Raw genomic sequence first — 55,169 nt, 5'->3', positions numbered from 1 at the left:
ACCTCGAAGCCTTCGCAGGGCCGGCCGACGGTGGTGGCGACGGCCTCGTACGGGTCGCCCGGCCGGGAGGCGGTGACGGTGCCCGCCTCGGTCAGCCCGTATCCGGTCATCAGGTGCTGGAAGGGCAGCTCGGTGGTGACGCGTCGCACCAGCTCGACCGGGATGTCGGCGGACCCGGTGACCGCGACGCGCAGCGAGGACAGGTCACGGCCGGGCGGGGCGGCGAGGAGCGAGTGGTAGAGGGTGGGCGGCCCCGGCAGGACGGTCACCCGCTCGCGCTCCACCAGGTCGAGCACCACGTCCGTGTCGAACACGGGGACCGGCAGCATGGTGGCTCCGCGCAGGAACGAGGCGACCAGGCCCGCCTTGTAGCCGAAGATGTGGAAGTACGGGTTGACCATGAGGTAGCGGTCACCCTGTCGCAGCCCTGCCAGGTCACACCACTCGTCGTACAGGCGCAGCGTCTGCCCGTGGGTGGTCATGACACCCTTGGAGCGGCCCGTGGTGCCGGACGTGAACACGATGTCGGCGATGTCTTCCTCGTCCACCTCGCACTCGTGCGGCTTGCCCGAGGCGAGGAAGCCGGATGTCACGTCGATCACGGGTACGCCGTCGGGACCGGTGAACTCCCTTTCCAGGAAGCCGTTTTGCACCAGCAGCGCCTTGGCTCCGCTGCGGCGCACGATGTCGTGCGCCTCGGCGTCCTTGAAGCGTGTGTTCACGGGGACGAGGACGCCTCCGGCCGCTGTGAGCCCGAAGGCGGCGACGATCCAGTCGGCGGAGTTGGGCGCCCACAGTGCCACGCGGTCGCCCTTGCGGATGCCGAGTTCGTGGGCGTAGGCGCCGGCTGCGACCCGGATCCGTTCGGCGAGTTCGCCGAACGTGAGGCGCAGATCCCCGTCGACGACGGCTTGCGCGTCGCCGAACCGGTCGGCTGCGCCGAGTGCCATCTCGGGGATGCTGCGCCACTTCATGGCGGTGTCGGCGCTCATGGCGCCATCAGGCGGGCCAGGTTGCCGCCCATCACCTTGGCCTTGTCGGTCTCGTCGAGCTTGCCGAGGAAGTCGACGTACGTGACCGGGTCGGCGAGGCCCTCCGGGTGCGGGTAGTCGGAGCCGAACAGGACCCGCTCGATGCCGATGAGGTCGCCGAGGGCGGCCATGTCCTCCTCCCAGAACGGGCTGATGTGGATGTGCCGCTTGAAGACCTCGACCGGGTCCTCCTGGAACTCGTGCGGCATCTTCTTGTACACGTCCGCGAGCCGTCCGAGCACGGGCTCCACCCACGACGCACCCTGCTCGATCACCGCGACCTTCAGCGCGGGGAACCGGGAGAGCATGCCGTGGCAGATCATCGACGCCACCGCGTCCTCGACCGGCCGCCACTCCGCCACCTGCCGGAACGCGTTGGGCTTGAAGGGCAGGAACTCGCGCGTGCCGCCCTCCCAGTCGTTGGCGTAGTCGGAGTAGCCGCTGTCGGAGGAGTGGAAAGTGACGAGCACCCCGAGTTCCTGCACGCGCTTCCAGAAGGGGTCGAACTCGGGCAGCGCGAAGGAACGGGTGACACCACCGGGGCCCGGCACGGGGGCGGGGCGGACCAGGATCGCGCGGGCGCCGCGCTCCACCACCCAGTTCAGCTCCTCGATCGCCTTGTCCACGAACGGCAGGGTGATCACGGGGACGGTGAAGATGCGGTCCTTGTGGACGAAGCCCCACGTCTCGTGCAGCCACTCGTTGAGCGCGTGGATGACCGCGTGGATCAGCTCCGGGTCGTCCTTCATGCGCTCCTCGATGAGGCTCGCGAGCGTCGGGAACATCAGGGAGCGCTGGATGCCGAGGTCGTCGAGGAGTTTCAGGCGGGGTCCGGGTTCCCGGAACGCCGGGATGGCGCGCATCGGTTCACCGAAGATCTCCCGGCGGGTCTTGCCGTCGGGGTTGCCGACCTTGAAGTACTCCTCCATCGCGCCGGGGCGGGCCACGACGTCGAAGGTCGGGTTCGGTATGTACTCGCTGATCCGCCCGCGGATCGCGATCTTCGTACGGCCGCGGACGTCGACGTATTCGATGGCACCGTCGTACTGCTTCGGGAGGTACTTGGTCAGCGCTTCCCGGGTCTCGTAAAGGTGGTTGTCCGCGTCGAACAGCGGATAGGGCAGGGTGCGCGAAGGCATGGAATCCTCCTTTGCCGAATACGAGAATACTATTCTCACCGGGCGGGCGAGGCAATGTCCTTCCGGAGCACGAACTTCTTCACCTTGCCGCTGGCCGTACGCGGGAACTCCTCGACGCCGTGCACCTCCTCCGGCCACTTCTGCCGGGCGATCCCGGCGCACTCGAAGTGCTTCCGCAACTGCGTTAGATCCGGGACGGGTTGGCCGGGCAGCATGCGCAGTACGGCGGCCGCGTGCTCGCCGAGACGGGCGTCGGGTGCAGCGACCACGGCCGCCTCCGCGACGCCGTCCATGCCGAGCAGCACTTCCTCGACCTCCAATGCGCTGATGTTCTCGCCGCCGCGGATGATCACGTCCGCCTTGCGGTCTGTGATGGACAGGCAGCCGTCCGCGTCGACCTCCCCGATGTCGCCGGTGCGGTACCAACCGTCCGCATCGAAGACCGACTTGGTGAGTTCGGGGTCGGTGTACCCGAGGCAGAGGTCGGGGCCGCGGGTGAGGATCTCGCCGTCTTCGTCGAGTCGCAGCTCCACGCCGTCCAGTGGCGTGCCGTCGGTGTGCAGCCGGACGCGGGCGGGGCCGTCGTGCGGGGCCCAGGTGACGGAGGGGTGCTCGGTCGAGCCGTAGGATCGGAACGCCCTTATGCCCAGGCCCTCCAGACGGGTCGTCACGGCCGACGGTACGGCGGAGCCGCCGAGGCCCGCGTACTTCAGCCGGGCGATGTGGGCGGGAGTGCAGTCGGGGTGGTCGAGCAGGCTCGTCATGTAGTAGGTGGCTCCCCCGCCGACGACCAGGTTCTCGTGGGCGATGAGGTCGAGCGCCTGCGCCGGGTCCCATACGTCGCCGAGGTTGATCGGCGAGCCATCGAGCACGGGGATCAGGAACGCGTTGACCATCCCGATGAAGTGGCCGACGGGCGCCACGGTGAACTGCTTGCCCCGGTCCGGCGGGTAGGCGGCGGAGAGTTGGCGCGTCTCGCACAGCAGCGTCTGATGGCTGTGGACCACGCCCTTGGGGTCGCGGGTGGTGCCGGAGGTGAAGGCGATCAGGGCGGGCGCGGCCGGGTCCGCGGGCAGGAAGCTGTCCATCGGGTCGTCGGCGAGCAGGGCGTCGAAGTCGCGACCCACCACGCCCACGATCGGCACACCGGCGCTGAGTTCGGGATTGAACTCCTGCCGTCCGAAGCGCTCCGCGGCGAAGAAGGCGCTCGGCCGGGTGGAGCGCAGGATGTAGCCGACCTCTTTGGGCCCGTAGAAGTGCACGATCGGGACGACCACCGCGCCGAGCAGCGCCGAGGCCCAGAACACGGCTGCCGCTTCCATCCAGTTGGGCAGCTGGAACGCGACCACGTCACCGGGTCCGACGCCGCGCTCGCGCAGACCGGCCGCGAGCCGGCGCGCCGTGCGCTCCACGTCGCCGAAGGTTCCGGACCAGGGACGTACCTGCGAATGCACCTTGAACTCGGCTTCGGGGGCGACCCGCAGACACTCCGTCAGGAGTTCGCCGAGGGTTTCACGGGTCCACCAGCCCTCCACCTCGTAGCGTCGGGCCAGCTCCGGTGGGATCGTCCTGAGCGCGGTGACCGGGATCGTCGGCATGGAAGAGACCAACCTCCTCGTGGCGTACACCTGCACGCACTGAGCACGCATGAGAATTGAACTCTCCCAGACTGAGAAGCTATGTTCCATACGTCGTACGCGACCAAGGTCCGCGCTCATCCCACTGGAGGGCTTCGCATGGTCGACCTCGAACTGGACGGTGCGCTCGCCGTCGTCACCATCGACCGCCCGCACGCGCGCAACGCGATCGGGCCCGCCACGATGGACCGCCTGGAGAAGGTGCTGGACGCTCTCGACGAGGCGGAGTCGGAGGACACGACGCACGCGCTCGTCATCAAGGGGGCGGGCGAGAAGGCGTTCGTGTCGGGCGGTGACCTCAAGGAGTTGGCGGCGCTGCGCACCGAGGAGGCGGCGATGGAGATGGCGCTGCGGATGCGCGCGATCTGCGACCGCTTCGCGGCGTTCCCCGGCCCGGTGATCGCCGCGCTGAACGGCCATGCCTTCGGCGGCGGCGCCGAGTTCGCGCTCGCCGCGGACATCCGGGTCGCCGCGGACGACGTACGCATCGCCTTCAACCAGGTGGCGCTGGCGATCATGCCGGCGTGGGGCGGCGCCGAGCGGCTCGCCGCGCTCGTCGGGCCTGGGCGGGCGCTGCTGCTCGCCGGATCGGGGCAGGTGCTGAGCGCGCGGGAGGCCGAGCAGGAGGGCCTGGTGGACCGGGTGCTGCCGCGGGGCGGGTTCGAGGCGGGGTGGCGGGAGTTGGCGCACTCCCTCGCGCACCGGCCGGCCCGGTCGATCAAGCGCGTGACCCGGCCGAGCGGCTGTCCGCCGCGCGAGGCGGCACGGGCCTTCGCGCACCTGTGGGTCTCCGACGCGCACTGGGCCGCGGCGGAGCGGGTGATGCCCCGTGGCGGGAAGTGAGCTGCCGCAAGAGGCCCTGTGGCAGCGCGTGGCGGGCCGCCGCGAGGGCGTCCTGGCCACGCTCGGCCCCGACGGGACCCCTCACCTCTCGAACGTCTACTACCTCGCCGATCCGGCCACCCGCGTTCTCCGCCTCTCGACGACCACGGGCCGCGCCAAGGGCCGCAACCTGCTGCGCGACCCGAGGGCGGCCCTGTACGTGCCGGGTGAGGACTTCTTCAACTACACCGTCGCGGAGGGGCGGTTCGAGGTCGCGGTCGCTTCCGTCGTCGGTGAGCCCCCGATCGACGAGCTGCACGCGGTGCACGCCGCCTCGGGCGCGGCCGGTGACCGTCCCGCGTTCGACCGCCGGATGATCCGCCACCGGCGCATGCTCGTACGGGCCGAGATCAGGCGCCTCTACGGGCTGGTGCATCCGGCGGGCTGAACGCGACCGCCGAGCGGTCAGGCGCGGGCCGGGGCCCCGTCGGACACGGGCTCCTGCTCGCCCGTCGGCTCGCCCTCGCCCTTGCGTAGCGCCGGGATGAACGTCGCGACCGCGGCGGAGAGCACGGCCACGCCGCAGCCGATCATCAGGCCGGTACGGAAGCCGCCCTCGGACGGGAGAGCACTTCCGGAGAATGGAGTTCCCGATCGCGCGGTACCCGATTCGGTAGGTGGAAGCCACCCGCTTCTCAACCAAGTCGCGTATCGTTCCGCAGATGAACGCCGTACCCGCAGAGCCCACTCCGCCCGTCTGGCGACAGCGCGCGATCGAGCGGTCCACGCGCGCGGCCAAGCTCCGCGCCGAGCAGCGGATCGAGCGCTTCCTCGAAGCGGCGCAGGAGCTCATCGCCGCCAAGGGCACCACCGACTTCACCGTGCAGGAGGTCGTCGAGCGCTCGAAGCAGTCGCTACGCAGCTTCTACCAGCACTTCGACGGCAAACACGAGCTGCTGCTCGCCCTGTTCGAGGACGCCCTGGGGCGCTCGGCCGACGAGATCCGTGCCGCCACCGCCGCCAAGAAGAAGCCGCTCGAGCGGCTGCGCGTCGCGGTGCACATGCTCTACGAGCAGTCGCTGCCGCGCCCCGGCCGACAGAGCCCGCTGTTCACCGACTTCGCCATGCAGCTCCTTGGCACCCACCCGGAGCAGGTGGCCACCGCGCACGTGCCGTTGCTCGACCTTTTCACCGAACTCGTCGAAGAGGCCGTGGAGTCGGGTGATGCGAAGGCGGACAAGCCGCGGCGCGCGGCGTCGCTGGTGATGCAGACGGCGATGTTCACCGCGCAGACCCCGGGCGTCCCGTCCGGCAGCACGTCGACGCAGGTCTCCGCCGAGGAGGTCTGGGAGTTCTGCCGGGGCGGGGTCACAGGGAAGGTCTGACACCGCGCCGGACAGCTCACCGCAGCGCCATTACGCTTCTCCCCTCGCGAGAGTACCGTTCTCGCCATGACGGAACCGGGGCGCAAGTCGTCGTACCGCGTCGTCCAGTGGGCGACCGGCAACATCGGGAGTCGTACGCTGCGCGGGGCCGCCGAGCATCCTCAGCTGGAGGTCGTCGGCGTGCTCGTGCACAGCGCGGACAAGTCGGGCCTGGACGCCGGCGAGTTGTGCGGGCTCGCGCCGCTGGGCGTCCCCGCCACCACCGAGCCGGCCGAGGTGCTCGGGCTCAAGCCGGACTGCGTGCTCTACACGCCGCGTGAGCTGGACGCCGACGCTGTGTGCGCGCTCCTGTCGGCAGGGATCAACGTCGTCGCCACCCGCACCGACTTCCACCACCCCGACGCCATGGACCAGCTCCTGCGGCAGCGGATCGAGGCCGCCTGCGCCGAGGGCGGCAGCAGCATCCACAGCACCGGCAGCAGTCCCGGCTTCGTGACGGAGGCGCTGCCGCTGGTGCTCGCGTCCGTGCAGCGGCGGCTCGACGGGCTGCTGATCGAGGAGTTCGCCGATCTGTCGCGGCGTCCGTCACCCGGGCTGCTCTTCGACGTGATGGGGTTCGGCGGGCGGCACGACACCTTCGACGAGCGGCGGCTCGCCTCACTGCAGGCGAGCTTCGCACCGTCGCTGCGGGTGGTGGCCGACGCGCTCGGGCTGCCCGTCGAACGGGCCACGGTACACGGCGAGTTCGCGGGCGCCCTCTCGCGTACGACGATCGCCGCCGGGGTGCTGGAGGCCGGTTCGGTGGCGGCGCAGCGCGTCACGGTGGCGTGGCAGCAAGGAGGCCGCGACGTCCTGCGGTTCCGGGCGACCTGGTATTGCACGACGGAGCTCGACAGGTCCTGGGATCTGCGGGACACCGGGTGGCGGCTGACCGTCGACGGCGACGCCCCGCTCGACGTCACGATCCGCTTCCCCGTCGCCCCGGAGAAGGCGGCCGCCACCTACCCGGCGTACACCGCCAACCGTGCGGTGAACGCGGTGCCGTGGGTGTGTGCGGCGGAGCCGGGGATCCGTACGACGGCGGATCTGCCGCATGTGGTGTCACCGTTCGCGGCGGGCCCCGTCGCAGGGTGAGGCAGTGGGCCAGGGCCCCGTCGGCGGGTGAGGCAGTGGGTCAGGCCTCCGTGGTGTCGTTCCGGTGGATCGTCCCGCCCTTCATCACGAACCGCACGTCGCCCGTCACCGCCACGTCCGCCAGCGGGTCGCCGGGGACGGCGATGACATCGGCGAGCAGGCCCGTGTCGAGGCGACCGCGGTCGTCGACGTCGATGAGGTCGGCGGAGACGGTCGTCGCGGCGCGGATCGCGTCGAGCGGGGACATGCCCCGCTTCACCAGCGCGATCAGCTCCTTGGCGTTGCGTCCGTGCGGGATCGCCGGGGCGTCGGAGCCGCAGGCCACCCGTACGCCGCGGCGGATGGCCTCGGAGATGGTGGCGCGGGCCCGCGGGAACACCTCGGCGGCCTTTGCCTGGAGTTCGGGGTCGGCGCGCGAGATGTCCATGTCGTCGTTGAGCGAGGTGGTGGCCACCAGGAAGGTGCCCTGCGCCACCATCCGGTCGAGTGTCTCGCCGCTGGTGAGGAAGCCGTGCTCGATGCAGTCGATGCCGGCGTCGAGCGCGGCCGTGACCGCCTGTTCGCCCATGCAGTGCGCGGCGACCTTCCGCCCCGCCCGGTGGGCCTCGTCGACGATGGCGCGCAGTTCCTCGTCGGAGTACTGCTGGGCGCCGGCCGGGCCGGTGTGCGACATCACGCCGTTCGAGGCGCACACCTTGATGACCCACGCGCCGTGCTTGATCTGGTAGCGCACGGCCTTGCGCACCTCGTCGACGCCGTTGGCGATCCCCTCCTCCACCGTCAACGGCAGCACGTGCGGGGCGAACGCCTGGAACATCGTCGGGTCCAGGTGCCCGCCCGTGGGTGTGATCGCGTGCCCGGCCGGCACGACTCGGGGGCCGTCGATCCAGCCGTGGTCGATGGCCTTCTTCAGGGCGACGTCGAGCAGCAGCCCGTTGGTCTGGAGGAAGAGGCCCAGGTTGCGCACCGTCGTGAAGCCGGCGCGCAGGGTCCTGCGCGCATTCGCCACCGCCCGCAGGGTGCGCACCGCCGGATCGTCCTGCACCGCGATCAGCGGACTGCGGTGATCGGGACCGCCGAGCAGCAGGTTGACCTCCATGTCCATCAGGCCGGGCAGCAGGGTCAGATCGCCGAGGTCGACGACGACCGTGCCGTCCGGGACGGTGTCGGGCGCGATCCGGGTGATGTGCTCGCCCTCGACGAGCAGTTCACCTGGGGCGACGTACTCCCCCTTGTCGACATCGAGCAGCCGCGCGGCGCGGAGCAGGACGGGCGGCTGTGGGGTACGCGGGCGGGGCATCGCGGGCTCCTTCACACAAGGGTGGCGGCCGGTCAGACGGCGGGTTCGACGACGGCGTCGATGCTGGAGGGTCCCGAGTCGGGAACCCGCGGCTGGCGCCACGCCTCGACTGGGAAGGCGACGGTCACCAGCGCGCAGAACGCCCAGAGCAGGCGCTTGTCCTGCTCCGATATGGCGTCGAGGTCGATCTGCTCCAGGTACGCCTTGTTGGTCCGGAGCAGGGGGAACGCCGCGTTGTAGAAGGCGTCCAACTCGTCCATGGTGCTGGCGAGCCGCTTGGCGTAGCGGGCCTTCTCGCCCTGGACGGCCCAGTCGGCGAACGGCTCCAGGGCCTCGAAGCCGGCGGGAAAGACAGTGGCGTGCGCCATGATGCGGTTCTCCTCCTGGAGTCGGTCAGCCCTGGTACTCGTCGACGTAGCCGCGCGCGGTCTCGTGCAGGTGCCGCAGCAGCACCTCCTGGTCGTTGAGCGGGAAGGTGTCGACGGTGCGGGACTCGAGCATCGTCTGCGTCGCTTCGAGGGTGTTGCCGTCCTGCAGTCCGTACTCCTTGAACGACACCGCGGCCAGCTCCTGCTGCAACCGCTGGAACCCGTTCTTCGGCGGCACGAAGTAGCAGGTGCCCTCGAAGATGTGCGTGTTGTACGAGGTCGGCCAGTAGTGGTACGTGAGCACCCAGTTGGGCCGCCAGATCAGCAGCATGAAGTTCGGGAAGAACACGAACGAGTCCATGCCCCACCGCTTGTCGCGGGTCGGATTGATGGCCGACGGGAGATCCGCCGTCTCCACCCCGATGTCCGGGGCGTCCCACGGCCCGAACAGGCCGCTCTCCAGGGCCGCTTCGATGGGCTTGACCATCTTGCGGTCGTGCGGCGGTGCGATCCCGCCCCAGGAGGAGACCATCGAGTGGGGGCCGTCGATGTCGTAGTGCAGTCCCTCGTACCCGTACTTCTGGATCTTGCGGGCCTCTTCGGCCATGTACTGGCCGGAGTGCAGGATCGGCGCGTGGTAGAACTCGGCGAACGCGTCGATGAACAGCTTCCAGTTGGCGCCGACCTCGGCGCGGTACTTGTGCACCTGCGTGAGCTTGTGGAACGGGTAGCCCTCGATGCCCTTGGCGAACTCGCCGAGGTACTCGCGCAGCGGTGTGGTGTTCCCGGGGTCGAGGTTGACGAAGATGAACCCCTCCCATACCTCCGTGTGCACCGTCTTGAGTCCGTAGTCGGACTTGTCGAGGTCGAAGAACTCGCCCTCCTGCTGCACGTAGGCGAGCTTGCCCTCGAGGTCGTAGCGCCAGGCGTGGTACTTGCAGGTGAACTGGCGGCACACGCCGCTGGTCTCCTCGCGCGGGAAGTCGTTCCACACCAGCTTGTTGCCCCGGTGGCGGCACACGTTGTGGAACGCGCGGATCTCGTTGTCGGTGCCGCGGGCGACGATGACCGAGGTGCGGGCCGCGTCCAGCTCCTTGGTGAAGTAGCTTCCCTTGCGCGGCAGTTGCTCGACGCGGCCGACGTTGAGCCATGTCCTGCGGAAGATCGCGTCCCGCTCCAGCTCGTAGTGCTCGGGCGAGATGGAGTCCTCGTAGCTGATCGGCTCCGTGCCGATCTTCAAGTGCTCGGTCCAGCTGCCCTCGGCGGGCTTCTTGAAATGCGGCATGGGGTCCGACCCTCCAGATGACGCCCGAAAGCCTTGGATAACCTCGATCTCTTGATGTGAGAACGGTATTCTCTCAACTGATCGTGCGTCAAGCGGCCCGCGCGGGTGCGAACCTGGACGGGCCCGCAACAGGGGCCGTACGGCCGACAGTTCCGCACAGAACCGGAGGATGCGTGACGATGCGATTCCTGTTTCACTACCCGGAGGCGCACGGACCGGACGGCGACCTGCTGGACGCGGGACCGTTGACGGAAGTGGCCCGGGCCGCCGAGGAGTTCGGGTTCTCCGGGCTCTCCTTCAGTGAGCACCCGGCCCCCGGCGCGCGCTGGCTCGGCCACGGCGGGCACCAGACACTCGACCCCTTCATCGCGCTCTCCCACGCGGCGGCCGTCACCAGCAGGCTGCGGCTGCTCACGTACCTGGCCGTCGCCCCGTACCGCAATCCGCTGCTGCTGGCCAAGCAGGCGGCGACCCTCGACCGGCTCTCCGGCGGGCGGCTGATCCTGGGGCTCGGCGCCGGGTACCTGAAGGGCGAGTTCCACGCCCTGGGCGTCGACTTCGAGGAGCGCAACGCGCTGTTCGACGAGGTGCTCGACGTGCTGGCACTGCACTGGAGCGGCGAACCGTTCAGTTACGAAGGCCGGCACTTCAACGTCCGGGAAGCGCAGGCCCTGCCGAAGCCGGCGCAGCAGCCGATACCGGTGTGGATCGGGGGCAACTCGCGGCTGAGCCGGCGCCGGGCCGCCGAGCGGGCACAGGGCTGGATGCCGATGTCCGGCGGCGCCGAGCTGAGCGCGACGGCCCGGACGCCGACGCTCGGCCCGCTGTCCGAACTGGCGGGCGCGATCGGGGAGGTACGCGATGCCACGGCCGCCGCCGGGCGCGGTGACAGCGTCGACGTACTGCACTCGTACCGCGACGACAGCCTGACGGAACCGGCCCTCGACGCGGACCGCCACCGGGAGGCGTTCGTCGCGCTGGAGAAGGCCGGGGTGACATGGGTGGCCGTGTCCTGTCCGCATGAGTCGGCGGCGGCGACCCTGGAGTTCCTGGAGGCGTTCGGCACGACGTACGCGGGCTGAGGCGAGCACGTCCGGTCAGCGCGTCAGGGAGGGGTGTCCCGCCTGGGGTACCCCTCCCTGTACCTTCCTCAGCCGCGCGGCAGTCCGAGCACGCGCTGGGCGATGATGCCGCGCTGGATCTCGGACGTGCCGCCCGCGATCGTGCCGCCGAAGCTGCGGGCGTACCGGTGGAACCAGCTGGCGAAGGCGTCGTCGAAGCTCATGTGGCTGTACGGCGCGCTGTTCGTGCCATGGATGAGCCCCTCGGGTCCGGCCGCCTCCAGGGCGCGCTCCAACCCCTTCTGCGAGGCCTCCGACCCGAGCACCTTCAGGACGGACAGCGAGGGGACGTCCGTCTCGCCGCGGGCGGCGCGCGCCAGGGCGGCCGTACCGAGCAGGGTCAGCGCCTGCCGGTCCATGGCCAGGGTCGCGTACCAGTCCTTCTCCAGCGCCGTGCTGGGGCGGAAGTCGCGCAGCAGGTCGCTCATGCGCTCGGCGTCGCCCAGCCACATCAGCGTGCGCTCGTGGCCGAGCGAACCGTTGGCCACGCGCCAGCCCTCGTGGAGCGGGCCGACGAGGTTCTCGGCGGACACCCGTACGCCTTCGAAGAAGACCTCGTTGAAGTCCTTGTCCTCGGGTCCCGTGAAGGAGGCGAAGGGGCGGCGGGTCACGCCGGGGGTGTCGGTGGGGATCAGCAGCACACTGATGCCCTTGTGCTTGGGGGCGTCCGGGTCGGTGCGTACGAAGGTGAGCAGCACGTCGGCGTCGTGGGCGCCGGAGGTCCACACCTTCTGGCCGTCGACCGTGAAGTACGCACCGTCTGAAGAGGGTTGGGCGCGGGTACGCAGGGAGGCGAGGTCGGATCCGGCGCCGGGTTCGCTCATCCCGAGTGCCGCGGTGATCTCGGCGCGGAGGATGGGTACGGCCCAGCGGTGCTTCTGCTCGTCGGTGCCGAAGGAGAGCAGGGAGGCGGCGATGATGCCGACTCCTTGCGGGTTGAAGCTGTGGTAGATGCGGCGGCGGCCGAGTTCCTCCAGGTGCACGTACCGCTGAAGCACGGTGGCGTTCCGGCCGCCGAACTCGGGCGGGTTGCCGGGCAGCAGCCACCCCGCGTCGAACTGGGTGCGCTGCCAGCGCCGGGCCCACTCGGGTATGTGGCCGCTGGAGCGGGAGCGTTCGGTGGCCTCGTCCTCGGTGGGCAGGTTCGCGTCCAGGAACGCCACGAACTCGGAGCGGAAGGCTTCGGTGTCGTCGTCAAAGCTGATGCGCATGGCCGTCCCCCACGATGTCGGCGATCACGGCGCGGTGTTCGGCTGCGCCGCCGAGCAGCAGCTCGCACGACTTGGCACGCTTGAGTGCGAACTGCAGCTCGTTCTCCCAGGTGTTGCCCATCGCGCCGAACAGCTGGACTCCGTGCCGGAACACCAGGGCCTGGCACTCCCCCGCCGATGCCTTGGCCATGGCGGCGGCGAGCCGGCGGCGCGGGTCGTCGGCGGCGATCGTCATCATCGCGAAGTAGGCCAGGGCGCGGGCCCGTTCGATCGCCACATGCATGTCGGCGGCCTTGTGCTGGACGGCCTGGAACGAGCCGATCGGGGCGCCGAACTGGTGGCGGCCGCGGACGTGCTCCAGGGTCAGTTCGAGGATGCGGCGGCAGGCGCCGACCGTCGTCATCGCGAGCCCGGCGAGCGCGAGCTGCCGGGCGCGCTCCGGGTCGGCGCCGCTGCGGTCGTCCTCGCCGACGCGCACCCCCTCGAAGGTCACGTCGGCGACGTGCAGCAACGGGTCGAAGACGTACAGCGGGGCGACGGACACCGCCGCAGCGGGCACCACGAAGACCCCGGCGTCGGTGACGACCGCGAGGCGTTCGGCGCGGTCCGCGTCGAGCACGTGGCGCGCGGTGCCGTCGAGGACCCAGCCGGCGCCGTCCGCGCGGGCCGCCACTCCGGAGAACGCGGCGGCGCCAGGTGTCCCGTCGCCGGCCGCCGCGGGGACGAGCGGCGCGAACTGCGTCATGGTCGCCAGATACGGAGTCGGATCGACCGCGTGGCCCAACTCCTCCAGCAGGATCCCGAGTTCGACGGCCTCGGAGGGGTCGACGAGCTCGGTCCACCCCAGCTTTCGATACGTGCGCCACAGCGGTTCGGGGTCGGCGCCGGCGTCCGCGACGGACCGGACGAACGCCGCCGTGCACTCCTTGGAGACGGCGTCGCGAACGGTCCGCTGCCACAGCCGTTGATCCGAGTCGAACTCGAAGAGCATCTCGGCCTCCCTGCCGGTCGTCACACCTTCAGCAGTCGGGCCAGGTTCCCGCCCATGATCTTCGCCTGGCGTTCCTGGTCCATGCCTGCCAGCGCGTCCACGTAGCTGGTCGGCTCGGCCAGGCCCTCCGGGTGCGGGTAGTCGGAGCCGAACAGCACCTTGTCCTCGCCGAGGAGGTCGGCCAGCTCTCCGAGGTCCTCCTCCCAGAACGGGCTGACGTGGATATTGCGCTTGACCGCCTCGACGGGGTCGCCCGCGAAGCCCTCGGGAGCCTTCTTGTAGACGTCGGCGAGGTTCTGCAGCAGCGGCTCAACCCAGCTGGAACCGTTTTCGATCACCGCGATCTTCAGTTCGGGGAAGCGGAACAGGGCGCCGTGGCACACCCAGGAGGCCACGGCGTCCTGGACGGGCCGCCACTGGTCCATCATCCGGAAGACGTTGGTCTTGAACGGCAGCATCTCGCCGCCGGCGCCCTCCCAGTCGCTCTGGTACCTGGAGTAGCCGCTGTCGGAGGAGTGCATCGTGACGAGGATGTCGTGCTCGACGACACGCTTCCAGAACGGGTCGAACTCGGGCAGCGCGAAGGACCGCGAGCCACGGAATCCGGGCACCGGCGCCGGCCGCACCAGGATCGCCCTGGCGCCGCGCTCGACACACCAGTCGAGTTCCTCGATGGCCTTGTCGACGATGGGCAGGCTCACGACCGGCACGGTGAAGATGCGGTCCTGGTAGTTGAACGACCAGACCTCGTCGAGCCACTGGTTCAGCGAGTGCACGACGGCGTGGATCATCTCCGGATCGTCCCGCATGCGCTCCTCGACGAGGCTGGCGAGCGTGGGGAACATCAGGGTCCGGTCGATGCCGAGCTCGTCCATCAGCTTCATGCGCGGCGCGGGCTCGCGGAAGGCGGGTACCGAGCGCATCGGGTCGCCGAAGATCTCCCGGCGGCTCTTGCCCTCGGGGTTGCCGTGCCGGAAGTAGTCCTCCATGGCGCCGGGTCGCGCGACGACATCGAAGGTGGGGTTGGGGATGTACTCGGTGATCTGGCCGCGCACCGCGATCTTCGTGCGGCCGTTCACCTGCACGTACTGGATGGCGCCGCGGTAGCGGTCCGGCAGGTGCCGGGTCAGCGACTCCTCGGTCTCGTACAGATGGTTGTCCGCGTCGAACAGGGGGTACGGCAGCGTGCGCGAAGCCATGGGCTCTCCCTACCGGTGTACCTGGCTACCTGTGTTCGCTCAGGCCTGTTTGATGTGCTTCTTCATGTCGTCGAGGCGGGTGAGGATCGGATAGCCGTCGACGCTCAGCGCGTTGCCGTGCCCGGTCTCGTGGATGTCGAAGGCCGACTGCAGCGCCGACTGGAAGCCCTGCACGTCGAGCGTCTGGTTCACCGCGCGCTTGGCCTGCCGCAGTCCGAACGCCGGCATCTGGGCGATCTGCTCTGCCAATTCCCGCGTGGCGCCGTCGAGTTCTTCGAGCGGTACCACCTTGTTCACCATCCCGGTCCGCTCGGCCTCCTCGGCCGTCAGCGCCCGCCCGGTGAACAGGATCTCCTTCGCCTTGCGGGCCCCCAACTCCCAGGTGTGGCCGTGGTATTCGACGCCGCTGATCCCCATCCGCACCACGGGATCCGAGAACTCCGCGTTCTCCGCCGCCACGATCAGATCGCACGGCCAGCACAGCATCAGCCCCGCCGCGATGCACTTGCCCTGCACCGCCGCGATCGACGGCTTCGGCACGTTCCGCCACCGCAGCGAATAGCCGAGGTAGCGGTGGCACTCGAGGCCGTAGATGTGCTCCAGGGTGATCTTGTCGGGGGTGTGTGAGGTGCCCTTGAGGTCGTGGCCCGCGGAGAAGTGCTTGCCGTTGGCGCGCAGCACGACCACGCGGACGTCGGTGTCCTCGGCCGCCCGGGTCCAGGCCGCGTCGAGCGCGTCGAGCAGGTCCATCGACTGGGCGTTGGCGGCCTCGGGGCGGTTCAGCGTGATGGTGGCGATGCCGTCCTTCGCCTCGTACAGGATCTGTTCCGTGGGATTACCCATGGGGCGGCTCCTTCTCGCCGGGTGTCGCACCCGGCGTCGCGTCGCGAGAATAACATTCTCACTTCGCGGAAGTAAGACTCCCACGCGCCATCGACGGAGACCTACCGGGGCCGCAGACCGTCGAGCAGCAGGCGCACCGCGAAGCCGACCTTCTCGTCGAGTTCCCGCTGACCGGGGGCGAGGCCGCCCACGATGGAGCGGACCCGGCCGCCGACCACCATGCTCATGAACGCCGACGCGGCGTGCTCGACGTTCGTGGGGGCGATCTCACCTGCTTCGACGGCCCGTTGGAGGACCGCGGCCACATGGTCGATCAGCGGCTTGGTGCTCTGCTCGACGTACGCGGTGAAGATCTCCGGGAAGCGATGGCTCTCGGCGTTGATGAGGTGCTGCAGGCGCAGTCCGTGCGACGTGGCGATCTGTTCGATACGGAGCCGGGCGATGGCCTCCAGGGTCGCGCCCAACTCGCCCCGGTCCAGCTCGTCGAGCACGTCCTGCGGGACGATCTGCCGCTCGATCGCGCGCTGGATCGCCGTACGGAACAGAGCCGCCTTGTCCGGGTGGCGGGCGTAGATCGTGCGCTTGGTCATGCTGACGCGCGCGGCGATCATGTCGATCGTCGCCACCTCGAAGCCGTGCTCGAGGAACAGGTCGAGGGCGGCGTCGAGCAGCTCCTGGTGGCGGGCCTCCGCCTGTTCGCGGGTGGGGCGGCCGGCCCGTACGCGGGGTGGGGCGGACTCGTCCGTCATGGCGTTCTCTCCCGCTCTCCCTCTTGTGCTCGGACCCCGAACCATGCAAATGATACGGGCGAGTTGCTATTCACCGAAGGGTGTTCCCCGTGACCTCAGCAACCGCAACACACCGACTGACAGCGCTCGTCGACGCCTCCGACCGTTTCTCCCACTCCGCCCGCGACCTGCGGGCCACGCAGCTCGCCGCCCTGGACGAACGCTTCCAGGACCGCAAGGAGTGCATCCAGCTCCTGGGCCACCGCGCCCGCGAGGCCGGCACCTCCGAAATCCGTGAACTGCCCGACCTGGTAACGCTGTTGTTCCCGCACAGCGTCTACAAGAGCTACCCGGAGAGCTTCCTGACGCAGGGGCGTTGGGACCGGCTCGCGAAGTGGCTCGGCACCGTCTCGCCGTATCCGATCACCCCGCTCGACACCTCGGACCTCGACGGCAGCGACCGCATCGACGAGTGGATCGCGCGGCTCGGCGACCACGGCCACCACGTCTCCTGCTCCAGCGGCACGACCGGCAAATCGGCGATGCTGCTCGCCACCGAGCGGGACATGGACTGGTCCCGCAAGGACACGGTGGGGGTGTTCTCGTGGGGCTCGGGCGTCCGACCGACCGGCGACCGCCGCATGATCGGCATCGCGCCGACGGCAGCCGTGCCGAAGAACATGGTGATCGCCGAGGCGCAGGAGCAGGCGTTCGGGGATCCGGCCAAGCCGCGGTTCCGGCTGCCGCTGCCACCGATCACCGTGGGCTCACTCACTCGTACCGTGCTGCTCCGCAGGAAGATCGCCGAGGGCACCGCGCTCCCCGAGGAACTCGCGGACTTCGAGCGCACCGCCACGCGGCGCCAGGAGGCGCTGGACAAGGCGATGACGACCGCCGCCGACACACTGATCGAGCACCGCACGGAGAAGCTCTACATCTCCGGCATGTGGAACGCGTTGTACCAAGTTGCCCGGCTCGTACGGGACATGGGGTGCTCCGGCAAGGACTTCCACCCCGACAACTGTCTCTACGTCGGCGGCGGCCTCAAGCGCGCCCAACTCCCGCCCCACTATCAGGAGTTCGTCCACGACACGTTCGGCATCCCGGCCGACCGGAACTTCCAGAACCACTCGATGCAGGAGCTGAACTCCGGCATGCCCAAGTGCCGCCGGGGCGACCGCTATCACGTGCCTCCGTGGGTGGTCCCGCTCGTGCTCGACGAGTCCGGGGAGCACCTTCTGCCGCACGAGAGCGGGGAGGTCGAGGGGCGGGCCGCCTTCTTCGACCTCGCGCTCGACGGGCGCTGGGGCGGCGTCATCACGGGCGACCGGATCTCCCTCACCCTCGACCCGTGCGCCTGCGGGGCGGCCGGACCTTCGATCCGTAACGACATCGTGCGCTACGCGGACCTCGCGGGCGACGACAAGATCGGGTGCGCCGGCACCGTCGACGCGTATGTGCGAGGTGTGTCGTGACGACCGCCGGGACCCGCTCCCCGTCCGCCGTCGCGGCACCGTTCTTCCTGCGCGGGCGGCTGTACGAGGGGCAGGACATCGCCCACCGTTCACGCGACCTGGGTGTCGCCTTCGCCACCCCGGCCCTGGACCTGGACCGGGCGGTGCATCCGCGCGACGAGGTGCCACCCCTGCTCGACGTGCCGCTCGCCGACATCATCGACTTCCTCGTGGAGACGGGCGAGCGGCTGCGAGCCCCGGACAACCCGTTCGTCGTCGACTGCATCGACCGGATGTCCGTCACCCACCCACTGCCCCGCACGGTCCTTGAGGAGCAGGTCAGGCACGCCTCCGGCTGTCTCGACGCCCGGTTGCTGCGCACCGTGGTGGAGGAGAACTTCCCCGACCCGAGGGCGCTGGACTCCTGGGTACCCAAAGAGGACTTCACCGGCCGCAAGAGCTTTGTCCGGGCCTTCCCGCCGCGCCTGATCCATGTACTGCCGGGCAATTCGCCGGGCGTCGCCGTGAAGTCCATCGCGCAAGGAGCGCTGGTCAAGGCGGTCAACCTGTTCAAGATGTCGTCGAGTGACCCGTTCACCACGGTCGCGATCCTGCGGACGATGGCCGACATCGACCCCAGGCATCCCGTCGTGGCGTCCATGTCGGCGGCGTACTGGCGCGGCGGCGACGAGTCCGTGGAGCGCGTCCTGTACCGCCCGCAGTACTTCGACAAGATCGTGGCATGGGGCGGCGGCGACGCCATCAACAATGTCGTCCAGTACCTCGGTCCGGGCTTTCAGTTGGTGTCGTTCGACCCCAAGACGTCGATCTCGATGATCGGCAGGGAGGCGTTCAGCACGCAAGACACCCTGGAGCGGGCCGCCGAGCTCGCCGCGACCGATGTGATGGTGCTCGGCCAGGAGGCCTGTGTCGCCAGCCGCTTCTTGTACGTGGAGGGTGACCACGCCGACGCGGACCGCTTCTGCGCGCGGCTGCACGCGCACATCACCGCGAAGGCGGCGGGCTCCAATGACACCCGGCCTCTCGACATGGAACTGCGTGAACAGATCGAGGCGCTGCGGATGCTCGACGACGAGTTCCGGGTGTGGGGGCGAGCCGACGGCAGTGGCGTGGTGATCCGGTCCGACGAGCCGGTGGACTTCCATCCGACCAACAAGGTCGCGAACGTTGTGCGCGTCGACTCCCTCGAGGACGCGCTGCGCGGCGTCACGGTCGCCACGCAGACGGTCGGCTTCCACCCGTCCGTGCGGATGGCCGACTACCGCGACCGGCTTGCCAGTTGTGGCGCACAGCGTGTGGTGCGTCTCGGCGAGGCGGGGCCGAGCACCATCGGGAGTCCGCACGACGCGATGTATCCGCTGCACCGCTTCGTGCACTGGATGGTGCACGAGGACGGGACGCGGTAAGCGGTCCCAGCCACTTGTGAGAATACAGTTCTCCATATAGGGAAATACAGATACCATCCAAGCGCCCTTGTTCCCGCGAAGGAGCCGCCATGGCCAAGTACGTCCTGCACGTAGAGTCCCGGCCCGCGAGCGAGAAGGTCGCGGAGGCTTTCAACCGCTGGTACGACGAGGTCCATCTACCCGAGGTGGTGGCGCTCGACGGCTTCGTGTCCGCCGTGCGCTACACACCACGGGATCCCGGAGGGCCATACATCACCCACTACGAGATCGAGGGCGACCCGCAGCAGGCGGTGAAGAACGTGACGGCGGCGGCGGCCGACGGACGGCTGCACATGTCGGATGTGATGAGCATGGAGCCCACTCCCCGCATGCGGATCCTGAAGGTTGCCACGGAGTACCCGGACCACCCGTCGGCCTCGCGACGTCAGCTCATCGACGGAGAACTCACGGGCGCGGAGACCATGTTCGCCTCCTTCAACCCGGCCACCGGCGAACTGCTCGGCCACGCCCCTGATGCCACCGACGAGCAGGCTCGGCAGGCCGTCACCGCCGCCCGTCGCGCCTTCGACACCACCGACTGGGCCACCGACCCCGAGCTGCGTCACCGCTGCCTCGACCAGCTGCACTCCGCGCTCGTGGAACACCGCGAGGAATTGCGGGAGTTGACGATCCAGGACGCCGGGTCGCCGCGCATGCTCACGTACGCCGCGCAACTGGACGAGCCGATCGAGCTGGTGCGGTACTACGCGGACCTCGTCAAGACCCACTCGTTCGTCGAGGACATGGGAGTGGTCGAGTACCAGGGGCAACAACACCACCGCTGGGTGGAGTGGGAGGCCGGCGGGGTCGCCGCCGCGATCGTCCCGTACAACTACCCCAACCAGTTGGCCCTGGCCAAGCTGGCCCCCGCACTCGCGGCCGGCTGCACGATCGTGCTCAAGGGTGCGCCCGACACGCCCTTGGTGACCCTGGCCCTCGGCGAGCTCATCGCCGAGCACACCGACATTCCGCCGGGGGTCGTCAACATCCTTTCCTCGTCCCGGTCCTCGGTCGGTGAGGTACTCACCACGCACCCCGATGTGGACCTGGTGACGTTCACCGGAGCGAGCCCGACCGGGCGGCGGATCATGGCGGCGGCCAGCGACACGGTCAAGCGGGTCTTCCTCGAACTGGGCGGCAAGTCCGCGCTGGTGGTCCTCGACGACGCCGACTTCAAGGGTGCCGCCACGTACGCGGCGTACATGATCTGTCTGCACTCCGGGCAGGCCTGCGCGATCACCTCGCGGATGCTGGTGCCGCGCCGCCACCACGACGCGATCGTCGAGCAGGTGGCCAGGCGCATGGAACGGGTGCGGGTCGGCGACCCGAACGACCCCAAGACGTACATGGGTCCGCTCATCAGCGAGCGGCAGCGCGACAAGGTCGACGGCATGGTGCGCCGGGCCGTCGCCGACGGCGCCACGCTGGTGACCGGCGGCAGGCGGATCGATCCCGGGTACTTCTACGCGCCGACGCTGCTGGCCAACGTCGACCCGGACAGTGAGATCGCCCAGGAGGAGGTGTTCGGCCCCGTCCTCGCGGTGATCCCGTACGACGACGATGACGACGCGGTACGCATCGCGAACAACTCCATCTACGGCCTGTCCGGCGCCGTGCAGAGCGCCGACCGGGAGCGGGCGCTCGCGGTGGCGCGGCGCATCCGCACCGGCACGTTCAGCATCAACGGCGGCAACTACTTCTTCTCCGACACCCCGTTCGGCGGCTACAAGCAGTCCGGGATCGGCCGGGAGAAGGGCGTGGCCGGCCTGGAGGAGTTCATGGAAAGCAAGACCTTCGGCGAGGCCGTGGGCTGAGCCGGTGCGGTCCGGGGCCTGCGACCCGTCGCGACCCAGGACCCGAGAACCGAGAGGGGTTCGATGAGTATCAGCGTCACGGAGCTGACCCCGACGACCGGAGTGCAGATCACCGGTCTGTCGGAGCACCGTCTGGTGGACAAGGCGGTCGCCGAGGAGTGCCGCGAGGCGCTCGACCGGCGTGGTGTCGTCGTCTACCGCGATGCCGACCTGAGCGATGCCGACCTGGTCGCCTTCAGCCGGCTCCTCGGCCGGGCCGTGCCACTGCCGAACGGCGGCGTGCCCGAACACCCCGAGGTGCAGGCGATCACCCGCGACCCGTCGAAGAGTCGACTCGCCGCGTACCGCGAGGCCACGTTCTACTGGCACATCGACGGCACGACCAGTGAAGTACCGGACAAGGCGACGTTGTTGACGGCCCGTCGGGTGGACGGAGGTGGCGGCGGCGACACCGAGTTCGCCAACACCTACGCCGCGTACGAGGCCCTGACCGCGGCGGAGCGGACCGAGCTGGACGGCGTCCGGGTCGTGCACAGCTTCGCCGCCTCGCAGCTGCACGTCACCCCGAATCCGACGCCGAAGGAGCGAGCGGCCTGGGACCGCAATCCGGCCCGCGAGCACCCGCTGGTGTGGACGCACGAGGACGGCCGTAGGTCGCTGCTCATCGGCACGACCGCGGGCGAGATCGTCGGGAGGTCGCAGGAGGAGGGAAGGGCACTCCTCGACCGCCTCCTGAACTGGACGGCGCAGCGGCGGTTCACGCTGCGTCACCAGTGGCACCAGGGAGACCTGGTGATCTGGGACAACACCGGAATGCTGCACCGGGCGCTGCCGTACGAGCAGTCCTCGTCGCGGCTGATGCACCGCACGTCATTGGCGGGCGAGGAGGCGATCGCATGAGCGGCACGGAACAGCGGCGTACGGCACTGGTCACCGGCGGAGGGTCCGGCATCGGGCGGGCCATCGCGCTACGGATGGCGGCGGACGGGTTCGCGACCGCCGTCCTGGACCTCAACAAGGACGCCGCCGAGACGGTGGCCGAGGAGGCGCGGGCCGCCGGGAACGAGGCGATGGCCGTAGGCGGCGTCGACGTGTCGGACCGGGCGCAGGTGGACGCGGCGGTCGAGCAGGTCCGCGGCGCGTACGGGCCCGTGCTCGTGCTCGTCAACAACGCGGGGAAGACGGGCTTCAAGGAGTTCCTGAACATCACGGACGAGGCCTGGGACACGATCATGTCCGTGAACCTCAGCGGGCCGTTCTACCTTTGCCAGGCGGCGATCCCCCACATGATCGAGGCGGGGTGGGGCCGCATCGTCAACATCTCGTCGTCCAGTGCGCATTCGGGCCAGCAGTACATGACGCACTACGTGGCGTCGAAGGCCGGGCTCATCGGCCTGACCAAGTCGCTGGCCCTGGAGTTCGGGCCGAAGGGCATCACCGTGAACACCGTCCCGCCGGGCTTCGTGGACACCCCGATGCTGCGCGGCTCGGAGCAGCGGGGGCTGCTCGGCCACTCGGTGGAGGACATCGCGAAGGTGACACCGGTGCGGCGGGCGGGGCGGCCCGAGGACATCGCGGCGGCGTGCTCGTTCCTGGTGTCGGAGGAGGCCGGTTACGTCACCGGCCAGGTCATCGGGGTCAACGGCGGCCGCAACACCTGAGGTTGAGGTCAGGCGCCGGGGACGTGGTTCGACCAGCCCGTCCCCGGCCAGTTGAACCAGCCGGAGGAGGCGTAGGTGCCGCCGTCCGGATGCAGCGTCGTGCCCGTGACGTACGACGAGAGGGCGGAGGCCAAGAAGACGACGCAGCCGGACACGTCCTCGGGGCGGCCCGCGCGTGCCATCGGGATGGCCACGGAGATTCCCTCCGGGGTGGGCCCGCCATGGCCCAGGGCCGCGAGGCTCGGGGTGGGCACGTAGTCCGGGGCGACGTTGTTGACGCGGATGCCGTCGGGCGCGAGCTCGACCGCGAGGGTACGGGCGAACTGTTCCACTGCCGCCTTCGCCGCCGCGTACACGGCGAAGCCGGGCGCGGCGCGGTGGGCCTCGATCGTCGACACGTTGATGATGCTGCCGCCCCGGCCGCCCGCCCGGATCCGCGGGACGGCGAGTGAGCAGGCGTGCAGGACGTGGGTGAGGTTGGTGCGGATCAGGGCGTCCCAGCCGCGCGGGCGGGTCTCGGTGAAGGGGGCGCGAAAGGTGCCGCCGACGACGTTGACGAGGATGTCGAGGCGGCCCCACCGCTCGTCGACGGCCTCGAACAGGCCCTGCAGCGCGGCCTCTTCGCGTACGTCTCCGGTATGGACGAGGGCGTCGTGACCCGCGTCCCGCAAGGCCTGGGCGGCGTCTTCGTCACGGTCGATGACTGCCGTGCGGACACCGTTGGCGGCCAGGTCGTGCACGATCGCGCTGCCGAGGCCGCCGGCGCCTCCTGTGATCACGGCGACGGTCCCGGCCAGTTCCGCACGGCCGCCGAACCAGTCGTCCGCCATCAGATCACCCTCGAGTCGTGGCCCTGCCAGTAGCGTTCGCGCAGGCGCCGTTTGTAGAGCTTGCCGTTGGGGTCGCGGGGCAGCTCGTCGGTGAAGTCCACGGTGCGCGGGCACTTGTACGCGGCCAGCTCCGCCCGGCAGTACGCGATCAGGCCGGCCGCCAACTCGGCGCCCTCTGACGCCCCTTCGGCCGGCTGCACGACGGCCTTGACCGCCTCCCCCATCTCCGGATCCGGTACGCCGATGACCGCGACGTCGGCCACCGCCGGGTGCCCGGCCAGGACGTTCTCGGCCTCCTGCGGATAGACGTTCACACCCCCGGAGATGATCATGTGGGCGCGGCGGTCGGTGAGGTAGAGGTAGCCGTCCTCGTCGAGGCGGCCGATGTCGCCGAGGGTGCGCCAGCCGTGTGCGTTCGTGACCGATGCCGTCTTCTCCGGGTCGTTGTGGTACGCGAAGAGGCGCCCGCCCTCGAAGTAGACGACGCCCTCGTGGCCCGGCGGCAGTTCCGCGCCGGTCATGTCGTCGACGATGTGGCACGCGGTGGCCGGTTTACCGACGGAACCGGGGTGGGCGAGCCACTCCTCGGCGGTGATGGCTGTGTTGCCGATGTCCTCGGTGCCCGCGTAGTACTCGTGGACGATCGGCCCCCACCAGTCGATCATCTGTCGCTTGACGGGCACCGGGCAGGGCGCGCCGGTGTGCACCACGACGCGCAGGCTCGACACGTCGTGGCGTTCGCGTTCCGCGCGCGTCAGGCGCAGCATGCGGACGAACATCGTCGGTACGAACTGGGCCTGGGTGACGCGGTGTTGTGCGATCAGTCGCAGGCATTGACGCGGCTCGAAGCCGTCCATCAGGACGACCGGGACGCCGAGGCGCTGCATGGACATCGAGTAGACGAGCGGCGCCGAGTGGTAGAGCGGGGCGGGGCTGAGGAACACGTCGCCGGGGCGCAGGCCACCGCCGTTGGCCGCGATGCCGCGGGCGATGAGCGCGGGCGCGGCGGCGGGGTCGCCGAACGGGGCGTGGGAGAGTTCCTTGCGCACGCCCTTGGGCCGTCCGGTGGTCCCGGACGAGTAGAGCATCTCGCGGCCCTCGGACTCCTCGGGCTCCGGCAGCGGTCCGTACGCGGCGATCGCTTCGTCGAGCGGGGCCCAGCCCTTCAGCTTGCCGACCGCGCACAGCCGTATGGGGATCCGGGTCAGGTCGAGGCCCGCGACCACCTCGGTCATCCGCTCGGAGGCGATGAGCGCGCGTGCGCCGCAGTCGTCGAGGATGTACTGGGCCTCGGCCGGGTGGAGGTGGCTGTTGAGGGCGGTGTAGCGCAGGCCCGAACGCTGGGCGGCCCAGGCGGCGACGAAGAAGGCCGGATGGTTCTCCATCAGCAGGGCGATGCCGTCGCCGGGCTTCAGCCCTTTGGCGCGTAGGGCGGTGGCTAGCCGGGCGGACCTGTCGTCGAGTTCGGCGAAGGTGAGGCAAGTGTCGCCCACGGGGTCGCCGGACATGTCTTCCGCCGGACCCGCGGACATGATGACGGCTGGTGCGTCGGGTGTGCGGTGTGCGTGGGCGCGCGGGGTGAGCGGCTCCATGACCCTTCCCTCAGCAGATGGTGTGTCAGATGACGAGGCCACCGTCGACCGGCAGGACCTGTCCGGTGACGAAGGACGCGGCGTCGGAGGCGAGAAACACGAACGCCGGTGCCACCTCGTCGGGTTGGGCCCAGCGGGCGAGCGGGATGCGGGCGAGCATGCCGGGGGCGAACTTCTCGTTCGTGCGGATCGTCTCGGTCATCGGTGTCGCGGCGAGCGGGGCGACGGCGTTGACCAGGATGTTCTTGCGGGCCAGCTCTCGGGCCAGGGATTTGGTGAGGCCGATGATTCCGGCCTTGGCGGCTGAGTAGTTGACCTGGCCGAGGGTGCCGGTGATGCCGGCGGAGGACGTGACGTTGATGATGCGGCCCGTGCCGTCCTCGGGGAGGTGGGCGAGGGCGGCCTGCGCGCAGCTGAAGGTGCCGAGGACGTGGATGTCGAGCATGCCGCGGACGCTGTCCTCGGTCAGCTTGGGGAACATCGCGGGCGCGGTGACGCCGGCGTTGTTGACGAGGATGTGCAGGGTGCCGTCGGTGAGCGCGGCGGCCTGCGCGACGGCGGCGTCGGCGGCGGCGCGGTCGCGAACATCGAGGGCGGCGCTGTCGGCCTTGCCGCCGTCGGTGCGGATGGCGGCGGCCGTGTTCTCGGCGGCGTCGCCGTTCACGTCGGTGACCACGACGGCAGCGCCGGCCCCGGCCAGAGCCCGGGCGACGGCGGCGCCGATGCCGCCGGGCGCGCCCGCGCCCGTGACCAGGGCGGAACGGCCGGTGAGGTCGAAGGGGGTTCGGGCCGAAGACATGGCTCTCCCTACGCGAGTCGGTTGGGTACGCCAGCAGGTGCGCCCGGTCACTGCCGGGCGCACCGCGGACACCTCGTCAGTTCACTTCGCGGCCGCCGTGGCCGCCCGGGCGCGGGCCCGGAACGACTCCAGCTTCTGGGAGGGCTCGACGACGCGCTTGCTGCGCGCCTGGATGGACACGTCGTGGCCCGCCGCACGTCGGCGCAGGGCGCCGACCGTGGCCTCCTCCTTCTTGATGTGCGTGAAGGGGTCGAAGGAGTACCAGCGCATGGCGTTCTGGTACGTCATCTTGTTCGTGTCCTCGTCCGGGACCTCGTGCTTGGCGAGCACGCCGTGCAGTTCCTCAGGGGCGTTCGGCCACATCGAGTCGCTGTGCGGGTAGTCCGCCTCCCAGCAGATGTTGTCGATGCCGATCTCGTGGCGCAGCTTCACGCCGATGGGGTCGCTGATGAAGCAGGTGAGGAAGTGCTCGCGGAACACCTCGCTGGGCAGCTTCCCGCCGAAGTCCTGGAGCGTCCACGTGGCGTGCATCTCGAAGGTGCGGTCGATGCGCTCCAGGAAGTACGGGACCCAGCCGGTGCCGCCCTCGGACAGCGCGATCTTCAGGTCCGGGTACTCCTTGAGCGGGCGGGACCAGATGAGGTCGGCGGCGGCCTGTACGAGGTTCATGGGCTGTAGCGTGATCATCGTGTCCGGTGGCCCGTCCGCGGACGGCACCGCGAGCCGGCCGGAGGAGCCGATGTGCAGGTTCATCACGGTGTCGGTGTCGCTCAGCGCCTGCCACAGCGGGTTCCAGTACGGGTCGTGGAAGCTGGGGAAGCCCATGGCGCCCGGGTTCTCGGTGAACGTGAGCGAGTGGCAGCCCTTCTCGGCGACCCGCCGCACCTCCTTGACGCAGGCGTCGACGTCCCAGATCGCGGGCAGCGCCATCGGGATGAAACGGCCGGGGTGGGCGCCGCACCACTCGTCGATGTGCCAGTCGTTGTAGGCGCGCACGAGCGCGTACGACAGGTCGCTGTTCTCCGTCTGGAAGAGGCGGGCGGCGAAGCCGGGGAATGAGGGGAAGTTCATCTGGGCGAGGACGCCGCCCGCGTCCATGTCCTTGACGCGTTCGTGCACGTCGTAGCAGCCGGGCCGGATCTCGTCGAGGCCCTGGGGTTCGAGGCCGTACTCCTCCTTGGGGCGGCCGGCCACCGCGTTGAGCGCGACGTTGGGCAGGACGGAGTCGCGGAACCGCCACACGTCGGTGCCGTCCTCGCGGTGTTCCAGGCGCGGCGCGTCGTCCCGGTACTTGGCAGGGAGGTGGTTCACGAACATGTCGGGCGGTTCGATGATGTGGTCGTCGACGCTGATGAGTATGAGGTCGTCCTGGTGCATGACCGAATGCCTTTCAGTCGGACGCGGGCAGCGCCTTGGCCGCCTTGACAGTCATGGGGGCGCCGTCGCAGGCCAGCGCGCCCGACCCGGAGGCGGTGCAGAGGAGTTCGAGGGTGTCCTGCGGGTCCACGTAACGCTTGCCGATGAGGGTGTCCGGCTCGCCACCGGACGCGTCGGGGGCAGGTGGCGCGGCGTCGGCCGGGACCAGAGGCTCCCCGCCGCATGTGAGTACGGGGGCGTGGCCCGCAGGGGCGCGAATGACGATCACTCGCACTCCGCTCGCGGCGCTGACCAGTTGGAGACCGGGGCGCAGTTCCCGGACGGCTGACGTCATCGACGGCTCCTCACTGCCGGTTCCCATCGCTGCGGAAACTAGCTTCTCTTTCACCGGTAATCAAGATTCCGAACCGACCTCCACGACCACGGCGGAGCCCATCCCCCCGCCCGCGCACATGGCGGCGACGCCGATGCCGCCGCCCCTGCGGCGCAGTTCGTGGACGAGGGTGACCAGCATCCGGCCGCCCGTCGCGGCGACGGGGTGGCCGAGCGAGCAGCCGCTGCCGTTGACGTTGACCCTGTCGGGGTCGAGGTCGAGGCGGCGCACGACGGCCACGCACATCGACGCGAACGCCTCATTGATCTCGTACAGGTCGACGTCATCGGTGCTCAGCCCCGCGCGTGCCAGCGCCTTCGGGATGGCCTGCACCGGGGCGAGCCCGGTGTCGGCCGGGTCGACACCGACCGAGGCCCACGCCTTCACCGTGGCGAGCGCGGGCAGCCCGAGCCGGTCACTGACGAGGGCGAGGGCCGCCGCGGCGTCGTTGCCGCCGGCCGCGTTGCCCGCGGTGATACTGAAGCCCTCGATCTCGGGGTGCAGGGGCTTGAGTCCGGCCAGCTTCTCCAACGACGTGTCGCGGCGCGGGTGTTCATCGGTGTCGAAGAGGCCGTACGGGGTCTCGACGGGCACGATCTCGTCCTTGAAGCGGCCCTCGTCGATGGCGCGGATCGCGCCTTGGTGCGAGCGCAGCGCCCAGGCGTCCATGTCCTGGCGGGAGATGTTCGCGGCGACGGCCGCGTTCCAGCCGACGGTGATCGACATGTCCAGGTTGGGCGCATCGGGGCGGTCGGGGTGGGTGGGTGGCACCCATGGTTCGTCGCCGAGGCGCAGGCGCGGCGAGGTGGACGCCGAGTTGACGCCCCCCGCGAGAACCACCTCGTCCATGCCGGAGCGGATTGATGCCGCGGCCGACTGCACGGCTGCGAGGGACGCGGCACAGTGCCGGTTGTGGGCGAGGCCGGGCACAGTGGGCAGCCCGGCGGTCAGTGCGGCGTGCCGGGCGATGACACCGCCGCCGTAGAGGCCCTCGGCCAGCATGATGTCGTCGATACGGTCGGGTTCGACGCCGAGTTCGGCGAGGCGGTCGGCGCTCGCGCGGACGATACCGTCGGCGAGGGTGTAGGCGTCGGTGTCGCGCAGCGTGCCTTTGCGGGCGGTGCCCACGGGGGTGCGCAGGGCCGAGACGATCACGGCTTCAGGCATGGGACTTCTCCGGGTTGTCCAGCGGGTGGTCCGGCTCGGCGGCTTCGGCGGCATGCGCAGGGTCGACGGCTTCGGTGATCTCGGCGATCAGCGTGCGGCGCAGCAGCTTTCCGGTTCCCGTGCGCGGCAGGTCGGAGCGGAAGACGACGGTGTCGGGGGTCCTGGAGGTGCGCAGCCTGCTCTTCGCCCACCGCCGGACCTCCTCCGGCTCGACGTTCTCACCGGACCCCACGAGGACGGCGACGATCCGCTGCCCCCACTCCTCGTCCGGCACCCCGATGACGACCGCCTCGCGGACACCGGGGTGGGTGAGCAGGACGTCCTCGATCTCGGCCGGGGCGATGTTCTCGCCGCCGCGGATGATGGTGTCGTCGGCCCGGCCCTCGACGTAGAGATAGCCGTCGGCGTCGAGCCGCCCCAGGTCGCCGGTGGGGAACCAGCCGTCCGCGTCGAGGACGCTGCGCCCGCGGTACTCGCCGGATATCTGCTCGCCTCGCACGTGCACGAGACCGACGCTGCCGGGCGGGGTCAACTCGCCGCCCGCCGTGCGGAGTTCGATCTCCACGCCGGGCAGTGGGCGGCCGACCGAGGTGAGCCGGTCGCGGTCGGCCGGTTCGCTCGCGGCGAGCGCGGCACGGTGGTCCTCGGGGCCGAGCACCGCGATCGAGGAGGACGTCTCGGTCAGTCCGTAGGCGTTGACGAAGGCCGTGTCGGGGAAGGTCCGCAGCGCCTTCTCGACGACGCTCCGCGGGGCGCGGGCGCCACCGTAGGCGAGGCTGCGCAGCGTGGGCACGTCGGCCGCCGCGTCTTCGGGGATCTCCTCGACGATCCGGGCGAGCATCGTCGGCACGAGCATCGCGTGGGTGACCTTCTCGCGGCGCACCGTGGCGAGCCAGTCGTCGGCGGTGAACGCCGGCAGGTACACCACGCGACGCCCTGTGTAGAGGTTGGACATCAGGTTCGTCAGGCCCGCGATGTGGTACGGCGGGACGGCGACGAGCGCCGCATCCCCCTCGGCCGCGGAGTTGAACTCCAGCGTGTTCAACACGTAGGCCAGCAGGTGCCGGTGGCGCAGCAGGGCGGCCTTCGGGGCGGCGGTGGTACCGCTGGTGTACAGGATCACGGCCACCGCGTCCTGGTCCCAGGGCGCCTGCACGTCGTCGGCCGGCGGGTCACCGGCGTCGTCGAGCAGGCCCTCCAGCTCGTCAGGGCCGATCCGGACGGCATCGGGGTGCCGTCCTTCGATCTCGGTCAACTGATCCTCGCCGAGGCGGTAGTTGAGGGGCACGAACGGCACGCCCGCGAGAGCGCAGCCGAACAGCGCGACGGGATAGGCGAGATGGTTGGGCGCGCGATACAGCACAGCGGGCGCCCCACGGAACCGGACGGCGGCGCGGCGCGCCAGAAGCAGCAACTTGGCTGCGGACAGGGAGCGTTCACCGAGACCGACCGCGGGCCGCTCCCCCGCCGTCGCGGCCATTTCGAGAGTCATCACAATGTTCATGAGAGTGCTATTCTCGCTTCAGTAGAGCGGGACTTTCAATAGGTGGGAGGTTGCGCACATGCAGATCACCGGTTGCTCCGCGATCGTGGTGGGCGGTACGGGCGGACTGGGCGAGGCCACCGTGCGCCGGCTGCACGCGGCGGGCGCGCGGGTCGTCGCCGCGGACGTCAACGACGAGAAGGGCAAAGCCCTCGAGGACGAGCTGGGCATCCGCTACGTCCGCACCGACGCCACCGACGAGGAGAGCGTGACCGCGGCACTCACGGAGGCCGAGGCCGCAGGCCCCCTCCGCATCGTCGTCGACGTGCACGGCGGCCCCGCGTCCGGTGGGCGTCTGGTCGGCAAGGACGGCAGTCCGCTCCCCCTGGACGGGTTCCGGACCACCATCGACTTCTACCTGACCTCCGTCTTCAACGTGCTGCGCCTGGGCGCGGCAGCGCTCGCCCGGCAGGAGCCGCTGGAGGAGGGCGGGCGCGGCGTCATCGTCACGACCGCGTCCATCGCCGCGTACGAGGGTCAGATCGGTCAGCTCCCCTACGCGGCGGCCAAGGGCGGCGTCGCGAGCATGACGCTGGTCGCGGCCCGCGACCTGTCCCCGTTGGGCATCCGGGTCACCACCGTCGCGCCGGGCACCGTCAACACGCCCGCGTACGGGAAGGCCGGCGATCAGCTGGAAGCCTACTGGGGGCCGCAGGTGCCGTTCCCGAAGCGCATGGGACGCAGCGAGGAGTACGCGGCACTGGTCCAGCACCTGTGTGAGAACGACTACCTGAACGGCGAGGTCGTCCGCCTGGACGGCGCGCTGCGCTTCCCGCCGAAGTAGCCGAACGCGCACACCGGTTCCCGCAGCGGAAGCCAGCGGACAGATGTCAGAAGGAGGCCCATGCCGAGCCCCCCGCCGTTCCGGCGCGCGAGCGTGACACGGATCGTCCAGGAAACCGCCGACGCCCGTACGTTCACGCTCGCGCCGCTCGATGGGCCGCTGCCGTACGAGGCAGGGCAGTACTGCATCTTCAGGATCGCGGTCGACGGACGTCCCGCGCCGCGCGCCTACTCGTTCTCCAGTGCCCCCGGTTTCGACGACGAGATCACCACGACCGTGAAGCGGGTGCCGGGCGGCGCCGCGTCGAACTGGTTGCACGATCACGTCCGTGAGGGCGACGAGCTCGAACTGACGGCGGCGCGAGGCAAGTTCACCCTGCGTCCCGCCGACACCCCGCTGCTCGGCTTCTGCGGCGGCAGCGGCATCACACCGGTCCTCTCCCTCGCCAAGAGCGCACTCGCGGGAACCGATCGCCGCGTCCGGTTGCTGTGCGCGGACCGGGACCGGGGCCAGGCCATCTTCCGCGACGCGCTGCACGCACTGGCGGCGCGGCACCCCGGGCGGCTCGACGTGGTGCGTCATCTCGACGACGTACGCGGGTACTTGACGGCGGCCGACATCAAGGAGTTCGTCGGCGGCGATTCCGGTGCCGACGCGTATGTGTGCGGGCCCGAGCCCTTCATGGAGCTCGTGGAGTCGGCCCTGGCGGGGTCGGGCCGGGTGTTCAGCGAGCGGTTCGGGGGCGGGCAGGCACCATCGCCACCCACGGCTCCCGCACCCGCGCCGCCCACGCTCAAGGAGCCGGGCACGGTGACCGTCGTCATGCGGGGGAAGCGGCAGACCATCGGCAAACGCCCCGGTGAGACCCTGCTCCAGAGCGCCCGCCGTGCCGGCTTCGCCCCGCCGTTCTCCTGCGAGGCCGGCAACTGCGCTACCTGCATGGCGATCCTGCGCGAGGGCACGGCGACGATGCGCGCCAATGACGCCCTCATGGACGACGAGGTCTCCGAGGGGTACGTACTGACCTGCCAGGCGGTGCCGGACGAGGACTCGCCGTCCGTGGTCGTCGAATACGAGTGACCCCAGCACTGAGGCGCCGCCCCTGCCCGACAGGAGGAGGGGCGGCGCCTCAGTGTGTACGAGGACCAGCAGCGCGGTCAGGCGCGGTCCCGGTCGCCCGGATCGCACAGGACGAGGATCGCGCGGGCGACGAGTTCACTTCCGCTGCCGAGCTGGTCGCTGTAGCGCGCGATGGTGTCGCGTACGGCACCTGTGAAGGACGGGTCGATGCCGCGCGGGCCGGCCGGCGGAGGCAGTTCCCGCACCATCGCCCTTCGGCGGCGCAGCAGTTCGATGATCTCCTCGTCGAGCTCGCGCAGCCGGCCGCAGGACGGAGCCGGGGCGTCACCCGCGAACGCGGAAGCCACATTGATCGTCACAGCGCATCCCCTCAGTGGACCGTGATGGCGCGCTCCGGGCAGGCCCGGGCAGCGACCCGTACGTCGTTCTCGTGCTCGGCCGGGATCTCCTCGGCGAGCACCACCGCGTATCCGTCGTCGCTCAGGTCGAAGACCTCGGGGCAGGTGGAGCAGCAGATGCCGTGACCCCGGCAGCGGTCGTCGTCGACGCTCGCCTTCACTCGCCGGTCTCCTCTCGCTTCTCGCCCACCGGCGTGAACTCCAGGTGGAGCCGGGTGAGTCCGCGCAGGATGTATGTCGGCACGTAGTGGTAGCGACGGGCGTCCGCGGGGCCGTGGTGCTCCTGGGAGATCCGGATGTCCTCGGTGCGGTCAAGGAGCCGCTCGATGGCCACCCGTGCCTCCGCACGGGCCAGAGGCGCGCCGGGGCAAGTGTGCGGGCCGCGCCCGAAGGCCAGGTGGCGGCGGACACCGGGGCGTTCGACATCGAAGGTGTCGGGGTTCTCGAACCACTCGGGGTCCCGGTTGGCCGCCCCGTTGAGCACCATCACGGTGGTCCCGGCGGGCAGTTCGACGCCGCCGAGGTCGACCGGGCACTTGGAGAGCCGGAAGTCGCCCTTGACCGGGGACTCGATCCGCAGACACTCCTCGACGAACGGGGCGATCAACTGCCGTTCCGTACGCAGTCTTCGCTGAAGCTCCTTGTCCTCGCCGAGGATCTTCAGAGCGGTGCTGAGCAGTCGTACGGTGGTCTCCTGTCCCGCGGCGAACAGATTGGCCGCGACCCGGACCGCCGCCTCGACCTCGGGCAACGTTCCGTCGGGGAAGGTAGCCGTGGCCAGGCCTGTGAGCACGTCGGACCGCGGCTCGCGGCGGCGTTCCTCGATGTAGCGGGTGAAGCGGCCGTAGAGGAACTCCAGAGGCGAATGGCCGAGTTCCTCGCTCTCCGTGCTGCCGATGGCGCCGCGGCCGCGCGGGCGCCCCTGCAACTCGTCGGCGAACTCCGCCCGGTCTCCCTCGGGAACGCCGAGCAGATCGGCGATGACGAGCAGGGTGAAGGGGCCGGCGAACCCGCCGATGAACTCACCCTCGCCCGGGGCGAGAAAGTCCTCGATCATGCCATCGGCCAACCGCCACATCGCCTCTTCGTTCTCCTTGAGGCGCTTGGGCGTGATCAGCCGCATCAGCAGCGCACGGTGGTCGGTGTGCACCGGCGGGTCCAGCGTGGGCAGTTGATCACTCATGGGCAGCTCGTCGCGGTGCCGCTCGATCAGCTCCGAGACGTCGTCACCCTCCAGCGGCACCGGGAAACCGGGGAACGGACCGGTCACGGAGACGCACGCGGAGAACCGCTCCGTGTCGTTGTAGACCTGCACGGCCTCGTCATAGCCTGTGATCAAGACGACGTCGTGGTGCTTCTCTCGTTGCACGGGGCACTGCCGCCGCAAGGCCTCGAAGTACGGATACGGATCGGCGACCACCTCCTCGTCCCGGAAGAAGTCGACCGCCTTCAAGTCCTTCACGTGAGCGCCCCTTTCAGGTGCGGCGTGCCTGGCGTGCCGCTCGCACGATATCAACCATCTCGATTTGCGAGAAGCACGTTTCCGTCATGGATGCTCGGCCGCCACCCCGTGGACGAGCAGGTCCCACAGCGCCTCGGCGTCCCCACCACGGCCGCGCACCGGCGCCCCGCTGAGCGTCAGGGCGAAGGAGTTGAACATGATGGCCTGCAACATCGCTCCCGCTCCTGCGTGCCGGTCCAGGCCGGGGCGGATCGAGCCCTCGGCCGCCGCATCGTCGAGGATCTCCTCCAGCAGCGCGAAGATCGGCGCGAAGGCGCGCGCAGCCTCCTTGGGGTCGTCGGTGAGCAACTGCTGGGCGAACTCGGCCATGCCGAGGATTTCGACGCTGCGTGAGGAGCGCGGCTGCGTCGGCGGCCTGCACAGCCGGTGGTATTCGAGGGTGAAGCGGCGCAGTCTGCTGAGCGCGTCCGGCTCCGTGGCCATCGCCTCGCGCAGCCGGGTCGCGGTCTTGAATACCGACTCCTCGAGGAGCGCGAGCAGCAGCTCGTGCTTGCCCCCGAAGTTCTGGTAGAAGCTGCGCAGCGACTGCCCCGACTGCCGGACGACCTCCTGGACCGTGAAGTCCTTGCCCGACTCACCCGCGAGCAGTTCGAGCGCGGCGTCGAGAAAGCCCTGCACGCGCTGCTCGGCGCGGGCTCGCACCGGGTCCACCGTGCGGGCGACTGCCTGTTCGCGCCAACTCGCCATGAGGCGTCACGCCTTGAGGTCGTCATCGAGTACCACGCCGAAGGTCCTGAACGCCATGGCGATGGTGTCATAGGCGCCGACACTGAACACCACGTCCATCAGTTGGCGCTCGTCGAGGGCCTCCGCGAGCCTGCGCCAAGTGGCGTCGGCGATCCGCGCGTCGCCGATCAGCTCGTCCACGGCCCGCAGCAGGGACCGCTCCTCGTCGCTCCAGCCGGCGGCATCGGGCCCCGCGCTCACCCGCTCGATCTCGTCGTCCGTCATGTCGGCCTCGTGCCGGGCGATCCACGTGTGCTGCTTCCATTCGTATGTGGCGTCGCGCAGCGCGCTGATGCGCAGGATCAGCAATTCGCGCTGACGGATCGTGAGGGTGGTGGCGAAGAGCAGGTGACCGTTGAAGACGTTGAAGGCGCGGGTCAGCTCGGGGTAACGGGCCAGCACACCCAGGGCGTTGAGCCCCTTGGGCCGGTCGGCCCCCTTCTCCGGGACCGGGTGCCGGGGCGTCGGCGGGGTGAGGGCGGCCAGCGCCTCGTGCATCTGCGGCGGCCACTGCCGCACCGGCAGCGGCGTGATGCGGGGGCCGCTAGGCCCTGCCTCGGGTGTGGTGGTCATGCGTCACTCCTCCTGGCGGCCTCGAGATACGGATACACGCGGGTGAAGTCGACGCCCGGCTCCGCCTCGGCGAACCGGCTCCACAGGGCGCCGATGAGCGCGCCGACCTCGTCGGGCCCGCCCTGCTCACCCACGGCGCCCAGATACAGCTGCACATCCTTGGCCATCAGGGAGTTGGCGAACCCCGAGTCGTAGCCGCCGGTGAGGACGTGGCGGGGGAACTTGTCCTCGGTGGCGCCGCTGCGTCCGCTGGAGGCGTTCAGTACGTCCATCAGCACCGCCGGATCGAGACCGGCGGTGCGGCCGAAGGCGAGTGCCTCGCTGGTGGCGGCGAGGGCGGTGGCGGACAGGAAGTTGTTGGCCAGCTTCGCCGCCTGCGCCAGGCCCGGCCGTTCCCCCACCCTGCGGCGCCTGTCGCTCAGGTCGGCGAGCACCGGCTCGATCTCGGCGCAGACGGCGTCTGAGGCGGCATACATGATGGTGAGCGTGCGGGCGCGGGCGCCTGAGACACCACCGGAGACGGGGGCATCGGCATGCCCGATGCCGTGCTCCGCGAGCAGGCCCGCGACGCGCCGTGCGGCGCTCACCCCGACGGTCGAGGTGTCCACCACGTACGCGGTGCCGCGCCCGGTCGTGTCCGTGAGCTCGCGCGCGACCTTCTCGCTGACGTGCCCGTCGGGCAACGAGAACACCACGATCCGTGCACCACGGGCGACTTCGGTGACGTCCTTGCACGCCACCGCGCCGGCCGGGGTGCGCCCCGGACCCGCGGCGTCATGGGCGAGAACCTCGTGACCGCGCTGTACGAGGTTGGCGGCGAGCGCGCCGCCCATGTTGCCGAGTCCGACGAACCCGATCGTCGCCATCGTCAGCCCTCGCCCTTGGGCAGGGCCGCGACCTCGGTGAGGCAGCGAAGGGCCGCGTTCCCGGCCGGGACACCGCAGTAGGCGGCGATCTGGAAGGGAAGTTCGTCGATCTCCTGCTGGGTGACGCCCGCGCGCGGGGCGGCGATGGCGTGGGTGCGGAACTCCTCCATGCGCCCGAGCGCGGCGGTCATGGCGAGCACGAGCAGGCTGCGGTCGCGGGCACTGAGGGCGCCGCCGCGTGCCCACACGCCCCACGCCGTCTCGGTGATGTAGTCCTGGAACTCGGCCACGGCGGGCCGGGTGTCGCGGACGGCGGCGTCGACGTAGGCGTCACCGAGCACGGCCCTGCGCACGGCGCGGGCGTCCCTCGGCGGCTCGGAGTGGGCCACGGTGCCTCCTGGTACGGAGAGTTGACGCATGTTTGATTATCCCCAATGGAGAATATGGTTCTCCCGATCGCCGGGCAACAGGACGCACGCCCGGACCAGGCGGCCAGAAAGTCGCAGCCGACACCTTCCGAAGCCTCGTGGGTGAGATTACAGTTCTCGCGAAACGGAAGGGGTGTTCTTGTGACGCGCGGATCATCCGGACAGCCCGACCCACCTGTGCGTCGGATCGGGTTCGCCGGCGCGGGACGCATGGGGCTGCCCATGGTGCGCCGTCTGGTGGCGGGCGGGCACAAGGTGTGCACCGTGGGCCGCACCCCCGAGCGCCGGGCGACACTGACCGCGGAGGGGGCCAAAGCCGTCGAACGTGTCGAGGACGCGGCCGAGGGCGTGGACGCGTTCATTGTCTGCGTGTTCACCGACCAGCAGGTGCGGGAGGTATGCCTCGGCAGCGGGCTGCTCGACACCCTGCCCCGGAACGCCGCGCTCATCATCCACACCACCACGAGCCCGCACACGGTCCGCGAGATCGCCGCGCGGGGCATCACCGTCCTCGACGCGCCGGTCAGCGGCGGCCCGCACGACATCGCGACCGGCCGGCTCACCGTCTTCGCGGGCGGCGACGAGGCCACCGTGGAGCGACTGCGCCCGGTGCTCGCGACGTACGCGAATCCGGTCCTCCCGGTCGGCCCGGTGGGCGCGGGCCAGAGCGTCAAACTCATCAACAACGCCCTGTTCACGGCGCAGTTGGGCCTGGTCGCGGAGGCGGCGCGGCTCGGCCGGGAGCTCGGTGTCCACGAGGCGGTACTGCTGGACGCGCTCGGTCACGGCAGCGCCGCGAGCCGAGCCCTCTCCGGGGCGGCGTCGCGGGGAGCGGCGGAGCGATTCATCAGTGATGTACGGGAGTTCGTGGCCAAGGACGCGGCCGTGGTCCGGCAGACCGTGGACGGGATCGGCGCACGCCTCGGCGCTCTGGAGCCGGCGCTCGCGGCGCTGGACCAGGCAGGGCTCCACACCAACGCGTAACGGGAAGAGGGGAAGCGGCATGGGGCGAGTCGAGGGCAAGGTCGCGATCATCACCGGCGCGGCGCGCGGACAGGGCCGCAGTCACGCGGTGCGGCTCGCGGAGGAGGGCGCCGACATCGTCGCGATCGACCTGTGTCGCGACTACGAGACGGTCAACTATCCGATGGCGACGCCGGAGGACCTGAAGGAGACCGCCCGCCTGGTGGAGAAGGTGGGCCGCAAGGTGCTTCCCGTCCAAGCCGACGTACGCAGCATCGAGGCGATGCGGGACGCCGTGGACAGTACGGTGGCCGAGTTCGGCGGGGTCGACATCGTCGTGGCACAGGCCGGGATCGCTCCACTGCAAGGCACTCCAGCGCTCCAGGCGTGGTCGGACGCGGTCGACGTCGACCTGATCGGCAGTATCAACGTCATCCAGGCCGCCCTGCCGCACCTGCGCGAGGGCGCCTCCGTGATCGCCACCGCCTCGACGGCCGCCCTCATGCAGCACGGCATCGTGGACAACCCGGGCTCCAACCCGGGCGGCGCAGGCTACGCGTACGCCAAGCGGGCCCTCGCCGAGTACATGCACGAACTCGCCCGTAATCTCGCCCCGTTGAAGCAGCGCGCCAACGTCGTGCATCCCACGAACTGCAACACGCAGATGCTCCAGAGCGAGCCCATGTACCGCTCGTTCCGCCCGGACCTGGAGCACCCCACCCGGCAGGACGCCGAGCCGGCCTTCGCCGTGCAGCAGGCGATGCCCATCCCGTACGTGGAGCCGGTCGACATCAGCAATGCGGTCCTCTTCCTCGCCTCGGACGAGGCCCGCTACATCACGGGTACGCAGCTGCGTGTGGACGCCGGCGGCTACCTCAAGTGGTACGACTGGCAACGCTGACGGGGCGTCAAACTTTGGTAGGGAAGGGACTGTTCATGAAGGTCACTGTCGATCAGGACCGCTGCCAGGGCCACACTCTCTGCGCCATGATCGCGCCGAAGGTGTTCCAGCTCGACGAGATCGACGGACACTCGTCACCGATGAGCGAGGACGTGCCGGCCGGCGAGACGGAGGCGGCGGCCGAGGCGATGCGCTCCTGCCCGGAACGGGCCATCACCATCACCGAGACCGGCGAGTCCGGCGCGTCCGCGGGCTGACGCGCCGGCCCGCACCGGGAGGAGGCACCACGTGACCACGCAGGAACAGAACGGCATGCCGGACGACGAGGCACGCAAGGACGTCCGGTACCACTTCGACCGCCACGCCCCCGAGTACCGGGAGCGGTTCGTCGAGATCACCGAGGAGATGCAGGGCCGCTGTCCGGTGGCGTGGACGGACACCCACGGCGGGCACTTCGTCGCCTCGAGCCACCAAGCGGTGTTCGACATCGCCCGGTCCGCGGACAAGCTCTCCAACGACCACGACGTCAACAACGAACGCCGCGGATACCAGGGCATCACCATCCCCGCCCCGGCACAGGGCCAGGGCTTTCGCGGCGGATTCCTGGAGATGGACCCGCCGGAGCAGCGCCACTACCGGCAGGCCCTCAACCCGTATCTGTCACCGGCGGCGGTGCAGCGGTGGATCCCGTTCCTGGACGAGCTGATCAGGGCCTGCCTCGACGAGCGTATCGAGTCCGGCGAGATCGACTTCGTGGAGGACCTCGCCAATCCGGTGCCCGCGGTGTTCACGCTGGCCATGATGGGCATTCCGCTGAAGAAGTGGCAGCTGTACAACGAGCCCGCCCATGCCGGTGTCTACACCCCGCCGAACTCCCCCGACCGGGAGCGGGTCCGCGAGCTGCACATCGCCATGATGACGGACATCGCCGAGCACATGAACACGATCCGTGCCACGCCCCGGCCCGGCTTGGTGGACGCCGTGGTCAACGCGGATGTCGGTGACACCAAGCCCTCCGACATGGACCTCCTCGGGGTGCTCGCACTGCTGATCGGCGGCGGGTTCGACACGACGACGGCGCTCACCGGGCGTTCCCTGGAGTGGCTCTCGCAACACCCCGAGGAGCGGGAGCGGCTCAGCCGCGAGCGGGCGAAACTGCTCGACCCGGCCACGGAGGAATTCCTGCGCTACTTCACGCCGGCCGTGGGCGACGGACGTACCGTCGCCGAGGACTGCGCGCTGGCGGGCCAGGAGTTCAAGGAGGGCGACCGGGTGTGGCTGTCGTGGGCGATGGCCAACCGTGACCCGTCGGTCTTCCCCGACCCGAACCACGTCGACCTGGAGCGCAAGGGCAACCGGCACCAGGCGTTCGGCCTCGGCATCCACCGCTGCATCGGCTCGAACGTCGCGCGTGTGGTGTTCAAGCGGATGCTCAGCCATGTCCTGGACCGGATGCCGGACTACGTGTGTGCTGCGGAGGGGACCGTGCACTACGACTCCGTCGGGATCATCAATGGCATGCGTCACCTGCCCGCCACGTTCACGCCGGGCAAGCGGCTCGGCCCCGGGCTCGACGAGACCCTGGACAAGCTCCAGAAGGCCTGCGACGAGCAGGGCCTGGCCGCTCCGGTGACGGCGCGCGGCGAACGAGCGGACATCCGCTGACCAGTGGCTCGTAGCGCTACTTCGAGGAGATCCCGTGGCACGGCGTTCCTTGCCTCTGCTCACCGATGACACCGCGTTCTTCTGGACGTCCGGCGCGGACGGCCGGCTCCGCTTCCAGCGGTGCGCGGACTGCTCCGCGCTGAACCATCCGCCGCTGCCGGTCTGCCGCCGCTGCCGCGGTCACGAGCTGACCGTCGCCGAGGTCGCGGGCACCGCCACCCTCGTCTCCTTCACGGTCAACGAACGCTTCCCCGCGCCCGGTCTTGAGCCGCCGTTCGTGGTGGCTCGGGTGGCGGTCGACGAGGATCCGCGGGTCCGGCTCACCACCAACGTCGTCGGCTGCGAGCCGTCCGAGCTGCGGCTCGGGATGCGCCTGGAGGTGGCCTTCGAGCAGGTCGAGGACGTGTGGCTGCCGCTGTTCCGGCCGTGCGCCGAACAGCCGGACCCGCTGCCGGCCCTGCCACCGGACGACCCGGATCCCGAGCGGATCAGGGCCCTGGTCCGGCCGCCGGTGAGCACCGACCGCTTCGAGCACCGGGCAGCGCTGACCGGCACCGGGGCCTCCAGGATCGGCCGGCGCCTCGGCGTGCCGCCGCTCGCGCTGACCGTCGAGGCGTGCGAGCGGGCCGTCGCCGACGCGGGGCTCGCCCTCGACGACATCGACGGCCTCGCCACGTATCCGGGCTCGGGCATCTCGGCCGGTTTCGGGGAGGGCGGCGTCACCGCCGTGGAGAGCGCACTCGGCATCCGGCCGACCTGGCACAACGGCGGGATGGAAACGTTCGGCCCGACCGGCTCGGTGATCGCCGCGATGCTGGCGGTCGCGGGCGGTTTGGCCCGGCACGTGCTGTGCTTCCGTACCGTCTGGGAGACCACGCACACCCAGCAGGTGCGCGAGGGGCTGCGGCCGATGCCACGTCAGGACCGGGTCGCGGACGGCGCGCAGTGGGTCACGCCGTTCGGCGCTCACTCCGCCGCGATCCACCTCGCGCAGAACGCGCAGCGCCACTTCCACGAGTACGGCACCACGCGCGAGACGCTCGGCTGGATCGCCCTCAACCAGCGCGCGAACGCCGCGCTCAACCCCGAGGCGATCTACCGCGAGCCGCTCACCATGGACGACTACCTGTCGGCCCGCCCCATCACCAGCCCCTTCGGCCTCTACGACTGTGATGTGCCGTGCGACGGGTCGATCGCGGTGGTGGTGTCGGCGGTCGACGTCGCCCGTGGGCTGCCGAAGCCGCCCGTACTCGTCGAGGCGGTCGGCACGCAGCTCGTCGAGCGCCTGGAATGGGACCAGACGACATCGACTCACGAACCCCAGGTGCTCGGGCAGGCCGCTCATCTGTGGACGCGTACCGATCTACGGCCCGACGACGTCGACGTGGCGCTGCTCTACGACGGCTTCACCGTCAACTGCCTCTCGTGGCTTGAGGCGTTGGGCTTCTGCGGCATCGGGGAGGCCAAGGACTTCCTGGACGGCGGCAAGAACATCGCCCGCGACGGGGTGCTGCCCGTCAATCCGCACGGCGGCCAGCTCTCGCACGGCCGCACTCACGGCATGGGCCTCGTCCGCGAGGCGATCACGCAGTTGCGCGGCGAGGGTGGCGCCCGGCAGATCGCCGGGGCCCGCACCGCCGTGGTCAGCACCGGCGGCCTCACGCCGAGCGGTGTCATGCTGCTGCGGGCGGACGGATGACGGTGCCCGACCGTCTTCAGGCGGCCTGCGACGCGGTGCATTCGCCGAGTGTGCACACCAAGACGGTGCGGGTGGACGACTTCCCGCTCTCCGCGCGCGTGTGCTCGGCCTCCGAGCCCCGCGCGGTGATCCTCGCGCTGCACGGCGGCGGCACGACCTCGCTGTACTTCGACTGCCCTGGACGGCCGGAACTCTCCCTGCTGCGCACGGGCGCACAGCTCGGCTACGCGGTCGTCGCCATGGACCGCCCCGGCTACGGCATCTCCGCGGCCTACGCCGACCGCTACCGCGACCCGCTCAGCCGCCTCGAGACGACGTACGCGGCGCTCGAACGCTTCCTCGACCAACTCCCGGGCCGCCCGGCCGTGTTCGTGGCCGCGCACTCGGCGGGCTGCGAGATCGCGATGCGGATGGCGGCGGACGAGCGGGGGCGCCGACTGCTCGGCCTGGAGATAGCGGGCACCGGCCTGCGCCACCAGCCGGACACCATCCGCGCCCTGGAGGCCGCCGGAGTGACACGTCAGCGCGTCGGCCGCCGCCCCGCCGGCACCCGCGAAACCCTGTGGGGCCCGGCCGAGCTGTACGCCGACGACGTGTGGAACACCCGGTACATCGCCTCGGACTCCCCCGCCTACGAGAGCCCGGCGCGGGTGTGGGTGGAGCGCGACTTCGCCCGGCTCGCGGCCGAGGTGCGCATCCCGGTGCAGTTCAGCCTCGGCGACCACGAGCGGGTGTGGGAGTCGGGGTCCGCAGCGCTCACCGAGATCACCGGACTCTTCACCGCCGCGCCCCGCGTCCGCGCCAACGAACAGGCCGGCTGCGGCCACAACCTGAGCCTGGGACTGGCCGCCCGCAGCTATCACCTGCGGCTCCTGGCGTTCGTGGAGGAGTGCGTGGTGCAGAGCGAACGGAACAGGACCCACACCGTGGACAGAGGGGAGGCGGCATGAGTGGGGCCGAGGCGTTCGCCGTGCTGCTGCTGCGCCTGGTGATCGGCGCGACGATGGCCGTGCACGGGCTCAACCACTGGCGCGGCGGCGGGCGCATCGCTGGCACCGCGGGCTGGTTCGAGGGCCTGGGGCTGCGCAAGGGGCGGCTGCAGGCGTGGCTGAGCGTGGTGACGGAGATCGGCGCGGGTGTACTGCTCGCCGCCGGTTTCCTGACGCCGCTGGCCTGCGCCGCTGTCATCTCCGTGATGCTCGTCGCGGGCCTTCTCGCGCATCGCGCCAACGGTTTCTTCGTCATGAAGGACGGCTACGAGTACGTGCTCGTATTGGGGGTCGGGTGCCTGGCGCTCGCGGTGCTCGGCGCGGGCCCCTGGTCCCTCGACTCGGCATTCGACATCGAGGTGTCCGGCTGGGCGGGCGGTGGTGTGGCGCTCGGGGTCGGGGTGGTGGCGACGGCCGGGCTCCTCGCCACGTTCTGGCGGCCCGCACGCTCCGGGAAGGCCTGACCATCTCTCGCGTTGGAGGACACGTGACACACGCCGGTTTCATCGGCCTGGGCAGCCAGGGTGCCCCCATGGCGCGGCGCATCCTGGACGCCGGGCTCCCACTGACCCTGTGGGCGCGCCGCCCGCAATCGCTTGAGCCGTTCGCGGGGACGAAGGCCGAAGTGGCGGACACACCGGCCGAGTTGGCTGCGGCCTGCGACGTCGTCGGTGTGTGCGTCGTGGGCGACGCCGACGTGGAGGAGGTCGTCCTCGGCGAGTCCGGTGTCCTGGCGGGCCTGCGTCCCGGCGCGGTGCTCGCGGTGCACAGCACTGTCCACCCCGACACCTGCCGCAGCCTGGGCGCGCTCGCCGCGGAGCGCGGGGCGCACGTGGTGGACGCGCCGGTCAGCGGCGGCGGCCCGGCCGCGAGCGAGGGGAAGCTGCTCGTCATGGCAGGCGGCGACAGCGACGCGGTGGAGCGCTGCCGCCCTGTCTTCGCGGCGTACGGCGACCCGGTCGTGCACCTCGGCCCGCTGGGCGCCGGGCAGGTCACCAAGCTCCTCAACAACACGCTGTTCACCGCCACCTTCGGGATCGCCGCCAGTGCGCTCGCGCTCGGGCAGCGGCTGGGTGTCGAGCCGGAGCGGTTCGCCGAGGTCGCCGGGCACGGCAGCGCCGCCAGCTTCGCGCTCGGCAGGCTCGCCGCTTCGGGCTGCGATCCGACCCGCATGGGCGCCGTCGCGGGCGGGTTGCTCGGCAAGGACGTACGCCTGATGGGCTCCCTCGTCGACGACTCCCCCACCGAGGCCGCCGAAGCCACGGAGGACGTCCTCGCCCAGGCCCGAGCAGCCCTGGAGCGCATGGGCGCGCCGCTCACGACGGACAAGGAGTAGCCCCCATGTCATGGGACTTCGAGACGGACCCCGAGTTCCAGAAGCTGCTCGACTGGGCCGACACCTTCGTACGTGAAGAGGTCGAGCCCCTCGATCTGGCCTTTCCGGGGCAGCAGTTCACCCCGCCGGGCCCCGAACTCCGCAAGATTGTCGATCCCTTGAAGGACGAGGTGCGCCGCCATCGACTGTGGGCCGCCCACCTCGGCCCCGAACTCGGCGGCAAGGGCTACGGACAACTGAAGCTCGCCCTGCTCAACGAGATCCTGGGTCGCTCCGAATGGGCGCCGATCATCTTCGGCTGCCAGGCCCCGGACACCGGAAACGCCGAGATCATCGCCCACTACGGCACCGAGAAGCAGAAGGCGACATACCTGCGGCCGCTGCTCGACGGCGAGGTGTTCTCCTGCTACTCGATGACCGAGCCGCAGGCGGGCTCCGACCCGGCCCTGTTCGAGACGCGGGCGGTCCGTGACGGGGACGACGGCTGGGTGATCGACGGCTGGAAGTTCTTCTCCTCGAACGCCCGCACCGCCGCGTTCTTCATCGTCATGGCGGTGACCGACCCGGAGGCGGGACCGTACAAGGGCATGTCGATGTTCCTGGTGCCGGCCGACACTCCGGGCATCCGCATCGAACGCAACGTCGGCCTTGGTGACGAGCCGATGGGCGGCGGCGCCCACGCACTCATCCACTACGACGGCGTACGCGTCCCGGACTCGGCGTTGCTGGGCGGCCCTGGTCAGGCCTTCGTCATCGCCCAGACGCGACTCGGCGGGGGCCGCGTGCACCACGCGATGCGCACCATCGGCCACGCGAAGAAGGCCCTGGACATGATGTGCGAGCGGGCGCTGAGCCGCCGCACACGGGACGGGGTGCTCGCCGACAAGCAGTTCGTGCAGGGCTACGTCGCCGACTCCTACGCCCAGCTCACCCAGTTCCGCCTCTTCGTGCTGTACGTCGCCTGGTCGATCGACAAGCACAACGACTACAGGAAGGTGCGCAAGGACATCGCCGCCGTGAAGGTCGTCATGCCGCAGGTGCTGCACGACATCGCGCAGCGCGCGGCCCAGGTGCACGGGGCGCTGGGGATGAGCAACGAGATGCCGTTCCAGAAAATGCTGCTCGGCGCCGGGGTCATGGGCATGGCCGACGGCCCCACCGAGGTCCACAAGGTGACCGTCGCCCGCCAGGTACTGCGCAACTACCAAGCCGTGGAAGGACTGTGGCCGTCCGGCCATCTGCCCACGCGCCGGGAGGCGGCCGTCGCCAAGTACGCCGCGTACTTCGACGCGGCGGAGGGAGAGCTGTGATCGACATCGAACGCCTGGCGACCTGGCTGGACGGCCTCGACCTGCCCGGCAAGGGCGACCCGCTGACCCATTCCTTCGTCTCCGGCGGTACCCAGAACGAGATCTACGAGATCCGGCGCGGTCCGCTGCACTGCGCGCTGCGTATCCCGCCGCCCACCGCGCCCGCCTCCCGCGACCAGGGCATCCACCGCGAGTGGCGGATCATCGAGGCCCTCGCGGGCACCGATGTGCCGCACACCCCGGCGGTCGTCGTGTGCACGGACCCGTCGGTGCTCGGCCGGACCTTCTACCTCATGGGGTTCGTGGACGGCTGGTCCCCGATGAACCTCACCGACAGGAAGTGGCCCGAGCCGTTCGCCTCCGACGCCGCCGCACGTCGCGGCCTCGCCGAGCAACTCACGGACGGCATCGCGTTGTTGTCGAAGGTCGACTGGCGGGCCAAGGGCCTCACCGACCTCGGCCGACCCGACGGTTTCCACGAGCGGCAGGTGGACCGCTGGACGTCATTCCTGGAGCGCGTCAGGACCCGCGAGATTCCGGGGCTCGACGAGGCGTCTGCGTGGCTGCGCGCCCACAAGCCGCTCGACTACAGGCCGGGGCTGATGCACGGCGACTACCAGTTCGCCAACGTGATGTTCCGGCACGGCGCCCCCGCCCGGCTCGCGGCGGTCGTCGACTGGGAGATGGGCACGGTCGGCGACCCCAAGCTCGACCTGGCGTGGATGCTGCACAGCTGGCCCGAGAACACGGCCGCGCCCGAGGCCGCCACGTCCGGTTACGTGGATCTGACCGGCATGCCTTCGCGCGACGAACTCCTCGCTCGGTACGCGGAGTTGTCGGGCCGGCAGGTCGACGATTTCGACTACTACGCCGTACTGGCGAAATGGAAGCTCGCCATCGTCCTGGAGCAGGGATTCCAACGGGCCGGCGATGATCCCAAGCTTCAGGCGTACGGGCCGCTGACCCTCAAGCTGATGCGTGAGGCCGCGGACCTCGCCGAGACGTCGGGGTATCGGGGATGAGCGACGAGAAGGTGCTCGTACGAGAGCGGACGGGGAACGTCCTCGTGGCCCGCCTCAACCGGCCCGAGGCTCGCAACGCCCTCACGCCCGAGCTGATGGGCGCCCTGGGGGACGCGCTGCTGGCGGCGGAGGCCGACTCCGACATTCGGGCCGTGGTGCTCACCGGCAGCGGCGACCGCGTGTTCTGCCCCGGCATGGACCTGCGCGCGTTCGCGAACGGTGCGCACATGGGGCTCGGCGACGATCCGGGGCGGGCCGCCTACCAACGCCTCATCGAGGGCGGCATCACGCTTCCCGTGGTGGGCGCCGCCAACGGCAGCGCGCTCGGCGGCGGCATGGAGCTGCTGCTCGCCTGCGACGTGGTGGTCGCCTCGGACGCCGCGAAGTTCGGCTTTCCCGAAGTCAAGCGCGGACTGTTCCCGGCCGGTGGCGGGGCGGCGCTCGGCACCCGGATCCCGTTGGCCCACGCACTGGAGCTGGTACTGACCGGGGACCCGGTGGACGCACACCGGGCGCGCGAGATCGGCCTGGTGAACACAGTCGTCGGCGCCGATCAAGTTCTGTCCGCGGCATTGGAGTTGGCGGGGCGCATCGCGGCGAACGCGCCGCTGGGCCTGGCCGCCGCCAAGGAGCTGGTCCGCACGACGCTCACCGACCCGGACCGCGCCGCAGCCCGACAGAAGGAGCTCCAGCGCTCCGTCTTCGCGAGCGAGGACGCGAAGGAGGGCGCGGCCGCGTTCATGGACAAGCGCGCACCCGTGTGGCGGGGGTGCTGACCCGGTGAAAGCGGCACAGTGCACGGCCTACGGGCCACCGGAGATCGTCCGGGTCGCCGACGTGCCCGTGCCCGCTCTCGGGGCGGGGCAGGTGCGCGTACGGGTCGGCGCGGCAGCCGTCAACTACCCGGACGTACTGCTCGTCGCCGGGGAGTACCAGCTCCCGGTGGCGCCGCCGTTCGTGCCGGGCAGTGAGTTCGCCGGGGTGGTCGAGGCGGTCGCCGATGACGTGAGCGGGATCCGGGTCGGGGACCGGGTGTCCGGGACGACGATGGTCGGGGCGTTCGCGGAGCGGGCCGTGGTGGCGGCGCGGTCGGTGACCCCGGCACCGGACGGCGTGGATCTCGCCGAGGCCGCGGCGTTCGGCGTGGCGCACCGCACCGCCTACCACGCGCTGCACACGGTGGCCGGGATCGCGGCCGGGCAGGAGCTCGTGGTGCTCGGCGCGGGCGGTGGAGTGGGCCTGGCCGCCGTGCAGTTGGGCGCGCTCGCCGGGGCGCGGATCACGGCGGTGGCCTCGTCGGCGCGGAAGCTGGAGACGGCGAAGGCGCAGGGCGCGACGGTGCTGATCGACCATCGCGGAGGCGGACTGCGGGCCGCACTCAAGGAGGCGCTGCCGGCCGGCGCGGACGTGGTGCTCGACCCGGTGGGCGGCACACTCGCCGAGCCGGCGCTGCGGTCGGTGCGCTGGGGCGGCCGGTTCGTCAGCATCGGCTTCGCCGCCGGGATCCCGCGGCTGCCACTGAACCTCGTACTGCTCAAGGGAGTTCAGGTGACGGGCTTCCAACTGCGCGACCTGGCTGCGCACTTGTCCGTCAAGTTCGAGGCGAACGAGGAACGGCTACGCCGCCTCTTCGCCGTGGGCGCCGTACGTCCGCACATCGGCGCCGAGTTCCCGCTCGCGGACACCGCGGCCGCGCTGCGCCGCGTGGCGGACGGTGAGGCTGTCGGGAAGGTCGTCATCCGCGTGGGAGACGAAGGGAACACATCGCTGTGAACAGTCTGGCCGCACTCCACGACCTCACCGGCAAGGTCGCCGTCGTCACCGGCGGTTCCCGTGGCATCGGCCGCGCCATCGCGGGGGCTCTCGCGGAGGCGGGCGCCGACGTGGTGATCGCCTCCCGCAAGCTGGACGCCTGCGAGACGGCGGCCGCCGAGATCACCAAGGAGGCCGGGCGGCGCGCCGAGGCGGTCGCCTTCCACGCGGGACGCTGGGACGACTGCGACCGGCTCGTCGGCGAGACCCTTGACCGGCTCGGCCGACTCGACGTACTCGTCAACAACGCGGGCATGTCACCGCTGTACACGGATCTGAAGGACATCGGCGAGGAGCTGTACGACAAGACCCTCGCGGTGAACCTGAAGGGCCCGTTCCGGCTCGCCGTCCTCGCGGCGACCCATATGGCGGAGCACGACGGTGGCTCGGTCATCAACGTCGGGACGGCCGGTTCGCTGACCGCCAGCACCCGTGAACTCCCCTACGCCTGCGCCAAGGCGGGCCTCAACGCACTCACCGTGGGACTCGCGGAGGTGTACGCGCCGAAGGTGCGGGTCAACGCGATCCTGCCGGGCCCCTTCCTCACCGATCTGTCGCGCGGCTGGGCGCCCGAGGACCCCGACGAGGCGCCGTTCGTACCACTCGGCCGCATGGGCCGCCCCGAGGAGGTCGCCCCGCTGGCCGTGCATCTGGCGTCCGCGGCGTCCAGCTTCACCACCGGCGCGATCATCCGCGTCGACGGCGGCATCACCCGCAAGGTCTGACCCCACCGACCTCAGCAAGACACCCGGCACACCGAATCTCCGGCCTCACAAGACATCGGTATCAACGCAGGAGGCGTACCGCACATGACCGACAAAGCCCCCGACCGGCGGCTGCTGATAGGCGGCCGGCTCACCGGCGCCGCCACCACCTTCGCCTCCGTCAACCCGGCCACGGGCGCCGTCGTGGGCCACGCCCCCGACGCAGGCCCGGCCGAGGCCGAGGCCGCGATCGTCGCCGCACGGCATGCCTTCGACACCACGTCGTGGGCCACGGACCGGGACTTCCGCGCGCGCTGCCTGGACCAGCTGCACCGGGCACTCGTCGACCACAAGGAAGAGCTGCGGGCGCTGACGATCGCCGAGGTGGGCGCCCCGCACCAGCTGACGGCGGGCGCCCAGCTGGAGGAGCCGATCGGGGTCGTGCGCTGGTACGCGGACCTGTTGCCGACATACGAGTTCAGCCGGGACCTCGGGGTCGCCGAGGCGCGCGGCGCGCGGCACCGGCGCTGGGTGGAGAAGGAGGCCGCCGGGGTGGTCTCGGCGATCATCCCGTACAACTACCCGAACCAGATCGCCCTGGCCAAGCTCGCCCCGGCCCTGGCAGCGGGTTGCACCGTCGTACTCAAGGGCGCCCCGGACACCCCGCTGATCACCCTGGCGCTCGGTGAGCTGATCGCCGAGCACACCGACATCCCCCCGGGCGTCGTGAACGTGCTCGCCTCTTCCGGCGCCGCGGCCGGTGAGCTGATGACGACGCACCCGGACGTCGACGTCGTCACCTTCACCGGGTCGACCGCCACGGGCCGCCGGATCATGGCCGCCGCGTCCGGGACGGTCAAGCGGGTCTTCCTGGAGCTCGGCGGGAAGTCCCCCATGGTGCTGCTGGACGACGCCGACCTACAGACGGCGTCGATGATGGCGGCGTTCATGTCGTGCAGCCACGCCGGTCAGGGCTGCGCCATCTGCACCCGCCTCCTCGTCCCCCGCGAGCGGCACGACGAGGTCGTCGACATGGTCGCCCAGGGCCTCGCCCGCATCCCGGTCGGCGAACCGGCCGATCCCGCGACGTACATGGGGCCACTGATCAATGAGCGGCAGCGCGACAAGGTGGACGCGATGGTCCAGCGTGCCGTCGCCGACGGGGCGAAGCTGGTGTGCGGCGGCGAGCGGGTGCCAGGACCCGGGTGCTTCTACAAGCCGACGCTGCTCGCCGGAGTGGACCCGGACAGCGAGATCGCGCAGGAGGAGATCTTCGGCCCGGTGCTGTCCGTCATCCCGTACGAGAACTCCGATGACGCGGCCGACGCCGTCCGGATCGCCAACAACTCGGCGTACGGCCTCTCGGGGGCGGTCTTCTCCGCGTCCGACGAGCGCGCGGTGGGCGTGGCGCGGCGCATCCGCAGCGGCACGTTCAGCATCAACGGCGGGAACTACTTCGCTCCCGACAGCCCGTTCGGCGGCTACAAGCAGTCGGGGGTCGGCCGCGAGTACGGGCTCGAAGGGCTCGCGGAGTTCCTGGAGACGAAGACCTTTGGGGCGGTGGCCAAGTGAGTGTGAAGCCTCTGGAAGGTATCCGGGTCATCGAGGTCGCGATGTACGGCTTCGTGCCCGCGGGCGGCGCCGTCCTCGCGGACTGGGGCGCGGATGTCATCAAGATCGAGCACGCGGTGAACGGGGATCCGCAGCGCGGCCTGCGCCGGACCGGCGCGTTCGTCATCGAGGAGGGCGAGCCCAACCCGAACATCGAGCACGCCAATCGCGGCAAGCGCAGTCTCGGGCTCGACATCTCGAAGCCGGAGGGGTTGGAGGTGCTGCACGAACTCGTCGCGGGAGCCGATGTGTTCCTCACCAGCTTCCTCCCGCGGGCGCGCCACCGGTTCGGCATCGAACCCGAGGACATCCGCGCGATCAAGCCGGACATCGTGTACGCCCGCGGCAGTGCCTTCGGCCCGCTGGGCCCGGAGTCCGACAAGGGCGGCTACGACATGACGGCGTTCTGGGCGCGCTCGTCGGCCGCCGCGAGCATCACTCCCGAGGCCATCGACGGGATCCTGCCACTGCCGGTGCCCGCGTACGGGGACACCATCTCCGGGACGAATCTCGCGGGCGGGATCGCGGCCGCGCTGGTGCGGCGGGAGCGTACGGGCGAGGGGGCCGTGGTCGATGTGTCTCTCCTCGGCAGTGGTGTGTGGGCGATGGGTCACGGCATCGCGCTCGCGCGGGCGAAGAAGCAGCCGTGGGTGATGGCGATGCCGGGCGGGCCGAACGGCATGGCCAACCCGCTCAGTGGCATCTACCGCACCTCCGACGACCGGTACCTGTCCCTGGTGATGCTGCAGCCGCAGAAGTACTGGGCGGACGTGTGCCGGCACGTCGACCGGCCCGACCTTGCCGACGACCCGCGCTTCGCGACGGCCGAGCTGATCGCCGAGCACGCCGAGGAAGGTGTCGCACTGCTCCGCGGGATCATCGCGACCCGGCCGCTCGCCGAGTGGGCCGAACGCTTCGTCACCCTGTCCGGTCCGTGGGCTCCCGTCCAGGACTCGGTCCAGGTCGGCGAGGACGTCCAGGTGCGCGCCAACAAGTACGTGACTCGTGCCGGAAACCTCGAACTCGCCGCCAGCCCTGTTCAGTTCGAGGCCGAGCCGCTCGACCACCTGGACCCCGCGCCCGAGTTCGCCGCGCACACCGAGCAGATCCTGCTCGAACTCGGCATGGACTGGGACCGCATCCTCGCCCTGAAAGAGGCGGGCGCGGTCACGTGAGCGGTGCGGCGGAGCGGGATCTGGGGACGAGCGGACTGCGCCTGGAGCGGGACGGTGTCATCGCGTGGTGTCACATCGATCGGCCCGAGGCGCGGAACGCGCTGACCCCGGCGATGTACTTCGGAATCAAGCGGGCGGTGCGTCTCGTCAACGCAGATCCGGAACTGGCCGCGCTGATCATCACGGGCACGGACGATGTGTTCGCGCCCGGCGGGGATCTGGGCGGCCGGGCGAACCCCGGAGACGCGGACGTGTCCGCCGTCGGCCACGACATCCTGCCGTTCACCGCCATCCGGGAGTCGCGCGCCCCGGTGATCGCCGCGGTGAACGGGATCTGTCAGGCCGGCGGTCTGCTGATCGCGATGATGGCGGACATCGCGGTGGTCAGTGACCGGGCGACGTTCCGGGTTCCGGAGCTGTTGCGCGGCATCCCGGACGCGACGTTCGCGGCGGCGCTGCCCGCGCATGTGGGGGTGGCGGTCGCCCGTGATCTGCTGCTGTCGGCACGGCGTTTCGACGCGGCGGAGGCGCTGCGGATCGGTCTCGTCTCACGCGTCGTGCCGCACGAGTCGCTGCGGGAGGAGGCCCTGGCGGCGGCGCGGGAGGTGCTGCGGACGCCGCCGATGGCCCGGATGCACGTCAAGCGGATGCTCAACGAGCGGTACGGCGTCATCGACCACCAGACCATGTTCTGGGCACTGGAGGAGTCGCCCGAACCGCGGGAGGGCATGCGGGCGTTCATGGAGAAGCGACAGCCCGACTGGGTGCCGGATCAGCCCACCACGTAGCCGCCGTCGACCGGCAGCGCCACCCCCGTCACGAACGACGACGCGTCGCTCGCCAGGAACAACACGGCGGCGGCCAGTTCGGACGGCAGTCCCCAGCGGTGCATGGGCTGCGCCTTCATCACGGCGTCGGGCGGCGGCACGGGGTTCTCCGTGCTCGCGCCGGAGAGCCCCGTCCACGTCATGCCGGGGCACACGGCGTTGACGCGGATGCCCTGAGTCGCGTAGTCGAGTGCGGCGGACTTCGTCATCTGGACGACTCCGCCCTTGGCTGCCGCGTAGACGGAGTGCTTCTTCCAGCCGACGAGGGCGGCGGACGACGCGGTGTTCACGACGGAGCCGCCACCTGTACGCAGCATGGCGGCGATGCCGTACTTCATGCCGAGGAAGACGCCCTTGAGGTTGACGGCGATGACATCGTCGAAGGTGGCCTCGTCCTGCTCGGCGAGCGGTTTTCGGGGGCCGCCGAAGCCGGCGTTGTTGAAGAGGACGTCGAGGCGCCCGAAGTGTTCCTCCGCAGCGCCGATCATGTGCTGTACGTCGACGGAGACCGAGACGTCGGCGTGCACAGCGAGGGCGGCACCGCCTCCGATCTCCTTTGCCACGGCGTCCTGTTCGCCGCTGCGGTCAGCGCAGACGACCTTCGCGCCGTGTTCGGCAAAGAGCAGGGCGGTCGCCCGGCCGATGCCCGATCCGGCGCCGGTGACGACGGCGACCTTGCCGGCGAGACCGTCTGCGGCACTGCTGATGCTCATGGTGGCGGCTCCTTGTCGTCGTCCGTGGTGCGATGTCCCACTTGCGCGGCGAGCGCCGGATGCCGTTCGGCCACGAGCTGGCGGACGCGGACCTCGGCGAGCGGTCCGAGCGTGTCGTAGATCTGCGCGAACACCGATCGCGCGGCGCGGCCGGGCCAGCCCTCCGGCAGGAGATTGGCCGGGAGTTCGGGGTCGGTGCCGACGAGCTCGCGCCACACGTCCTTGACGGTGGTGCGGGCCACGAGCGCTTCCGCCGAGCCGACCTGCCCGCCGACCACCCGGTTCAGGAGCGGGGTGTACTCGGCAATGAAGTCCTGGTAGGCGGCCTGGATCGCGTCGAGGTCCCACGCGCCCAGCGGGTCGCCGGCGCCCTGGGCGTGGGTGAGGGTCGAGCGCAGCACGGTGGCGCTGCGCACCCCGATGCTCTCCAGCAGTTCGACGGTCTGGTCGTGGTCGGCGTGCGGCGACATCCACACCCCGTCGTACACGGCGGCGTACCCGAGGAAGCCGAGCCGCCGCCGGATGGCGTGGCGTGCGTCGCGCTGGTCGTCGGGCACCGAGAAGATCACCGTGGTCCACAGTCCGTCCCACGCCCGCTCCCGCGCACCGAAGTTCACGATGCGGCGCTGCAGCTGTTCCAGCGGGCGCACCGCGCTCGGCGCGGGCCGGTAGTAGGTGCGGCGCCCGTCCTTGTGGACATCGAGGACGCCGCGCCGGGCCAGCCGTCCGATTGCGGCGCGGGCGCTGACGGGGGTGATCCCGAAGTCGCCCAGCAGCGCCACGAGCGCCGCCGACGGCAGGGCGTCCTCGGCCTGGAACCAGTGGTCGGTGAAGAGGCCGAGGACCAGGTGCTGGGGGTTGGCGCCCGTCTGCGCGCGCGGCAGGTCGACGTCGGCGAGAGTCTGCGCATTCATCGGCGTGAGCGTACGTGGCCTCACACCGCGGGCTCGACGAGGGTGTCGAAGAAGGCCGCGCCGGCATCGGGGATGCTCGGCTGCTCGAAGACGTTCACCGCGTAACTGACGAGGATCATCGAGAACAGCAGGCGCAGCAGGCGCAGTTCGGGTTCGGGGAGGGCATCGAGGTCGTGGCCGTCGAGGTGGGCGATGGCCTCTTCGGCGCGCGGCGCGATCGCGTCGTAGAAGGCGCCGAGTTCCGTCATGTCCTTCGTCAGGCGCATGTCGTAGCGCTCCTGCCGGGTCGGCAGCGCCCAGTCGTCGACGTAGGGTTCGAGCTCGCCGTAACCCTCCGGCAGGAGCCGTTCGGTGGTGGTCATCACGCCTCCTGGTGGGCGTCGACGGTGTCGCGGACGGTCTTGTGGAAGTGCCGGATGAGCAGTTCCTGGTCGCTGAGGTGGAACTCGCGGTTGGCGCGGGACTTGAGTCCCGAGTGGGTGGCCTCGATGGTGTTGACGTCCTGCATGGCGAACTCGATGGTGCTGTCCACGACGAGTTCCTGCGCGAGCCGCTGCTGGGCGTTCTCGGGCGGCACGAAGTACAGGTCGATGTCGTAGATGTGCGAGTCGGCGCTCTCGGGCCAGTAGGTGTACGTGATGTAGAAGCCGCGGGCCCAGACCTGCACGGAGAGGTTGGGGAAGAGCCAGAACTGGTCGTTGCCCCAGGACTTGATCCGGCCCTTGTTGAGGAACTCCGGGAGCGGCCCGATGTCGGGCACGTCGTCGGGCCCGAACAATCCGGCGCGGAAGAGTCGGTACACCCACTTCTGATCGTTCGAGGCGGGCCCGAGGACACCGGGTTCGCGCGGCGGCAGCGGCGGCGGCCCCGGCACCGAGGTG

Annotated in this window: 57 protein-coding genes (2 of these 57 running past the window's edge); 28 read left to right on the top strand and 29 right to left on the bottom strand. The window is 70.4% G+C overall.

Annotated features, from left to right (window positions below):
• The 3 genes in view from OG746_RS21550 to OG746_RS21540 are tightly spaced (at most 35 nt apart) and all read right to left on the bottom strand, a layout consistent with a single transcriptional unit that may run on beyond the window.
• Positions 1–992, bottom strand: partial view of a FadD3 family acyl-CoA ligase gene (locus tag OG746_RS21550; protein WP_323179643.1) — the 5' portion only. It extends 478 nt beyond the left edge of the window; the window shows 992 of its 1,470 coding nt (coding positions 1–992); it begins with the start codon at positions 990–992; its stop codon lies off the left edge, out of view.
• Positions 989–2,170 (bottom strand): amidohydrolase family protein, encoded by a 1,182-nt coding sequence (locus OG746_RS21545; RefSeq protein WP_266716904.1) that lies wholly within the window; start codon positions 2,168–2,170, stop codon positions 989–991. Before OG746_RS21545 ends, OG746_RS21550 begins: the two co-directional genes overlap by 4 nt.
• Before the next feature lie 35 nt (positions 2,171–2,205).
• A complete protein-coding gene (locus tag OG746_RS21540; protein WP_266716902.1) occupies positions 2,206–3,768 on the bottom strand; it encodes an AMP-binding protein in 1,563 nt (520 codons plus the stop codon).
• A 138-nt stretch (positions 3,769–3,906) separates the two neighbouring features.
• Here OG746_RS21540 and OG746_RS21535 point away from each other — a divergent pair, with 138 nt between their 5' ends.
• The 4 genes from OG746_RS21535 to OG746_RS21520 all read left to right on the top strand — a co-directional run bounded on the left by OG746_RS21535 (position 3,907) and on the right by OG746_RS21520 (position 7,148).
• On the top strand, positions 3,907–4,650 hold the full coding sequence (locus tag OG746_RS21535) for an enoyl-CoA hydratase/isomerase family protein (RefSeq protein WP_266716900.1): 744 nt from the start codon (positions 3,907–3,909) through the stop codon (positions 4,648–4,650).
• Positions 4,637–5,077: a TIGR03618 family F420-dependent PPOX class oxidoreductase gene (locus tag OG746_RS21530; protein WP_266716898.1), complete on the top strand. Its 441-nt coding sequence runs from the start codon at positions 4,637–4,639 to the stop codon at positions 5,075–5,077. The genes OG746_RS21535 and OG746_RS21530 overlap by 14 nt, the downstream gene beginning before the upstream one ends.
• 274 nt (positions 5,078–5,351) lie before the next feature.
• Positions 5,352–6,014 carry a TetR/AcrR family transcriptional regulator gene (locus OG746_RS21525; RefSeq protein WP_266716896.1) on the top strand — a complete coding sequence of 221 codons (663 nt, stop codon included), beginning with the start codon at positions 5,352–5,354 and terminating at the stop codon, positions 6,012–6,014.
• 66 nt (positions 6,015–6,080) lie between these two features.
• Entirely contained in the window at positions 6,081–7,148 is a 1,068-nt protein-coding gene (locus tag OG746_RS21520; RefSeq protein ID WP_266716894.1) for an NAD(P)H-dependent amine dehydrogenase family protein, read from the top strand.
• Between the two features lie 40 nt (positions 7,149–7,188).
• On the opposite strand, the gene OG746_RS21515 is transcribed toward OG746_RS21520, so the two are convergent.
• The 3 genes from OG746_RS21515 to OG746_RS21505 are packed head-to-tail and all read right to left on the bottom strand — an operon-like array spanning position 7,189 to position 10,101.
• Positions 7,189–8,448, bottom strand: coding sequence for a metal-dependent hydrolase family protein (locus OG746_RS21515; protein ID WP_266716892.1), 1,260 nt, complete (start codon positions 8,446–8,448; stop codon positions 7,189–7,191).
• A 32-nt stretch (positions 8,449–8,480) separates the two neighbouring features.
• Complete coding sequence (locus tag OG746_RS21510; protein ID WP_266716890.1) at positions 8,481–8,816, bottom strand: hypothetical protein; 336 nt, start codon at positions 8,814–8,816, stop codon at positions 8,481–8,483.
• Between the two features lie 25 nt (positions 8,817–8,841).
• On the bottom strand, positions 8,842–10,101 hold the full coding sequence (locus tag OG746_RS21505) for an aromatic ring-hydroxylating oxygenase subunit alpha (RefSeq protein ID WP_266716889.1): 1,260 nt from the start codon (positions 10,099–10,101) through the stop codon (positions 8,842–8,844).
• Between the two features lie 179 nt (positions 10,102–10,280).
• Here OG746_RS21505 and OG746_RS21500 point away from each other — a divergent pair, with 179 nt between their 5' ends.
• Positions 10,281–11,183: an LLM class F420-dependent oxidoreductase gene (locus OG746_RS21500; protein ID WP_266716887.1), complete on the top strand. Its 903-nt coding sequence runs from the start codon at positions 10,281–10,283 to the stop codon at positions 11,181–11,183.
• A 68-nt stretch (positions 11,184–11,251) separates the two neighbouring features.
• On the opposite strand, the gene OG746_RS21495 is transcribed toward OG746_RS21500, so the two are convergent.
• The 5 genes from OG746_RS21495 to OG746_RS21475 form a co-directional block, all read right to left on the bottom strand.
• Positions 11,252–12,433, bottom strand: coding sequence for an acyl-CoA dehydrogenase family protein (locus tag OG746_RS21495; RefSeq protein ID WP_266716885.1), 1,182 nt, complete (start codon positions 12,431–12,433; stop codon positions 11,252–11,254).
• Complete coding sequence (locus tag OG746_RS21490; RefSeq protein WP_266716883.1) at positions 12,417–13,448, bottom strand: acyl-CoA dehydrogenase family protein; 1,032 nt, start codon at positions 13,446–13,448, stop codon at positions 12,417–12,419. The genes OG746_RS21495 and OG746_RS21490 overlap by 17 nt, the downstream gene beginning before the upstream one ends.
• Entirely contained in the window at positions 13,445–14,623 is a 1,179-nt protein-coding gene (locus OG746_RS21485; RefSeq protein ID WP_266716881.1) for an amidohydrolase family protein, read from the bottom strand. The genes OG746_RS21490 and OG746_RS21485 overlap by 4 nt, the downstream gene beginning before the upstream one ends.
• A gap of 39 nt (positions 14,624–14,662) precedes the next feature.
• Positions 14,663–15,466, bottom strand: coding sequence for an enoyl-CoA hydratase (locus OG746_RS21480; protein ID WP_266716879.1), 804 nt, complete (start codon positions 15,464–15,466; stop codon positions 14,663–14,665).
• Between the two features lie 101 nt (positions 15,467–15,567).
• Positions 15,568–16,215 carry a TetR/AcrR family transcriptional regulator gene (locus OG746_RS21475; protein WP_266716877.1) on the bottom strand — a complete coding sequence of 216 codons (648 nt, stop codon included), beginning with the start codon at positions 16,213–16,215 and terminating at the stop codon, positions 15,568–15,570.
• An 89-nt stretch (positions 16,216–16,304) separates the two neighbouring features.
• Here OG746_RS21475 and OG746_RS21470 point away from each other — a divergent pair, with 89 nt between their 5' ends.
• The 5 genes from OG746_RS21470 (at position 16,305) to OG746_RS21450 (ending at position 22,589) form a co-directional block, all read left to right on the top strand.
• Positions 16,305–17,669: a hypothetical protein gene (locus OG746_RS21470; RefSeq protein ID WP_266716875.1), complete on the top strand. Its 1,365-nt coding sequence runs from the start codon at positions 16,305–16,307 to the stop codon at positions 17,667–17,669.
• The gene (locus tag OG746_RS21465; RefSeq protein ID WP_266716873.1) at positions 17,666–19,075 is read left to right on the top strand and encodes an acyl-CoA reductase; all 1,410 of its coding nucleotides are present in this window, start codon (positions 17,666–17,668) and stop codon (positions 19,073–19,075) included. Before OG746_RS21470 ends, OG746_RS21465 begins: the two co-directional genes overlap by 4 nt.
• An 89-nt stretch (positions 19,076–19,164) precedes the next feature.
• A complete protein-coding gene (locus OG746_RS21460) occupies positions 19,165–20,928 on the top strand; it encodes an aldehyde dehydrogenase family protein (protein WP_266716871.1) in 1,764 nt (587 codons plus the stop codon).
• Positions 20,929–20,991: 63 nt separating this feature from the next.
• The gene (locus OG746_RS21455) at positions 20,992–21,828 is read left to right on the top strand and encodes a TauD/TfdA dioxygenase family protein (protein ID WP_266716869.1); all 837 of its coding nucleotides are present in this window, start codon (positions 20,992–20,994) and stop codon (positions 21,826–21,828) included.
• Positions 21,825–22,589 carry an SDR family NAD(P)-dependent oxidoreductase gene (locus tag OG746_RS21450; protein ID WP_266716868.1) on the top strand — a complete coding sequence of 255 codons (765 nt, stop codon included), beginning with the start codon at positions 21,825–21,827 and terminating at the stop codon, positions 22,587–22,589. The genes OG746_RS21455 and OG746_RS21450 overlap by 4 nt, the downstream gene beginning before the upstream one ends.
• An 8-nt stretch (positions 22,590–22,597) precedes the next feature.
• Here the strand turns inward: OG746_RS21450 and OG746_RS21445 are convergent, their stop codons facing one another.
• The 7 genes from OG746_RS21445 to OG746_RS21415 all read right to left on the bottom strand — a co-directional run bounded on the left by OG746_RS21445 (position 22,598) and on the right by OG746_RS21415 (position 30,219).
• On the bottom strand, positions 22,598–23,419 hold the full coding sequence (locus OG746_RS21445; RefSeq protein WP_266716866.1) for an SDR family NAD(P)-dependent oxidoreductase: 822 nt from the start codon (positions 23,417–23,419) through the stop codon (positions 22,598–22,600).
• Complete coding sequence (locus OG746_RS21440; protein WP_266716864.1) at positions 23,419–25,011, bottom strand: acyl-CoA synthetase; 1,593 nt, start codon at positions 25,009–25,011, stop codon at positions 23,419–23,421. The genes OG746_RS21445 and OG746_RS21440 overlap by 1 nt, the downstream gene beginning before the upstream one ends.
• A gap of 25 nt (positions 25,012–25,036) precedes the next feature.
• Positions 25,037–25,810 (bottom strand): SDR family NAD(P)-dependent oxidoreductase, encoded by a 774-nt coding sequence (locus tag OG746_RS21435; RefSeq protein WP_266716862.1) that lies wholly within the window; start codon positions 25,808–25,810, stop codon positions 25,037–25,039.
• An 81-nt stretch (positions 25,811–25,891) separates the two neighbouring features.
• A complete protein-coding gene (locus OG746_RS21430) occupies positions 25,892–27,187 on the bottom strand; it encodes an amidohydrolase family protein (RefSeq protein WP_266716861.1) in 1,296 nt (431 codons plus the stop codon).
• A gap of 13 nt (positions 27,188–27,200) precedes the next feature.
• A complete protein-coding gene (locus tag OG746_RS21425; protein ID WP_266716860.1) occupies positions 27,201–27,521 on the bottom strand; it encodes a hypothetical protein in 321 nt (106 codons plus the stop codon).
• A 60-nt stretch (positions 27,522–27,581) separates the two neighbouring features.
• A complete protein-coding gene (locus OG746_RS21420) occupies positions 27,582–28,727 on the bottom strand; it encodes a thiolase family protein (RefSeq protein ID WP_266716859.1) in 1,146 nt (381 codons plus the stop codon).
• Entirely contained in the window at positions 28,720–30,219 is a 1,500-nt protein-coding gene (locus OG746_RS21415) for a class I adenylate-forming enzyme family protein (RefSeq protein WP_266716858.1), read from the bottom strand. The genes OG746_RS21420 and OG746_RS21415 overlap by 8 nt, the downstream gene beginning before the upstream one ends.
• Before the next feature lie 70 nt (positions 30,220–30,289).
• On the opposite strand from OG746_RS21415, the gene OG746_RS21410 reads away from it, so the two are divergent.
• Both OG746_RS21410 and OG746_RS21405 read left to right on the top strand, forming a co-directional pair.
• On the top strand, positions 30,290–31,054 hold the full coding sequence (locus OG746_RS21410) for an SDR family oxidoreductase (protein ID WP_266716856.1): 765 nt from the start codon (positions 30,290–30,292) through the stop codon (positions 31,052–31,054).
• A 60-nt stretch (positions 31,055–31,114) separates the two neighbouring features.
• Positions 31,115–32,134, top strand: a complete 1,020-nt coding sequence (locus OG746_RS21405) for a ferredoxin--NADP reductase (protein ID WP_266716854.1) — start codon at positions 31,115–31,117, stop codon at positions 32,132–32,134.
• A gap of 77 nt (positions 32,135–32,211) precedes the next feature.
• On the opposite strand, the gene OG746_RS21400 is transcribed toward OG746_RS21405, so the two are convergent.
• From OG746_RS21400 to OG746_RS21370, 7 genes are all read right to left on the bottom strand, one after another.
• On the bottom strand, positions 32,212–32,493 hold the full coding sequence (locus tag OG746_RS21400) for a hypothetical protein (protein ID WP_266716852.1): 282 nt from the start codon (positions 32,491–32,493) through the stop codon (positions 32,212–32,214).
• 11 nt (positions 32,494–32,504) lie between these two features.
• Positions 32,505–32,693 carry a ferredoxin gene (locus OG746_RS21395; RefSeq protein WP_266716850.1) on the bottom strand — a complete coding sequence of 63 codons (189 nt, stop codon included), beginning with the start codon at positions 32,691–32,693 and terminating at the stop codon, positions 32,505–32,507.
• Positions 32,690–33,994, bottom strand: a complete 1,305-nt coding sequence (locus OG746_RS21390; protein ID WP_266716848.1) for a cytochrome P450 — start codon at positions 33,992–33,994, stop codon at positions 32,690–32,692. Before OG746_RS21390 ends, OG746_RS21395 begins: the two co-directional genes overlap by 4 nt.
• 84 nt (positions 33,995–34,078) lie before the next feature.
• Positions 34,079–34,741, bottom strand: coding sequence for a TetR/AcrR family transcriptional regulator (locus OG746_RS21385; RefSeq protein ID WP_266716846.1), 663 nt, complete (start codon positions 34,739–34,741; stop codon positions 34,079–34,081).
• Positions 34,742–34,747: 6 nt separating this feature from the next.
• The gene (locus tag OG746_RS21380) at positions 34,748–35,353 is read right to left on the bottom strand and encodes a carboxymuconolactone decarboxylase family protein (RefSeq protein WP_266716844.1); all 606 of its coding nucleotides are present in this window, start codon (positions 35,351–35,353) and stop codon (positions 34,748–34,750) included.
• Positions 35,350–36,219, bottom strand: coding sequence for an NAD(P)-dependent oxidoreductase (locus tag OG746_RS21375; RefSeq protein WP_266716842.1), 870 nt, complete (start codon positions 36,217–36,219; stop codon positions 35,350–35,352). The genes OG746_RS21380 and OG746_RS21375 overlap by 4 nt, the downstream gene beginning before the upstream one ends.
• Positions 36,220–36,221: 2 nt before the next feature.
• Positions 36,222–36,608 carry a carboxymuconolactone decarboxylase family protein gene (locus OG746_RS21370; protein WP_266716840.1) on the bottom strand — a complete coding sequence of 129 codons (387 nt, stop codon included), beginning with the start codon at positions 36,606–36,608 and terminating at the stop codon, positions 36,222–36,224.
• Positions 36,609–36,653: 45 nt separating this feature from the next.
• On the opposite strand from OG746_RS21370, the gene OG746_RS21365 reads away from it, so the two are divergent.
• The 16 genes from OG746_RS21365 (at position 36,654) to OG746_RS21290 (ending at position 52,622) form a co-directional block, all read left to right on the top strand.
• A complete protein-coding gene (locus OG746_RS21365; RefSeq protein ID WP_323179642.1) occupies positions 36,654–37,631 on the top strand; it encodes an NAD(P)-dependent oxidoreductase in 978 nt (325 codons plus the stop codon).
• Between the two features lie 19 nt (positions 37,632–37,650).
• The gene (locus OG746_RS21360) at positions 37,651–38,511 is read left to right on the top strand and encodes a mycofactocin-coupled SDR family oxidoreductase (RefSeq protein WP_266716836.1); all 861 of its coding nucleotides are present in this window, start codon (positions 37,651–37,653) and stop codon (positions 38,509–38,511) included.
• A 35-nt stretch (positions 38,512–38,546) separates the two neighbouring features.
• Positions 38,547–38,768: a ferredoxin gene (locus OG746_RS21355; RefSeq protein WP_266716834.1), complete on the top strand. Its 222-nt coding sequence runs from the start codon at positions 38,547–38,549 to the stop codon at positions 38,766–38,768.
• Between the two features lie 31 nt (positions 38,769–38,799).
• Complete coding sequence (locus tag OG746_RS21350; RefSeq protein WP_266716832.1) at positions 38,800–40,176, top strand: cytochrome P450; 1,377 nt, start codon at positions 38,800–38,802, stop codon at positions 40,174–40,176.
• Positions 40,177–40,210: 34 nt separating this feature from the next.
• Entirely contained in the window at positions 40,211–41,875 is a 1,665-nt protein-coding gene (locus OG746_RS21345; RefSeq protein WP_266716830.1) for a thiolase C-terminal domain-containing protein, read from the top strand.
• A gap of 2 nt (positions 41,876–41,877) precedes the next feature.
• Complete coding sequence (locus OG746_RS21340; RefSeq protein WP_266716828.1) at positions 41,878–42,825, top strand: alpha/beta fold hydrolase; 948 nt, start codon at positions 41,878–41,880, stop codon at positions 42,823–42,825.
• Positions 42,822–43,328 (top strand): DoxX family protein, encoded by a 507-nt coding sequence (locus OG746_RS21335; protein WP_266716826.1) that lies wholly within the window; start codon positions 42,822–42,824, stop codon positions 43,326–43,328. The genes OG746_RS21340 and OG746_RS21335 overlap by 4 nt, the downstream gene beginning before the upstream one ends.
• Positions 43,329–43,351: 23 nt before the next feature.
• On the top strand, positions 43,352–44,200 hold the full coding sequence (locus tag OG746_RS21330) for an NAD(P)-dependent oxidoreductase (protein ID WP_266716824.1): 849 nt from the start codon (positions 43,352–43,354) through the stop codon (positions 44,198–44,200).
• A gap of 5 nt (positions 44,201–44,205) precedes the next feature.
• Positions 44,206–45,510, top strand: a complete 1,305-nt coding sequence (locus OG746_RS21325) for an acyl-CoA dehydrogenase family protein (RefSeq protein WP_266716822.1) — start codon at positions 44,206–44,208, stop codon at positions 45,508–45,510.
• Positions 45,507–46,532: a phosphotransferase family protein gene (locus OG746_RS21320; RefSeq protein ID WP_266716820.1), complete on the top strand. Its 1,026-nt coding sequence runs from the start codon at positions 45,507–45,509 to the stop codon at positions 46,530–46,532. Before OG746_RS21325 ends, OG746_RS21320 begins: the two co-directional genes overlap by 4 nt.
• Positions 46,529–47,308 carry an enoyl-CoA hydratase-related protein gene (locus OG746_RS21315; RefSeq protein ID WP_266716818.1) on the top strand — a complete coding sequence of 260 codons (780 nt, stop codon included), beginning with the start codon at positions 46,529–46,531 and terminating at the stop codon, positions 47,306–47,308. Before OG746_RS21320 ends, OG746_RS21315 begins: the two co-directional genes overlap by 4 nt.
• 4 nt (positions 47,309–47,312) lie before the next feature.
• Complete coding sequence (locus OG746_RS21310; protein ID WP_266716816.1) at positions 47,313–48,305, top strand: NADPH:quinone oxidoreductase family protein; 993 nt, start codon at positions 47,313–47,315, stop codon at positions 48,303–48,305.
• Positions 48,302–49,069 (top strand): SDR family NAD(P)-dependent oxidoreductase, encoded by a 768-nt coding sequence (locus tag OG746_RS21305; RefSeq protein ID WP_266716814.1) that lies wholly within the window; start codon positions 48,302–48,304, stop codon positions 49,067–49,069. The genes OG746_RS21310 and OG746_RS21305 overlap by 4 nt, the downstream gene beginning before the upstream one ends.
• Positions 49,070–49,153: 84 nt before the next feature.
• Entirely contained in the window at positions 49,154–50,620 is a 1,467-nt protein-coding gene (locus OG746_RS21300; RefSeq protein ID WP_266716812.1) for an aldehyde dehydrogenase family protein, read from the top strand.
• Positions 50,617–51,834: a CaiB/BaiF CoA transferase family protein gene (locus OG746_RS21295; RefSeq protein WP_266716810.1), complete on the top strand. Its 1,218-nt coding sequence runs from the start codon at positions 50,617–50,619 to the stop codon at positions 51,832–51,834. The genes OG746_RS21300 and OG746_RS21295 overlap by 4 nt, the downstream gene beginning before the upstream one ends.
• A complete protein-coding gene (locus tag OG746_RS21290) occupies positions 51,831–52,622 on the top strand; it encodes an enoyl-CoA hydratase/isomerase family protein (RefSeq protein ID WP_266716808.1) in 792 nt (263 codons plus the stop codon). Before OG746_RS21295 ends, OG746_RS21290 begins: the two co-directional genes overlap by 4 nt.
• On the opposite strand, the gene OG746_RS21285 is transcribed toward OG746_RS21290, so the two are convergent.
• The 4 genes in view from OG746_RS21285 to OG746_RS21270 are tightly spaced (at most 20 nt apart) and all read right to left on the bottom strand, a layout consistent with a single transcriptional unit that may run on beyond the window.
• Positions 52,607–53,374, bottom strand: a complete 768-nt coding sequence (locus OG746_RS21285; RefSeq protein WP_266716806.1) for an SDR family NAD(P)-dependent oxidoreductase — start codon at positions 53,372–53,374, stop codon at positions 52,607–52,609. The genes OG746_RS21290 and OG746_RS21285 overlap by 16 nt on opposite strands.
• Positions 53,371–54,288 carry a PaaX family transcriptional regulator gene (locus OG746_RS21280; RefSeq protein WP_266716804.1) on the bottom strand — a complete coding sequence of 306 codons (918 nt, stop codon included), beginning with the start codon at positions 54,286–54,288 and terminating at the stop codon, positions 53,371–53,373. Before OG746_RS21280 ends, OG746_RS21285 begins: the two co-directional genes overlap by 4 nt.
• 20 nt (positions 54,289–54,308) lie before the next feature.
• Positions 54,309–54,650 (bottom strand): hypothetical protein, encoded by a 342-nt coding sequence (locus OG746_RS21275; RefSeq protein ID WP_266716802.1) that lies wholly within the window; start codon positions 54,648–54,650, stop codon positions 54,309–54,311.
• A protein-coding gene (locus tag OG746_RS21270) for an aromatic ring-hydroxylating oxygenase subunit alpha (protein ID WP_266716800.1) crosses the window boundary here: on the bottom strand, positions 54,650–55,169 show its final stretch. It continues 767 nt past the right edge of the window; 520 of the gene's 1,287 nt are visible here — the last part of the coding sequence; its start codon lies off the right edge, out of view — the gene reads right to left on this strand; its stop codon occupies positions 54,650–54,652. Before OG746_RS21270 ends, OG746_RS21275 begins: the two co-directional genes overlap by 1 nt.

The sequence above is a fragment of the Streptomyces sp. NBC_01016 genome (assembly GCF_026341035.1).
Lineage (GTDB): Bacteria > Actinomycetota > Actinomycetes > Streptomycetales > Streptomycetaceae > Streptomyces.
Note: the sequence above shows the minus strand (reverse complement) of the source record. Positions and strands in the feature narration are given on the sequence as shown.

What these genes read in the sequence shown, in the direction of transcription:
- OG746_RS21430 (WP_266716861.1), bottom strand. Translation starts at nt 27,187, where the DNA reads ATGCACCAGGACGACCTCATACTCATCAGCGTCGACGACCACATCATC.
- OG746_RS21495 (WP_266716885.1), bottom strand. Translation starts at nt 12,433, where the DNA reads ATGCGCATCAGCTTTGACGACGACACCGAAGCCTTCCGCTCCGAGTTC.
- OG746_RS21545 (WP_266716904.1), bottom strand. Translation starts at nt 2,170, where the DNA reads ATGCCTTCGCGCACCCTGCCCTATCCGCTGTTCGACGCGGACAACCAC.
- OG746_RS21500 (WP_266716887.1), top strand. Translation starts at nt 10,281, where the DNA reads ATGCGATTCCTGTTTCACTACCCGGAGGCGCACGGACCGGACGGCGAC.
- OG746_RS21285 (WP_266716806.1), bottom strand. Translation starts at nt 53,374, where the DNA reads ATGAGCATCAGCAGTGCCGCAGACGGTCTCGCCGGCAAGGTCGCCGTC.
- OG746_RS21510 (WP_266716890.1), bottom strand. Translation starts at nt 8,816, where the DNA reads ATGGCGCACGCCACTGTCTTTCCCGCCGGCTTCGAGGCCCTGGAGCCG.
- OG746_RS21335 (WP_266716826.1), top strand. Translation starts at nt 42,822, where the DNA reads ATGAGTGGGGCCGAGGCGTTCGCCGTGCTGCTGCTGCGCCTGGTGATC.
- OG746_RS21460 (WP_266716871.1), top strand. Translation starts at nt 19,165, where the DNA reads ATGGCCAAGTACGTCCTGCACGTAGAGTCCCGGCCCGCGAGCGAGAAG.
- OG746_RS21410 (WP_266716856.1), top strand. Translation starts at nt 30,290, where the DNA reads ATGCAGATCACCGGTTGCTCCGCGATCGTGGTGGGCGGTACGGGCGGA.
- OG746_RS21355 (WP_266716834.1), top strand. Translation starts at nt 38,547, where the DNA reads ATGAAGGTCACTGTCGATCAGGACCGCTGCCAGGGCCACACTCTCTGC.
- OG746_RS21275 (WP_266716802.1), bottom strand. Translation starts at nt 54,650, where the DNA reads ATGACCACCACCGAACGGCTCCTGCCGGAGGGTTACGGCGAGCTCGAA.
- OG746_RS21475 (WP_266716877.1), bottom strand. Translation starts at nt 16,215, where the DNA reads ATGACGGACGAGTCCGCCCCACCCCGCGTACGGGCCGGCCGCCCCACC.
- OG746_RS21515 (WP_266716892.1), bottom strand. Translation starts at nt 8,448, where the DNA reads ATGCCCCGCCCGCGTACCCCACAGCCGCCCGTCCTGCTCCGCGCCGCG.
- OG746_RS21375 (WP_266716842.1), bottom strand. Translation starts at nt 36,219, where the DNA reads ATGGCGACGATCGGGTTCGTCGGACTCGGCAACATGGGCGGCGCGCTC.
- OG746_RS21440 (WP_266716864.1), bottom strand. Translation starts at nt 25,011, where the DNA reads ATGGAGCCGCTCACCCCGCGCGCCCACGCACACCGCACACCCGACGCA.
- OG746_RS21525 (WP_266716896.1), top strand. Translation starts at nt 5,352, where the DNA reads ATGAACGCCGTACCCGCAGAGCCCACTCCGCCCGTCTGGCGACAGCGC.
- OG746_RS21405 (WP_266716854.1), top strand. Translation starts at nt 31,115, where the DNA reads ATGCCGAGCCCCCCGCCGTTCCGGCGCGCGAGCGTGACACGGATCGTC.
- OG746_RS21385 (WP_266716846.1), bottom strand. Translation starts at nt 34,741, where the DNA reads ATGGCGAGTTGGCGCGAACAGGCAGTCGCCCGCACGGTGGACCCGGTG.
- OG746_RS21540 (WP_266716902.1), bottom strand. Translation starts at nt 3,768, where the DNA reads ATGCCGACGATCCCGGTCACCGCGCTCAGGACGATCCCACCGGAGCTG.
- OG746_RS21415 (WP_266716858.1), bottom strand. Translation starts at nt 30,219, where the DNA reads ATGACTCTCGAAATGGCCGCGACGGCGGGGGAGCGGCCCGCGGTCGGT.
- OG746_RS21455 (WP_266716869.1), top strand. Translation starts at nt 20,992, where the DNA reads ATGAGTATCAGCGTCACGGAGCTGACCCCGACGACCGGAGTGCAGATC.
- OG746_RS21425 (WP_266716860.1), bottom strand. Translation starts at nt 27,521, where the DNA reads ATGACGTCAGCCGTCCGGGAACTGCGCCCCGGTCTCCAACTGGTCAGC.
- OG746_RS21520 (WP_266716894.1), top strand. Translation starts at nt 6,081, where the DNA reads ATGACGGAACCGGGGCGCAAGTCGTCGTACCGCGTCGTCCAGTGGGCG.
- OG746_RS21420 (WP_266716859.1), bottom strand. Translation starts at nt 28,727, where the DNA reads ATGCCTGAAGCCGTGATCGTCTCGGCCCTGCGCACCCCCGTGGGCACC.
- OG746_RS21300 (WP_266716812.1), top strand. Translation starts at nt 49,154, where the DNA reads ATGACCGACAAAGCCCCCGACCGGCGGCTGCTGATAGGCGGCCGGCTC.
- OG746_RS21535 (WP_266716900.1), top strand. Translation starts at nt 3,907, where the DNA reads ATGGTCGACCTCGAACTGGACGGTGCGCTCGCCGTCGTCACCATCGAC.
- OG746_RS21450 (WP_266716868.1), top strand. Translation starts at nt 21,825, where the DNA reads ATGAGCGGCACGGAACAGCGGCGTACGGCACTGGTCACCGGCGGAGGG.
- OG746_RS21325 (WP_266716822.1), top strand. Translation starts at nt 44,206, where the DNA reads ATGTCATGGGACTTCGAGACGGACCCCGAGTTCCAGAAGCTGCTCGAC.
- OG746_RS21480 (WP_266716879.1), bottom strand. Translation starts at nt 15,466, where the DNA reads ATGGGTAATCCCACGGAACAGATCCTGTACGAGGCGAAGGACGGCATC.
- OG746_RS21485 (WP_266716881.1), bottom strand. Translation starts at nt 14,623, where the DNA reads ATGGCTTCGCGCACGCTGCCGTACCCCCTGTTCGACGCGGACAACCAT.
- OG746_RS21280 (WP_266716804.1), bottom strand. Translation starts at nt 54,288, where the DNA reads ATGAATGCGCAGACTCTCGCCGACGTCGACCTGCCGCGCGCGCAGACG.
- OG746_RS21505 (WP_266716889.1), bottom strand. Translation starts at nt 10,101, where the DNA reads ATGCCGCATTTCAAGAAGCCCGCCGAGGGCAGCTGGACCGAGCACTTG.
- OG746_RS21360 (WP_266716836.1), top strand. Translation starts at nt 37,651, where the DNA reads ATGGGGCGAGTCGAGGGCAAGGTCGCGATCATCACCGGCGCGGCGCGC.
- OG746_RS21315 (WP_266716818.1), top strand. Translation starts at nt 46,529, where the DNA reads ATGAGCGACGAGAAGGTGCTCGTACGAGAGCGGACGGGGAACGTCCTC.
- OG746_RS21380 (WP_266716844.1), bottom strand. Translation starts at nt 35,353, where the DNA reads ATGACCACCACACCCGAGGCAGGGCCTAGCGGCCCCCGCATCACGCCG.
- OG746_RS21445 (WP_266716866.1), bottom strand. Translation starts at nt 23,419, where the DNA reads ATGGCGGACGACTGGTTCGGCGGCCGTGCGGAACTGGCCGGGACCGTC.
- OG746_RS21365 (WP_323179642.1), top strand. Translation starts at nt 36,654, where the DNA reads ATGGAGAATATGGTTCTCCCGATCGCCGGGCAACAGGACGCACGCCCG.
- OG746_RS21435 (WP_266716862.1), bottom strand. Translation starts at nt 25,810, where the DNA reads ATGTCTTCGGCCCGAACCCCCTTCGACCTCACCGGCCGTTCCGCCCTG.